Raw genomic sequence first — 56,104 nt, forward strand, 5'->3', positions numbered from 1 at the left:
TCACCCTGCCGCTGCGCGCAGGTTCCGACAAGCGTTCCACGCCCAGCAGGTCGCCCAGTGACAGGCACGGCACCAGTGCACCGCGCACGTTGGCGACCCCTTGCAGCACCCGGGAGCGCTGATGCGGCAACGAGTGCACCGGCTGCAGGGGGGCGATCTCGGCCAGGCAGGCAGTGGCCAGGGCCAGCCACTCCTCGCCCAGGCGGAACAGCAGCAGCGAGCGCCCGGCGCTGATTTCGGCCGGTGCCTCTGCGTGCGCCAGGTCGGCTTCGATCAGCGCATAGCGGTCGAGCAGGCGCGTGGCCGCCGCCGCGTAGACTTCGCAGTTGCGGCAATGGATATGCCGCTCCAGCAACGGGCATTGCTTGTTGCCATGTACGCCGATGCGGTTCCAGCAGTCGTCGATGCGCGCATCGTCCTGGGCCAGCAGTTCCAGCGCGTGTTCGGCTTTCATCGTTCAGACTCCCGACCAACCCGTGCCGCGCGCTCCTGCAGTCGGCGGGCACCCGCTTCATCGCCCTGGGCCGCCAGCAGCGTGGCCAGGTGCAGCAAGGCTTCAGGGTGCTGAGGCTCCAGGTACAGCGCCTTGCGGTAATGGGTCAGCGCCTGCTGTGCATCGCCTTCGGTATCGCTCAGCAGCCCCAGCCAGTAGTAGACCTGGGCCTGGGGTGCAAACTCGCGCAGATAGCGCTGGCAACTGGCGCGGGCCTGGGCGCTGTCGCCGGCATTGGCCTGGCGCGCGATGCTGGCCAGCAACTCGCTTTCGCTCTGGCACGGTGGCGCTGCCAAAGGCGCAGGCGTAACCGCGCGCAGCGGCCGCGCAGGCGGTGCAGGCACAGGTTTCGGTCGATTCGGAACAACGGGTGGCGTCACTCGGCTCGGCGGCAAAACCGCTACTGCGGGCGCATCCGCCGGTTGCCGCACGTAGGCAAACGACTGGGCGATCCCCAACGGCCGCATCCCCAACCGCGCCAGCAGGCTGCCCTCGGCAGGGCCGATGAACAGCACGCCCTGCGGCTGCGCCAGGCGCTTGAGCACTTCGAACACGCGCTGCTGGGTCGGCACATCGAAATAGATCAGCAGGTTGCGACAGAACACGAAATCGTACTGGCCATTGCGGCTGGCGAGCGCCGGATCGAGCACGTTGCCCACCTCAAGGTTCACCTGTTGACGCACCCGTTGATCCAGCTGGTGGCCGTCATCGCACTCACGGAAATGGCGCTCGCGAAACGACAGTTCGCTGCCGCGGAACGAGTTGCGGCCATAGAAGCCCTGTATGCCTTTGGCGACAGAACTTGGGCTGATATCGATCCCGTCGATGCAAAAATCGAGCGGACTGATACCGGCGTCGAGCAAGGCCATGGCGAGCGAGTACGGCTCCTCGCCGGTGGAACACGGCAGGCTGAGCAGGCGCAACGGCCGCTCACCGGCCAGTTCGGCCAGGCGCTTCTGGGCCAGGCCGACCAATGCGGTGAACGATTCCGGGTAGCGGAAGAACCAGGTTTCCGGGACGATCACGGCCTCGATCAGGGCCAGTTGCTCGTCCGGCGATTGCTGCAGGCGAACCCAGTAATCATCCAGATCGGTGGCATCCAGTGCGACGCAGCGCTGGCGCAGGGCCCGCTCGACCATCGGCACGCCCACAGACTCGACATCCAGGCCAATACGCTCCTGCAGGTAGCGGAAGAAACGTTGCTCGCTCATGGCACCCCCTGCCCTGTCGCGTTGGGGAACAACAGCTCGCGCACGCTATCGGTCAGCAGGTCGTCCACCTCGATCCGTTGCAGCAGGCCCTGGGCGTCCTGGCGAACCGGGCCCAGGTAGGGTGCTTCGCCGTTGTCCAGGCCATAGGGCTGGAACTCCTGCGCCATGCAGCGCAGGGTTTCGGTGGCTTGCTCGAGGATCAGGCCCAGCACCTGTTCGTGCCGGTAGCGCACCAGCACCAGGCGCGTGCTGGCGCGTTCGGCTGCCGGCTGGGCGAAACTCAGCGCACTCAGGTCGACCACCGGCACCAGCACACCACGATGCGCAAGGATACCGGCCACCCAGGCCGGTGCCTGGGCAATCGGCTTGAGCGGGCGACGCGGCAGCACCTCGATCACTTCGCGCACGTCCAGGGCAAAGCGCTGCTGGTTGAGGCGAAACTGCAGGTACAGCGTGCCCTTGGCGCTGGCCGCCGCTGCCGGGTTGGAATGCAGGTCGGTCATGGTGATCAGACTTTGAAGCGCGATACACCACCGCGCAGGCCGGCGGCCACCTGGCTCAACTCGTCGATGGCGAAGCTGGCCTGGCGCAGCGACTCCACCGTCTGGGTGCTGGCATCGCTGAGCTGGGCCAGGGCCTGGTTGATCTGCTCGGCACCGGTGGCCTGGGCCTGCATGCCCTCGTTGACCATCAGCACACGCGGCGCCAGGGCCTGGACCTGGTGAATGATCTGGCTCAGTTGCTCGCCCACCTGCTGCACCTCGAACATGCCGCGGCGCACTTCTTCGGAGAACTTGTCCATGCCCATCACCCCGGCCGACACGGCCGACTGGATCTCGCGCACCATCTGCTCGATGTCGTAGGTGGCCACGGCCGTCTGGTCGGCCAGGCGCCGCACCTCGGTGGCGACCACGGCAAAACCGCGGCCATATTCACCGGCCTTTTCCGCCTCGATGGCGGCATTGAGCGAAAGCAGGTTGGTCTGGTCGGCCACCTTGACGATGGTCACCACCATCTGCGTGATGTTGCTGGCCTTTTCGTTGAGGATCCCCAGCTTGGCGTTGACCAGGTCGGCGGCGCCCATCACCTGGTGCATGGTCTCTTCCATGCGCGCCAGGCCCTGCTGGCCGGAACCTGCCAGGCTGGAGGCCTGGTCGGCGGCGGAGGTGACTTCGGTCATGGTGCGCACCAGGTCGCGCGAGGTGGCGGCGATTTCACGCGAGGTGGCGCCGATCTCGGTGGTGGTGGCGGCCGTTTCGGTGGCGGTGGCCTGCTGTTGCTTGGAGGTGGCGGCAATCTCGGTGACCGACGTGGTCACCTGCACCGACGAGCGCTGGGCCTGGGCCACGAGGTTGGCCAGTGCTTCGGCCATTTCGTTGAAACCGCTTTCGATGGCGCCGAACTCGTCCTTGCGGTCCAGGCTCAGGCGCATGCTGAGGTCGCCCGAGCGCAACTTGTCGAGAGCGTGCACCACGCGTTGAACCGGCGCGGTGATGGCGCGCATCAGCAACAGGCCGCAGATACCGGCGGCAATGATCGCCAGCAGCAGCGAGACCATCATGCTGCCCTTGGCGGTGCTCACGGCACTGACAATTTCGTGGGTGGCGGCGTCCGCTGACTGGCGGTTGTGCTCGATCACCGTGTTCAGGTGCTTGCGCCCCTCCACCCAGGCCGGGGTCAGCACCTCGCCGATCAGCCGCTCGGCTTCGGCGTAGTTGTGCTGGCGGTAGGCCTCGAGCACCTGGCCGACTACCTTCAGGTAGTTTTCCTCGAGCTTGATGAACGTGTCGAAACGTTCCTGGTCGTCGGTGTCCTGGATGGTGCCCTGGTAACTCGCCATGTACTGCTTGAGGCGATCATCGAAGCTCTTGAACAGCTCCATGTCGGCCTGGGTGATGTCGCGGCGGTTGGACAGGCCCACCAGCTGCTGGCTGGTGACGTAGCTGTCGACCCAGGCACTGCGGATCATCGAGCTGTAGTAGACACCTGGAATGCTGTCTGTACCCACCGCTTCCTCGGCACTTTCGATCGTCACCAGCCGCGAGTAGGCGGCTACGATCATCAGCAGCATGATGGCGATGATCACGGCGAAACTTGCCAGGATCCGTTGGCGCAAGGTCCAGTTCTTCACATTCAGCCCTCAGGAATTCACAACGAGCGGGAAAAATCGCCGAAGTATAGCCCAGGCTTCCTACGCTTTTGCGGCTGAAATACGAGGTATTCAGGCCTCTATCCCGGTCGGACAGGCCATTTGCCCGTTCATTGGGCTGCGCCAGGCCGTACCTGGCGCTCCAGCTCCTGGCGCAGGGCCGGGTCGAGGCGCAGCTGACGGGCCAGTTCGTCGAGGTAGGCGCGCTCCATGAAGTTTTCCTGATCGACCATCATCAGGCTGGCCAGGTACATCTCGGCAGCCATCTCCGGCGTTTGCGCGGCGCGGGCGACTTCGGCCGGGTCCAACGGTTTGTTCAGCTCATCGTGCAGCCAGTGCTGCAGCTCGCGGTCGCTGTCCAGGCGGGTGAATTCGCCTTCGATCAGGGCCCGCTCGCGCTCGTCGATATGCCCATCGGACTTGGCCGCTGCCACCAATGCCCGCAGCACCGCCTGGCTGTGCTGCTCGGCCTGGGCCGGCGGCAGGCGGTCAAGGGTCTGCGGCTCGGCGCCCTGCCCTGTGCCCTGGCGCGCCTGCCAGTTGCCATAGGCCTTGTAGGCCAGCACGCCGAGCGCGGCCAGGCCACCGTAAGTGAGCACCTTGCCGCCATACTTGCGGGCTTTTTTGCTGCCTAGCAGCAGGCCCAGTGCGCCCGCCCCCAAGGCGCCTCCACCCGCCCCGGAGAGCAGGCTGCCAAGGCCACCGCTGCCAGCCGATGGCTTGCCCGCCCCGGACGGCTTGTTGAGCAGTTCCTGGCCGGATTTGAGCAACTGGTCGAGCAGGCCCCGGGTGTTCATGCGCATGTCTCCACGGTACGGAAAGGAGCGCCCAGAGTAAGGCTTGCCACCCTGCACGCCACCCAAGGATTTGCTTCCGGATGTTGCATTAGCTGGCAAAAAGCCAACTAGACTCGTCATCGCCAACAACTCGCACAGGCGACTACGCTTATAACCATTGCTTCACTGCTTTCTTGACGACTGCCCCGACCAAGATCTCCAAGAAGAGGGAACACCATGTCAGTGCACAAGACCGCATTGCTCGGCGCCGTGACCGGCGCGCTGCTGGCCAGCGCCGGCCTGCAGGCTGCCGAGCTGCCCAAGGCCCTGGGCGCCGGCGAAGGCCGGCTGGATATCGTCGCCTGGCCCGGCTATATCGAGCGCGGTGAAAGCGACAAGGCCTATGACTGGGTCACCGGCTTCGAAAAGGAAACCGGCTGCAAGGTCAGCGTCAAGACCGCTGCCACCTCCGATGAAATGGTCAGCCTGATGACCAAGGGCGGCTACGATCTGGTCACCGCGTCCGGCGACGCCTCGCTGCGCCTGATCGTCGGCAAGCGCGTACAGCCCATCAACACGGCGCTGATCCCCAACTGGAAGCACATCGACCCACGCCTGCAGAACGGTGGCTGGTACGTAGTCGACAAACAGGTGTACGGCACGCCGTACCAGTGGGGCCCGAACGTGCTGCTCTACAACACCACCACCTTCAAACAGGCACCGACCAGCTGGAGCGTGGTGTTCGAGCCCCAGGACCTGCCCGATGGCAAGCCGAACAAGGGCCGCGTGCAGGCGTATGACGGGCCGATCTACATCGCCGACGCGGCGCTGTACCTGAAGTCGGCCAAACCCGAGCTGGGGATCAAGGACCCGTACGAGCTCAATGAAGCCCAGTACAAGGCCGTGCTCGAACTGCTGCGCCAGCAGCAACCGCTGATCCACCGTTACTGGCACGACGCCACGGTACAGATGAGCGACGTGAAGAACGAAGGCGTGGTCGCCTCCAGTTCGTGGGGCTACATGGTCAACGGCCTGAAGGCCGAGAACCAGCCGGTGGCCTCGACCATTCCGAAGGAAGGCGCCACCGGCTGGGCCGACACCACCATGCTGCACAGCGAGGCCAAGCACCCCAATTGCGCCTACAAGTGGATGGACTGGTCGTTGCAACCTAAGGTGCAGGGCGATGTGGCAGCCTGGTTCGGCTCGCTGCCGGCAGTGCCGGCAGCCTGCACCGGAAGTGAGCTGCTGGGGGCTGAAGGGTGCAAGACCAACGGCTTCGACAACTTCGACAAGATCGCCTTCTGGAAAACCCCACAGGCCCAGGGCGGCAAATTCGTGCCCTATAGCCGCTGGACCCAGGATTACATTGCGATCATGGGCGGGCGCTGAGGCCGGTTGAAGCCTGCACCGGCCTCTTCGCGCCCCGACTTGCCCGCGAAGAGGCCGGCGCAGAAGAAAGACAGTTGTCAGGAGCCCACGCATGCCCCTAGCCGTCCAGTTCACCCAGGTTTCCCGCACTTTCGGCGAGGTCAAGGCCGTCGACCAGGTCAGCATCGACATCGAAGACGGCGAATTCTTCTCCATGCTCGGCCCCTCCGGCTCGGGCAAGACCACCTGCCTGCGCCTGATCGCCGGCTTCGAGCAACCCAACAGCGGCTCGATCCGCATCCATGGCGTCGAGGCTGCCGGCGTGCCGCCCTACCAGCGCGACGTCAACACCGTGTTCCAGGATTACGCCCTGTTCCCGCACATGAACGTGCGCGACAACATCGCCTATGGCCTCAAGGTCAAGGGCGTGGCCAAGGCCGAACGCCAGGCGCGCGCTGAAGAAGCGCTGGCCATGGTCGCCCTGGCCGGCTACGGCGAACGCAAACCGGCGCAACTCTCCGGCGGCCAGCGCCAACGCGTGGCCCTGGCCCGCGCCCTGGTCAACCGGCCACGGGTGCTGCTGCTCGACGAGCCACTGGGCGCACTCGACCTGAAGCTGCGCGAACAGATGCAGGGCGAATTGAAGAAGCTGCAGCGCCAGCTGGGCATAACCTTCATCTTCGTCACCCACGACCAGACCGAAGCGCTGTCGATGTCGGACCGGGTAGCGGTGTTCAACCGTGGCCGCATCGAGCAGGTCGACACGCCACGCAACCTGTACATGAAACCCGCGACCACCTTCGTCGCCGAGTTCGTCGGCACCTCCAACGTCATCCGTGGCGACCTCGCCGAACAGCTCAGCGGCAGCCGCTCGCCGTTTTCCATTCGCCCCGAGCATATCCGCCTGGTGGATCAGCCTGGCCAGGCGCAAGACATTCAGCTTGGCGGCCTGCTGCGCGACGTGCAGTATCAGGGCAGCGCCACCCGCTACGAAGTACAGCTGAACAGCGGCCAACTTCTGGCCGTGAGCCACGCCAACGACCGCTGGCAGGAGCAGCCACGGCCCTGGCAGGCCGGCCAGCAGGTGCAGGTGCGCTGGCCACGCGAAGCGATGACCGCACTGCAGGAAACCGTGCTGGCAGAGGCCCGCTGACATGCGCCGCCTATCCGACCTGCTGTACCGGCGCCCCAACCTGTACCTGGCACTGCTGCTGATCCCCCCGCTGACCTGGTTCGGCGCCATCTATCTGGGCTCGCTGCTCAGCTTGCTGTGGCAGGGCTTCTACACCTTCGACGACTTCACCATGGCGGTCACCCCGGAGCTGACCCTGGGCAACTTCGCCGCGCTGTTCAACCCGTCCAACTTCGACATCATCCTGCGCACCCTGGCCATGGCCGTGGCGGTATCGCTGGCCAGTGCGGTGCTGGCCTTCCCGATCGCCTACTACATGGCGCGCTACACCAGCGGCAAGACCAAGGCGTTCTTCTACATTGCGGTGATGATGCCGATGTGGGCCAGCTACATCGTCAAGACCTATGCCTGGACCCTGCTGCTGGCCAAGGGCGGCGTGGCCCAGTGGTTCGTCCAGCAGTTGCACCTGGACGCCTTGCTGCAGGCCGTGCTGGCGGTGCCTGGCGTTGGCGGCAGCACCTTGTCGACCTCGCACCTGGGGCGCTTCATGGTGTTCGTGTACATCTGGCTGCCGTTCATGATCCTGCCGATCCAGGCCTCGCTGGAGCGCCTGCCGCCGTCGTTGCTGCAGGCCTCGGCAGACCTGGGGGCCCGGCCTGGGCAAACGTTCCTGCAGGTGATTTTGCCGCTGTCGATCCCCGGCATTGCCGCCGGCTCGATCTTCACCTTCTCGCTGACCCTGGGCGACTTCATCGTGCCGCAGCTGGTCGGCCCACCGGGCTACTTCATCGGCAGCATGGTCTATGCCCAGCAAGGGGCGATCGGCAACATGCCGATGGCGGCGGCGTTCACGCTGGTGCCGATCGTGCTGATTGCGGTGTACCTGTCCATCGTCAAGCGCCTGGGGGCCTTCGATGCACTCTGAAAAAGCGTCGGTCGGCCTGCGCCTGGCGGCCTGGGGCGGGTTGCTGTTCCTGCACTTCCCGATCCTGATCATCTTCCTGTACGCGTTCAACACCGAAGACGCGGCGTTCAGCTTCCCGCCCAAGGGCTTTACCCTCAACTGGTTCGCCGTGGCCTTCGCCCGCCCCGACGTGCTCGAAGCCATCAAGCTGTCGCTGCAGGTGGCCTGCCTGGCCACGCTGATCGCCCTGGTGCTCGGCACACTGGCTTCGGCAGCGCTTTACCGGCGCAGCTTCTTCGGCAAGGAGAGCATCTCGCTGATGCTGATCCTGCCGATCGCCCTGCCCGGCATCATCACCGGCATCGCCCTGCTCTCGGCATTCAAGCGCCTGGACATAGAGCCCGGCGTGTTCACCATCGTGATCGGCCACGCCACGTTCTGCGTGGTGATCGTCTACAACAACGTGATCGCCCGCCTGCGGCGCACCTCGCAGAGCCTGATCGAGGCGTCGATGGACCTCGGCGCCGACGGCTGGCAGACCTTCCGCTACATCATCCTGCCCAACCTCGGCTCGGCCCTGCTCGCCGGCGGCATGCTGGCGTTCGCCCTGTCGTTCGACGAGATCATCGTCACCACCTTCACCGCCGGCCACGAACGTACCTTGCCGATCTGGCTGCTCAACCAGCTCAGCCGCCCGCGCGACGTGCCGGTGACCAACGTGGTCGCCATGCTGGTGATGCTGGTGACCATGCTGCCGATTCTCGGCGCCTATTACCTGACCCGTGGCGGCGAAAGCGTTGCGGGCAGTGGCAAATGACCCATGAGGAGTCCCCATGCAAAGCAAAATGCTGATCAACGGCAAGCTGGTCGCAGGCGATGGCCCGGCCTGGACCGTGCTCAACCCGGCCGAGGGCAGCGCCCTGGCGCAGATCAACGAAGCCACCGAGGCCCAGGTGGATACCGCCGTGCGCGCCGCCGACCAGGCCTTCGACAGCTGGTCGCAGACCAGCCCCAAGGAACGCTCGCTGACGCTGCTGGCGCTGGCCGACACCATCGAAGCCCATGGCGATGAACTGGCCCGGCTGGAGTCGCAGAATTGCGGCAAGCCGTTTGCCGCCGCCCTGAACGATGAAATCCCGGCCATCGCCGACGTGTTCCGTTACTTTGCCGGCGCCGCCCGCTGCCTCGGTGGCTCGGCGGCGGGTGAATACCTGCCGGGCCATACCTCGATGATCCGCCGCGACCCGCTGGGCGTGGTGGCCTCGATCGCGCCGTGGAACTACCCGCTGATGATGCTGGCGTGGAAGATCGCCCCGGCCCTGGCAGCCGGCAACACCGTGGTCATCAAGCCTTCCGAACTGACCCCGCTGACCGCCCTGCGCCTGGGCGAGCTGGCCAAGGACCTGTTGCCGCCCGGCGTGCTCAACATCCTGTTCGGCCGCGGGCAGACGGTCGGCAACCCACTGGTCACCCACCCCAAGGTGCGCATGGTGTCGCTGACCGGCTCCATCCCGACCGGGGCCCATATCATTGGCGCCACCGCCAACAGCGTGAAGCGCATGCACATGGAACTCGGCGGCAAGGCGCCGGTACTGGTGTTCGACGACGCCGATATCGACGCGGCCATCGACGGCATCCGCACGTTTGGCTTCTACAACGCGGGCCAGGACTGCACCGCGGCCTGTCGCCTGTATGTGCAGGCGGGTATCTATGACCGCTTCGTCGAACGCCTGGGCAAGGCTGTTTCCAGCCTCAAGGCCGGCCTGCAGGATGCCGAGGACACCGAACTCGGCCCGCTGATCAGCGCCCAGCACCGCGACAAGGTGGCCGGCCTGGTCCAGCGCGCCATCGCCCAGCCGCATATCCGCCTGGTGACGGGCGGCAAGGCGATTGCGGGGGATGGCTTCTTCTTCGAGCCGACCGTGCTGGCCGACGCCTTGCAGGATGACGAGATCGTGCGCAACGAGGTGTTTGGCCCGGTGGTGTCGGTGACCCGCTTCAGCACCGAGGAACAGGCGCTGGAATGGGCCAACGATTCCGAATACGGCCTGGCATCATCGGTGTGGACCCGCGACACCGGCCGTGCCCACCGCCTGGCGGCGCGCCTGCAGTATGGCTGCACCTGGGTCAACACCCACTTCATGCTGGTCAGCGAAATGCCCCATGGTGGGCAGAAGCATTCGGGGTATGGCAAGGACATGTCGATGTATGGGCTGGAGGATTACACCTGCGTGCGGCATGTGATGATCAAGCATTAAGGTGGGGGTATCCCTCAAGGTGTTTGGCCCTTCGAGATCAAGCGCCGCCTGCGCGGCGCTCGATTCAAGTCCTATAGTTCCCCCTCACCACCAGCACAATGCCTGGTTGAAGAGACCATTCCCACAGGCAAAGCCCTGACCATCCTACATACTAACCCTCCACTGGTATCATATTCTGATACCATGAATAATCATCAAAGATCGACCCTTGAAGTCATATTCAAAAAACCGGTTCCAAAGTCGCTGGAGTGGGCGCGGTTGGAGTCATTTCTGATATCAATAGGAGCCACGACGGTCGAAGGCCGTGGATCGCGAGTGCGTTTCGAGCTCAACGGAGCAATTGCCACCTTCCATCGGCCACACCCTGACAAGGATGCCAAATCCTATCAGGTCCGCAGCGCACGCCAGTTCCTGGAGCAGGCAGGAGTAACACCATGAATGTAATGACCTACCGCGGCTATGCCGCGCGCATCGAATACAGTGACGAAGACCAATTACTGATCGGCCATGTTGCAGGCATACGCGACGTGATCGGCTTTCATGGCGAATCGATCAGTGAACTACGGCGAGCATTTGAAGAGGCTGTCGATGACTACATCGAGACTTGCGAGAAGCTCGGGCGGGAGCCACAGAAGGCTTATTCCGGCAAGCTGAGCCTGCGACTAGAGCCTACTCTTCACGCCAGTGTGGCTGCAAAAGCCGAACTGGCGGAAAAGAGTATCAACCAATGGGTAAGTGACATCCTCAGCCAAGCTGCATTCAGCTGAAACGAGCCATCAATCCCGCAAATCCGACTCGTGAATAGGATTGGCCCGGCTGGTCGCCCTTTGGTATTGCGCCGGCCATGTGGCTTTGTTGCCACCCAAGTCATCATCAGCATGCAGCGGCCAGTACGGATCGCGCAGCAGCTCCCGCGCCAGGAAGATCACATCGGCCTGCCCGGTGCGCAGGATATGCTCGGCCTGGGCCGGTTCGGTGATCATGCCGACGGTGCCCGTGGCAATCTCTGCTTCCTTGCGCACGCGTTCTGCAAAGCGGGTCTGGTAGCCCGGACCCGTTGGGATTTCGGCGTTGACCGAGGTGCCACCGGAGGACACGTCGATCAGGTCGACACCCAGCACTCGCAGGCGGCGGGCCAGTTCTACGGTTTCATCCGGGTTCCAGCCATCCTCGACCCAATCGGTTGCCGATACGCGCACGAACAGCGGCAGTTCTGCAGGCCAGACTTTACGTACGGCCTCGACCACCTGCAGGGTCAGGCGAATGCGGTTCTCGAAGCAGCTACCGTAGTCGTCACGGCGCTGGTTACTCAGTGGTGAGAGAAACTGGTGCAGGAGATACCCATGGGCCGCGTGGATTTCGACGACCTTGAAGCCCGCTTTCAGCGCCCGCTCGGTCGAGGCGACGAAGGCATCGATCACGCCCTGAATCTCGTCCTTGCTCAACTCGCGCGGTGGCGTGTGCTGCGGGTCGAAGGCGATCTTCGACGGGCCCACCGGCTGCCAGCCACCGTCCTCGAGCTTCACACTGCCCTGCTTGCCCAGCCAGGGCCGATAGGTGCTGGCCTTGCGCCCGGCGTGGGCCAGCTGGATGCCCGGTACGGCGCCCTGGGCGGTAATGAAGCGGGTAATGCGCTGCAATGGCGCAATCTGGTCGTCGTTCCACAGGCCGAGGTCTTCGGCGGTGATGCGACCATCGGCGGTCACTGCGACGGCTTCGCTGATGACCAAGCCGGCGCCACCCACGGCGCGGCTGCCCAAGTGAACGAGATGCCAGTCGTTGGCCAGGCCATCGATGGCGGAATACTGGCACATCGGCGAGACCGCGATGCGGTTGGGCAGCGTCAGCTGACGCAGGGTGTAAGGCTCGAGCAGCAGGCTCATGAGGGCACCTCCCAAGGACTCCAATGGTGATCCGGCCCGGACACTCAAGTGCACATCCCTGGCCCGGTGCCGGTCATTAATCAGACTAGACCAGATTGGTGGGGGGGAAGGTTCAGTGGGATTGCTGACTGGTCCGACGCACGTATCAGACGCTTCCTACACATATGAACTGGCGGTGCCTAGCTAAGGAAAATATCCTACAAGCCCTGTCGACTCGCGTCTGATTGTCCCTGGAAACACCGCCCTTTAGGCTTTTTCGGGTCGCTGAAAGCATCAGCGATGCGGGTGTGGAAACCCGGACAATCTTCAAGTGCCTGTCGTAATGGCAGCTGTACGCGGGAGGCCGTATGGCCTACCGGGGTTCCTTGAAGACCGGTTTTCCACCCCGCGTACAGTTGCCGCCCTTCGTGTGGAAACGGCGGTGGCAACTCCTTTAATCTTCAAGGAATTGCTATGAAAAAGATCGTCCCCGACCCACCCCATCATTTCGACCTTCCCTCCGACAAAACCCTCACCAACGCCGTCACCGAGGGCATCGTGCCCATCGACCACGTGGTGATGAACGTCACCCACTACCTGATGCTTGCCTACAACCATTGCCACCGTACCCTCGATGCCATCGAAGATGACAGCACCCGGGAATCGCTGGTGAACGGACTGCGTGCCATGCAGATTGCCTGGGGCCAGGCGGATGCACTGTCACTGGCCCTGGAGAGGACTACCAGCCTGCATTGAGGTTGGGTTGGCTGGCCTCTTCGCGGGTAAACCCGCTCCCACAGCTCAGGCGCAAGCCTTGAAGCCTTGTGATGACCCTGTGGGAGCGGGCATGCCCGCGAAGAGGCCGGAACAGGCAATCGAAACATATCAGGAGGGCATTCGATGACCAACGACGACACCCAATGCACTGTCGGCAAAACTACCTTCTTCCAAGGCGAACACCAGACCCATCCCCTGTTCCGCATCGAGCCAGGCATTCCCTGCCGGGATGCCCGCGAGCAGGCTTCAGAGTTAATGGGGTATGTGCGGGAACTGACCATCATCGGACTGATGGATGAGAAACCAATGATGATCTGGGCATCCCACTACCTCAGTGCCATGGCCAAGGCACTCATGGATGATGCCGAATTAGGCATGACAGGCTGACCATTGGCTTCCGGCTTGGTAACGCGTCAGGGCGGCCAGGTGTTCGCCGGTAGGTTTGCAGCGCCTATGACATCGAGCGCCGCGCGGGCGGCGCTCGATGTCCGCAACCCTCAAAACCCAAGGCAGGCACCGGCAGGGCCCTCAGCGCGGCTCCATATGCGCAATCATCAACTGCACGCTCTCATTCCCGCGAAACTCGTTCACATCCAGCTTGTACGCCAGCTCCACCCACCGCACCGTTGGGTTCGGCCACACATCACGGTCGATGCCAAAGGCAATACCATCCAGCCGTACCGAGCCGCACTCGCTCTTGAGCACCACCTTCAAGTGCCGCTCGCCGACCACACGCTGCTCCACCAACTGGAACACCCCATGGAACAGCGGCTCGGGAAAGTGCTGCCCCCAAGGCCCGGCGTTGCGCAGGGCCTTGGCCAGGTCGAGGTGGAACTCCTCCACGGCCAGGCTGCCGTCCGACAGCAGACGACCGGTCAGGTCCTCCTCACGCAACTGGCGCCGGACTTCTTCATCGAACGCTTCGGCAAACGCCGGGAAGTTGCTTTCGGGCAGGGACAGCCCCGCCGCCATGGCATGCCCGCCGAACTTGCTGATCAGCTGCGGCTGGCGCGCTGCCACGGCGTCCAGCGCGTCGCGGATATGGAAGCCCGGCACCGAACGGGCCGAACCCTTGAGCATGCCGTCGCCCGCATCGGCGAAGGCGATGGTCGGCCGGTGGTAGCGCTCCTTCAGGCGCGAGGCGAGGATCCCGATCACACCCTGATGCCAATCGGCATCGAACAGGCACAGGCCATAAGGCATGGACTCGACCGGCAGGTCCTTGAGCTGGGCCAGCGCCTCGCGCTGCATGCCCTGCTCGATCGACTTGCGGTCCTGGTTCAGGTCATCCAGCTGCTGGGCCATGTCCTGGGCCAGGGCTTGGTCTTCACACAGCAGGCATTCGATGCCCAGGCTCATGTCATCCAGGCGCCCGGCGGCATTGAGCCGTGGGCCGAGGATGAAGCCGAGGTCGGTAGAGGTGATGCGGCGATGGTCGCGCCGCGCCACTTCGAGGATGGCCTTCAGGCCAGGCCGTGCGCGGCCGGCGCGGATGCGCTCGAGGCCCTGGTGCACGAGGATGCGGTTGTTGGCATCCAGCGGCACCACGTCGGCGACGCTGCCCAGGGCGACCAGGTCGAGCAGCTCGCCAATGTTCGGCTGCGGCTGCGTCTCGTAACGCCCCAGGCTGCGCAGGCGGGCGCGCAGGGCCATGAGCACGTAGAAGATCACCCCGACGCCGGCCAGCGACTTGCTCGGGAAGTCGCAGCCAGGCTGGTTCGGATTGACGATGGCGTCGGCATCCGGCAACTGCGGGCCCGGCAGGTGGTGGTCGGTGACCAGTACCTTGAGCCCCGCCGCCTTGGCGGCCGCCACACCTTCGACGCTGGAGATACCGTTATCGACGGTAACCAGCAGGTCCGGCTGGCGCTCGAGCGCCACCTGGACGATCTCCGGGGTCAGCCCGTAGCCGTATTCGAAGCGGTTGGGCACCAGGTAGTCGACGTGGGCCGCGCCCAGCAGACGCAGGCCGAGCATGCCGACGGTGCTGGCGGTAGCGCCGTCGGCGTCGAAGTCGCCAACGATCAGGATACGCTGGCGCCGATCGAGGGCTTCGACCAGCAGGTCCACCGCCGCCTCGATGCCCTTGAGCTGCTGATACGGCAGCAGCCGCGCCAGGCTCTTGTCCAGTTCGGCCTCGGACTGCACGCCGCGGGCGGCGTACAGGCGTGTCAGCAAGGGTGGCAGGTTACCCAGGAATGGCAGGGTCGATGGCAGCGGGCGGGGTTCGATACGCATGGGATCTTCGGCAGTCAGGTGTCAGTCGGTTCAGCCACGCTCACCGAGCAGCCATTGCAGTTGCACTTCGTGCTGGCCACGGTCATCGGTGACGAACACGGTGCCTTCGCTGATCATCACATCCCACTTGATGGTGCGCGGCATGTCGGTGGCCAGGACTTCCAGCACCTCCTGCGGCACGGCGGCAATGCTCAGGTTCTTCAGGCCCTTGACCGCCCCCACCACCTTGCCTTCCCACACCCGCAGGCTGCCGTAGGCCAGCAGGCTGGTGCGCTCGGTGCGGCGCGAGCACCAGGTCAGGCGATCGGCATCCGGCTGGCCGACTTCGATCCAGTGCAGGATGCGGTCGTCCAGGCTCTTTTCCCACAGCGCCGCCTCATCCACATCGGACAGGCCACGGCCGAACGACAGGTTCTCGTTGTACCACAGGGCGTAGGCCAGCAGGCGCACGGCCATGCGTTCTTCGGTTTCCGAAGGGTGGCGGGCGATGGTCTGGCGGACGTTTTCATACACGCCGCGGTCGAGGTCGGTCAGGTTCAGTTCGAATTTGTAGGTGGTGGACGGCTGGGCCATGGTCGAATGGGCTTCGTGCGTAGAGAAAAGTCACCTAGTCTAACCGATCCTGCCTGCGCTTGCGCCGGAGCAGTATCGGCCGCTTCGGACCTATGCTAAAACCACGGCTCTGACCAGTTGCCACGGATGCCTCATGTCTACGCCCAGCAAACCCCTCGCCGGCCTGAAAGTCATCGAACTCGGCACCCTCATCGCCGGGCCGTTCGCCTCGCGGATCTGCGCCGAATTCGGTGCGGACGTGATCAAGGTCGAGTCCCCGGACGGCGGCGACCCGCTGCGCAAATGGCGCAAGCTGTACGAGGGCACATCCCTGTGGTGGTTCGTGCAGGCGCGCAACAAGCAGTCGCTGACGCTCAACCTCAAGCACCCCGAAGGCCGTGAAGTGCTCAAGCGCCTGCTCGGCGAGGCCGACATCCTGATCGAGAACTTCCGCCCCGGCGTGCTGGAAAAGCTCGGCCTGGGCTGGGACGTGCTGCACGCCCTCAACCCGCGCCTGGTGATGGTGCGCCTGTCCGGCTTTGGCCAGACCGGGCCAATGAAGGACCAGCCAGGCTTCGGCGCAGTCGGTGAATCGATGGGCGGCCTGCGTTACATCACTGGTTTCGACGACCGCCCACCCGTGCGCACCGGGATTTCCATCGGTGATTCGATTGCGGCGCTGTGGGGCGTGATCGGCGCGCTGATGGCACTGCGTCATCGCGAAGTCAACGGCGGCCAGGGCCAGGTGGTGGACGTGGCGCTGTACGAGGCGATCTTCGCCATGATGGAAAGCATGGTCCCGGAGTTCGACGTGTTCGGTTTCATCCGCGAGCGTACTGGCAACATCATGCCGGGCATCACACCCTCCTCCATTCACACCAGCGCCGACGGCAAGCACGTGCAGATCGGCGCCAACGGTGACGCCATCTTCAAACGCTTCATGCAGGCCATCGGCCGTACCGACCTGGCCGACGACCCGAGCCTGGCCAGCAACGACGGCCGCGACGCCCGGCGCGACGAGCTGTACGGGGTGATCGACCGCTGGGCCAACAGCCTGCCGCTGGACCAACTGATGCAGGTGCTCACCGACGCCGAAGTGCCGGCCAGCCGCATCTACTCGGCCGAGGACATGTTCAGCGACCCGCAGTACCTGGCCCGTGAGATGTTCCTGCAGGCGCGCCTGCCGGACGGCAAGCCGTTCAAGATGCCAGGCATCGTGCCCAAGCTCTCGGACACCCCGGGTTCCGCCGAATGGGTTGGCCCGACGCTGGGTGAACATACCGACAGCGTGTTGGCCTCCCTGGGCTATGACCAGGCGGCGATTGCCAGCCTGCGTCAGGCGGGCACGGTCTGAGGTTGCGGCGGGTGCGTTCGCTGGCGCTGTGCTGCGCGCTGCTGCTCGCCCTGCTGGTGGCGCCGGCGCAAGCCAAGGAACGCCTGCTGTGGCTGGTGCGCGACCTGCCGCCTTTCACCGTCTACGAAGGCACGGACAAAGGCCAGGGGGTTATCGACCAGATGCTGCCGCTGCTGATCGCGCAGATGCCCGAGTACGACCACAGCATCGTCCGGGTCAACCGTGCGCGCGGGATCCAGATGCTGCAGGACCCGACCAGCTTCACCTGCGACCCGACACTGCTGTGGACTGCGGATCGTGCGAAGTTCGTGCACTTCTCGCAACCCACGCTCGGCGTGCTGAGCAGCGGCGTGGTGGTGCGCAAGAGCGGGCAGGCGCTGCTGGCACCGTTCCTCGACGGCCAGCAGGTCGACCTTAAAAGCTTGCTCGGCAATACCCGGCTGAAGCTGGGCATCGTCGCCGAGCGCAGTTACAGCAGCCAGGTCGACGAGATCCTGCGCCAGCTGCCCGACACCGCGTTCAGCCGCCATTACGGCAACGATGCCACCGCCAACCTGTTACAGATGCAACAGCTCGGGCGCCTGCAACTGGTGCTGGGCTACTGGCCAGAGGTGCGCTACCTGATTCAGCAACATGGCGGCGCGCCGGCGGACTATGAGTTCCACCCGATCCAGGGCGTGAACCGCTACCAGTTCCTGCACGTAGGTTGCTCGGACACACCACTGGGTCGCGCAGCCATTAGCCACATCGACCAGCTGTTACCGGCCCTGCGCCAGAACACGTTGCCCGCGCTGTATGCACGCTGGCTTGACCCCGAGCTGCGCGCAACCTACCTGGAAGAGAGCCGGCACTTCTTCGAAGACCGCTGAGCTGAGTCAGAAGAAAGCGGGCAAAAAGAAACCCCGGACGCAGGGGAAGACGCCCGGGGCCAATCGAAAGTCCTCATGGACTTCCCACGGCAACCTGCCAGTACCGGAGCTGTGCACTGGCTGGCTGCCCTTGGTAGTTCTGATAGGCCAGTCAGGCAAAGGTTCCCTGAGGCTGCTGGCGCTGTTGCAATGCCGCAATCACACAGGGCTGCAAGCGCCCCTCGACAATCTGCAGGTCACGGTGCAAGCCGTCCACCAGGTCGATCAGCAGGCTTTGCTCCTGCAACTGGCGCTGGCTGACCGTCCGTCGCAGGGCCGTGCCACCGAGGCTGTCGTACACGGTCAATTGGCGGTTGCCGCTGGTATCCGTGGCGCCCAGCTTGGCCTGGTAAGGGGTAAGGGCGTCGTTGAGCAGTCTGCAGATTCTTTCCATCCGGATCACTCGCTTGTAATGGGACATGAAGGAACTGACCAGCAAACGCAGCGGAAAGTTCGTTACGCCACGGCTGTGCTAGTGAGCATGCGTGGGTGACGTGACAGTTTGAATACGTTGCAGGGCGTGTTGCCAGCGCCCGACAGGCAGGGGCCAAGGGAGGTCGGCAAGGACCCACAGGCCTTGGCGCCGGGCTTCTTGGGCGAGGTTCGGGCTGCCTGCGCTGGCATGGCCGACGAACAGCACGGCACGGGTGCAGCAGGCCCGTTCGAGCAGGGCCAAGCCATCGCTCACGGCATGGTCGAGGATCAGCAGGTCAGCGCGCGGCTGGCGGGCCAGGCAGGTGTCGAGGTCGGCCAGGTCGTGGGTGACGCGCACGTTGAACAGCCCCTGGGCATTGCAGGCCTGGTGCAGGACGATCTGGTGGGATGGGCGTGCCGGGTGGATTAACACGTAGGGTTGTCGCATGTGCCGCTCCTTGGGGGAAGGACCGGTCACTCTAGGCAAGGCTTCCACAGCCTTACATAGGACAATTCCGCGAAATGTATAGGAAACTTCTGAAATTCGGGGCTGCGTTAGCAGCCCCAGATGCCATCGCGATTACAAAGGCTTGCCGCGATTACCATGCTGGCTGACAAAGGCTTGAACAGCCTTCAGGTCATTGGCCAGCACGGTGCAACGCTCTTCACGGCTGAACAGGTCGCTCAGGTGCGCCGGCAATTCCAGCGCCTTGCCGACACCGGCCTTCTCCACCGCCTCGGGGAACTTGACCGGGTGCGCGGTACCCAGCACCACCATCGGCGTGTCCAGGCTGCGGCGGCACTCGCGGGCGGCCTTGACGCCGATCGCGGTGTGCGGGTCGAGCACTTCACCGGTGGCGGCGAACACCTCGGCGATGGTCTCGCAGGTCTGCTCGTCGCTGACTGCCAGCGAATCGAACAGCTTGCGCGCCTCGGTCCAGCGGTCCTGTTCGACGCTGAAGCCGCCACCTTGCTTGAAGGTCGCCATCAGCTCGGCCAGTGCGGCGCCATTGCGGCCGTGCAGGTCGAACAGCAGGCGCTCGAAGTTGGACGACACCATGATGTCCATCGATGGCGACAAGGTCGCGTGCAGGGTTTCCTTGACGTACTGGTTGCCGCTCATGAAGCGGTGCAGGATGTCGTTGCGGTTGGTGGCGACGATCAGCTGGCTGACTGGCAGGCCCATGTTGCGCGCCAGGTAACCGGCGAAAATGTCGCCGAAGTTGCCGGTCGGTACCGAGAACGCCACCGAACGGGCCGGGCCGCCCAGCTGCAGGGCCGCGTGGAAGTAGTAGACGATCTGGGCCATGATCCGCGCCCAGTTGATCGAGTTGACCGCGACCAGGCGGGTGCCCTTGAGGAACGACTGGTCGGCGAAACTGGCCTTGACCATTTCCTGGCAGTCGTCGAAGTTGCCTTCGATGGCGATGTTGTGGACGTTGTCGCCGAACAGGGTGGTCATCTGCCGGCGCTGCACTTCCGACACACGCTGGTGCGGGTGCAGGATGAAGATGTCGACGTTCTCGCAGCTGCGGCAGCCTTCGATGGCGGCAGAACCGGTGTCACCGCTGGTGGCGCCGATGATCACCACACGCTCGTTGCGCTTGGCCAGCACGTGGTCGAGCAGGCGGCCGAGCAGCTGCAGGGCGAAGTCCTTGAACGCCAGGGTCGGGCCGTGGAACAGCTCCAGCACCCACTCGTTGCTGTTCAGCTGGCGCAGCGGGGCGACCGCAGCGTGGGCGAACTCGCCGTAGGTTTCTTCGAGGATCTTCTTGAAGTCGGCATCGGCGATGCTGCCTTCGACGAACGGGCGCATCACCCGGAAGGCCAGCTCGTGGTACGGCAGGCCGGCCCAGGAAGCAATCTCTTCCTGGGTGAAGCGTGGCAGGTTCTCAGGGACGTACAGGCCGCCGTCGCTGGCCAGGCCAGCCAGCAGCACGTCTTCGAAATTCAGGGCCGGAGCCTGGCCGCGGGTACTGATATAGCGCATGGGTGCAAACCTTCGATGCGAGGGCCGCGCGAGCGGCCCGATTGGCAAATTAATTCAGCTGTTCGACGCGGATGCGCACGACCTTGCCGACCACGTCCTGCAGGGCTTCCAGGGCGACGATGGCGTCGTTGATGCGCTGCTCGACCACGCCGTGGGTCAGCAGGATCATCGGCACCAGGCCGTCCTGCTCCTCGGCTTCCTTCTGCATGATCGACTCGATGTTGATGCCGCGCTCCGACAGGATGCTCGCTACCTGGGCCAGCACGCCTGGGTGGTCCTTGGCCTGGATGCGCAGGTAGTAGGCGCTTTCGCAGGCTTCGATCGGCAGGATCGGGTGGGCCGACAGCGAGTCGGGCTGGAAGGCCAGGTGCGGCACGCGGTTTTCCGGGTCGGAGGTCATGGCACGGACCACGTCGACCAGGTCACCGACCACCGACGACGCGGTCGGCTCCATGCCGGCGCCGGCACCGTAGTACAGGGTGGAACCGGCGGCGTCGCCGTTGACCATGACCGCGTTCATCACGCCGTTGACGTTGGCGATCAGGCGGTCGGCCGGGATCAGCGTCGGGTGCACGCGCAGCTCGATGCCTTCGGCGGTGCGACGGGCCACGCCCAGGTGCTTGATGCGGTAGCCCAGCGCTTCGGCGTAGTTCACGTCAGCGGTGGTCAGCTGGGTGATGCCTTCGGTGTAGGCCTTGTCGAACTGCAGCGGAATACCAAAGGCGATGGACGCCAGGATGGTCAGCTTGTGCGCGGCATCGATACCTTCGACGTCGAAGGTCGGGTCGGCTTCGGCATAACCCAGCGCCTGGGCTTCGGCCAGCACGTCGGGGAAGGCGCGGCCTTTCTCGCGCATTTCGGTGAGGATGAAGTTGCCAGTGCCGTTGATGATGCCGGCCAGCCAGTTGATGCGGTTGGCCGACAGGCCTTCGCGGATGGCCTTGATCACCGGGATGCCGCCCGCCACCGCCGCTTCGAAGGCGACGATGACGCCCTTCTCGCGGGCCTTGGCGAAGATCTCGTTACCGTGCACGGCGATCAGTGCCTTGTTGGCGGTGACCACGTGCTTGCCGTTTTCGATTGCCTTGAGCACCAGATCGCGGGCGACGGTGTAGCCACCGATCAGCTCGATGACAATGTCGATTTCCGGGTTGCTCGCGACTTCGAACACATCAGCGGTAATGGGGGTACCGGTAATCTGGCAGTTCGGGTTCTGCGAGCGCATGGCAATCTGTGCCACTTCAATACCGCGCCCGGCACGGCGGGCAATCTCCTCGGCGTTGCGCTGAAGTACATTGAAGGTTCCGCCACCGACGGTCCCCAACCCACAGATGCCTACTTTGACCGGTTTCACTGTGAACTCCCCATTGAACGGCCGGCGCCTTCACCGACCGTGAAACATGCCGTCACCCCATGACGACGGCGTATTGAATGAATTACTTGGCGGCCTGCTGCTCGCCCGCCAGGGCCAGTTTGGCCACTTGTGGTGCGGGCTGGTAACCCGGAATCACCTGGCCGTTCTCAAGCACGATGGCCGGCGTACCGTTGACGCCGATCTGCTGGCCCAGCTGGAACTGCTTGCTGACCGGGTTGGCGCACTTGGCGGCCTTGATTTCCTTGCCCTCGACCATCTTGTCCATCGCCGCGCGGCGGTCGCTGGAGCACCAGACCGCCTGCAACTGCTCGTCACCCGGCGAGCCAAGGCCCTGGCGCGGGAAGGCGACATAGCGCACTTCGATACCGCGGCGGTTGAGCTCGGGCACTTCGGCGTGCAGCTTGTGGCAGTACGGGCAGGTGGTGTCGGTGAACACGGTGATATGCGACTTGGTCTCGCCCTTGGCAGGATAAACCACGGTCTCGGCCGCTGGAATGCCGTTGATGAGCTTGGCAACGCCCTGACGCTCGGTCTTCTCGGTCAGGTTGACCGGTTTGCCATCCTGCAGCTGGTACAGGTAACCCTGCATGACGTACTGGCCATCAGCGCTGGCATACAGCACTCGGCCGCCCTGCAGCTTGACTTCATAGAGGCCGTTGAGCGGGCTGCTGCCGACGCTTTCCACCGGCACTTCGAGTTCGAGGTTCTGCAACGACTTGCGGATGGCCTGCTCGGCGCTGGCATTGCTGTCAGCCGCGGCAACGGCAAAGGTACTGGCCAGCGCCAACACGGCGGCGGCGAAAATCTGGGTCACGCGCATGGGGAACTCCTGGAGGCGGACAGGGGCCGGAGGGCGTCACCTGCGGAAAAAACGCGGCGACCGTGCGGCCCTTGATGCAAACCGCCCAAGCCTACCACATCACGCTGCTGGTGAAGGGGCCTGCAAGGACCGGTCGGCGGAACATGAAAAACATTCATCCACGCGGATGGTGCTGGGCGTGCAGCTGCTGCAGGCGCGCCTTGGCCACGTGGGTGTAGATCTGCGTGGTCGACAGGTCGCTGTGGCCCAGCAGCATCTGCACCACGCGCAGGTCGGCGCCGTGGTTGAGCAGGTGCGTGGCGAAGGCGTGGCGCAGGGTATGCGGCGACAGCGGCTTGTCGATACAGGCCACCCGCGCCTGGTGCTTGATGCGGTGCCAGAAGGTCTGGCGGGTCATCTGCTCGCCGCGCTGGCTGGGGAACAGCACATCGCTGGGGCGGCCGTTGAGCAGTTCGGCGCGGCCGTCACGCAAGTAGCGCTCCAGCCATACCACTGCCTCCTCGCCCATCGGCACCAGGCGCTCCTTGCTGCCCTTGCCCATCACCCGCAGCACGCCCTGGCGCAGGTTGACCTGGTCGAGGGTCAGGCTGACCAGTTCGGTGACGCGCAGGCCGCAGGCGTAGAGGACTTCGAGCATGGCCCGGTCGCGCTGGCCGATGGCTTCGCCCAGGTCCGGGGCCTGCAGCAGGGCTTCGACGTCGGCTTCCGACAGGGACTTGGGCAAGGGCCGACCGAGCTGCGGCATGTCGACCTGCAGGGTGGGGTCGACGGCGACCAGTTTTTCCCGCAGCAGGTAGCGGAAAAAACCACGCAGGCCTGAGAGAAAGCGCGCGGTTGAGCGCGGCTTGTAACCCTGGTCGAGGCGCCAGGCCAGGTGGTCGAGGATCAGTTCGCGGCCGGCATCGGGCAAGGCCACCGAACGTTCCTGGAGCCAGCCATTGAACAAGGCCAGGTCGCTGCGATAGGAGACGCGGGTATTGTCGGACAGGCCCTTTTCAAGCCACAGGGCGTCGAGGAACTGGTCGATCAGAGGGTGGTCTAGGGCGGGCATTCGGGGCTGCTGGGTGCTGGAAGTGGGCCTAGTGTTTCACAGCTGCTGGCAGGTTGTCTGTACTGGTCCTTTCGCGGGCAAGCCCGCTCCCACACGTGCGCCACAGGATTCAGAGGCTGCGCAGTACCTGTGGGAGCGGGCTTGCCCGCGAAGAGGCCAGCGCAGGAAAACTCAGGCCTAAGGCAGCACCGGCACCGGGCGCTTGTCCTCGTCGATGGCGACAAAGCTGAACACCCCGTGGATCGCCCGCTCGCGCCCATCCAGGTACATGTTCTCGACGAACACATCCACCTGTACCTGCAAGCTGGTGTTGCCCACCTTGACCACCGAGCCCACCAGCTCAACGATCGAGCCCGCCGGGATCGGGTGCTTGAAATCGATGCGGTCGGTGGACACGGTCACCAGCGGCAGCCGGCAGAAGCGTGTGGCTGCAATGAACGACACTTCATCCATCCAGGCCAGCGCGGTGCCGCCGAACAGGGTGTTGTGGTGGTTGGTGGTGTTGGGGAACACGGCTTTGGTCACGCGGGTCACCGACAGCTCGGTGCGGCGCTGGATTTCCTGGTCTCTGCTGGTCATATCCGTCACTTTTCACAGGTTTCAGAATGCAAAAAAGCAGCCCGAAGGCTGCTTTTTTCTCGCAAGGGGCCTTAGGCCACCAGGCAAACTGCACTCAGGACAGTTTTTCCTTGATGCGAGCGGCTTTGCCGGACAGGTCGCGCAGGTAGTACAGCTTGGCTTTACGCACGTCACCACGACGTTTCACGGCCAGGCTGTCGATCTGCGGGCTGTAGGTCTGGAAGGTACGCTCAACGCCTACGCCGCTGGAGATCTTGCGCACGGTGAAGGCGCTGTTCAGACCGCGGTTACGCTTGGCGATGACAACGCCTTCGAAAGCCTGCAGACGGGAACGATCACCTTCCTTCACTTTAACCTGGACGACGATGGTGTCGCCTGGTGCGAAGGTCGGGATTTCCTTGCTCATCTGCTCGGCTTCGAGCTGCTGGATGATCTTGTTGGTCATGCTGTGCTCCTAAGATGGATACTTGATCCACCATCGATACGTTTAACTATCGTCCCGCTCGCGGAGATATTCCTCGAGCAGCTTCTTCTCTTCTCCAGAAAGCGAGCGACTTTCCAGAAGATCGGCGCGTCGTTCGAAGGTCCTACCAAGGGACTGCTTCATCCGCCAACGCCGGATATGTGCATGGTTGCCACTTAGCAACACGTCGGGAACACGCTGATCCGCATACACCTCAGGCCGGGTGTAGTGCGGGCAATCCAGCAGACCATCGGTGAAGGAGTCTTCCTCCGCCGAGTCCACATGCCCTAAAGCTCCGGGCAGCAGCCGTGTAACCGCATCGATCAGTACCATGGCCGGCAGCTCGCCACCGGAAAGCACATAGTCGCCAATCGACCACTCTTCATCGACATGAGCCTCGATAAAACGCTCGTCGATGCCTTCATAACGACCGGCGATCAGGATCAACGATTCCTGTTCGGCCAGGCCTTTGACCGCCTGCTGAGTCAGCTTGCGGCCTTGTGGCGAGAGGTAGATCACCTTCGCCGCTGCTCCGGTCGCTTGCCTGGCGCTAACCAGGGCGTCTTCCAGAGGCTTGATTTTCATCACCATGCCCGGACCACCGCCAAACGGCCGATCATCCACGGTATGGTGGCGATCTGTGGTGTAGTCCCGCGGGTTCCAGCACGTCACCTGAAGCAACCCCTGTTTCACCGCGCGGCTGGTAATGCCGTACTCCGTGATGGCCGAGAACATCTCGGGGAACAACGTGATGACGTCTACGCGAAGGTTACCCATCGTTTAGAAGTCCGCGTCCCACTCAACCCGCATCACGCCTGCTTCCAGGTCGATATCGAGCACACATTGCGCCGTATAGGGCAACAGACGCTCGCGATCATCCAGGCTGCCTGCGCAGGGTTTGACCACCATTACATCGTTCGCACCGGTCTCCAACAGGTGATCGACCTTGCCGAACAGGTGTTCGTCCTGGTTGATGACCTTCAGGCCCACCAACTGGTACCAGTAGTACTCGTCGGCAGCCAGGTTGGGCAAAAGGCTCCGCGCAATGCAGATTTCGTAACCGCTCAGAAGACGGGCTTCATCGCGATCATCGAGGCCTTTCAACTTCACGACCAGGCCCTTTTGGGAGCCACGACCGCTGACCAGCTCTACCTGCTTTACCTTGCCTTCGTGCCGAAGCGTCCAGCGCGGATAATCCAACAGGTTTTCAATCGGATCGGTAAAGGAATACACCTTCACCTCGCCGCGAACGCCGTGAACCGAAAAAATCTTGCCAACGACGATGAGGTCGTCAGCCTTTTCTGGCGTCGCGTTCATACTACTTAGGCAGCAGCCTTGGCAGCGTCCTTCAGCAGCTGAGCAACGCGCTCAGACGGCTGTGCACCCTGGCTCAGCCAGTAGTTGACGCGCTCTTGGTTGACCGACAGCTTGACTTCAGCGCCAGCGGCGATCGGGTTGAAGAAACCTACGCGCTCAACGAAACGGCCGTCACGGGCGTTACGCGAGTTGGTCACGGTCAGGTGGTAGAATGGGCGCTTTTTCGAGCCGCCACGGGCCAGACGAATGGTTACCATGTGAACATTGTTCCTATAGTCGGTGCTGCAAATCTGAATGCCAAATAGGCACACGGGTGCCCAAAAGGCCGCATATTCTCAGGGAATACACGGACATTTGCAAATGCCTTTTTCGGCAGAGTTCTGCCCTACCGTCCAGATTTGCCGGTTAAGCCACGGAATCCGCGGCCGTTGCCCCGCCGAAGCGGGAGTTCCGGGCGCCCGCCCGTTTGAAAGCAGGCGCCCAAAATAGGGGTTACAGCTTCGGCATGCCGCCGCCCGGCAGCATCCCGCCCAGGCCGCGCATCATCTTGGCCATGCCGCCCTTGGCGGAGAACTTCTTCATCATCTTCTGCATCTGCTTGTGCTGCTTGATCAGCCGGCCGATGTCCTGCACCTGGGTGCCGGAACCGAGGGCGATGCGGCGCTTGCGCGAACCGCTGATCAGGTCGGGGTCGCGACGCTCGGCCGGGGTCATCGAGTTGATGATCGCTTCCATCTGCTTGAACTGCTTCTCGGCCGCGCCCTGGGCATTGCCCATCTGCGACAGGTTGACCCCACCGATGCTCGGCAGCTTGTCCATCAGGCCGCCCAGGCCGCCCATGTTCTTCATCTGTTGCAGCTGGTCGCGGAAGTCTTCGAGGTCGAAGCCCTTGCCCTTCTTCAGCTTCTTGGCCAGCTTGTCGGCCTTGGCCTTGTCGATGGTCTGCTCGGCCTGCTCGATCAGGCTGAGCACGTCGCCCATGCCGAGGATGCGCGAGGCGACACGGTCGGGGTGGAACGGTTCGAGGGCTTCGGTCTTCTCGCCCATACCGATGAACTTGATCGGCTTGCCAGTGATGGCACGCACCGACAGCGCGGCACCGCCACGCGCGTCACCGTCGACCTTGGTCAGCACCACGCCGGTCAGCGGCAGGGCTTCACCAAAGGCCTTGGCGGTGTTGGCAGCATCCTGGCCGGTCATGGCGTCGACCACGAACAGGGTCTCGATCGGCTTGACCGCGGCGTGCAGCGCCTTGATCTCGGCCATCATGTCGGCATCGATGTGCAGGCGGCCGGCGGTGTCGACGATGACCACGTCGATGAACTTGAGCTTGGCTTCGCGGATCGCCGCTTCGGCGATGGCCACCGGCTTCTGGCTGATGTCGGACGGGAAGAAGGTCACGCCGATGTCGTTGGCCAGGGTTTCCAGCTGCTTGATCGCCGCCGGGCGGTAGACGTCGGCGGAAACCACCATCACGCTCTTCTTCTTGCGCTCCTTGAGGAAGCGCGCCAGCTTGCCGGCGGTGGTGGTCTTGCCCGCACCCTGCAAGCCTGCCATCAGCACCACGGCCGGCGGTGCGGCGTTCAGCGCGAGGTCTTCGTTGGCCGCGCCCATCAGGCTTTCCAGCTCGGCCTGGACGATCTTCACGAACGCCTGGCCCGGGGTCAGGCTGCGCGACACCTCGGTGCCGACCGCACGTTCCTTGACGCTGTTGACAAAATCCTTGACCACCGGCAGGGCAACGTCGGCTTCGAGCAGGGCCATGCGCACTTCGCGCAACGTGTCCTTGATGTTGTCTTCAGTCAGCTTGGCCTTGCCGGTGACATGGCGCAGCGTCTGTGACAGGCGGTCGGTCAGGTTTTCGAACATGGTGATCCTTTCAGGCCCAGTAAAAGCCGAGGTTTGTCAGGCGCCCGAGGGGGAAATGCACACCCGCCAGGCACAGCAAGGCGGCGATTATAACGAAGTGCGACGGCGGCGCACACCTCACTGCCGATCGGTCTGGATGGCCGGTGGCGTTCTATGCCAAACTCCGTCTCTTTCAGGGCTCTGCAACCAGGACTTATGGTTTCCTCACCCAGCCTCATCCCCAACCTGATCGCCGCCGCCTTATATATAGCTGCGGCCATCTACCAGGGCGCCTTCCTGGCCCAGGGCCGCAAGGCCGACAAACGCCTGCTTGGCCTGCTCGGTACCCTCGCCGTGGTCGCCCAGGGTGGCGCACTGTTCTTCCAGCTGATCACCCCGCTGGGGCTGAGCCTGGACTTCTTCAGCGCCGCCAGCCTGATCGCCGTGGCAGTCATCGCCCTGACACTGGTGGCCTGCCTGCGCATCCCGGTGGAGAACCTGCTGGTACTGCTGTTCCCGCTCGGCGCCGTCACCGCCCTGCTGGCGCAGTTCGCCCCACCCGGCACGGTGCCGCTGATCGACGAAGAACCGGGCATCCTCGCGCACATCCTGCTGTCGATCCTGGCCTATGGCCTGTTCACCATCGCGGTGTTCCAGTCGCTGCTGTTGCTGCTGCAGGACCACCAGCTGAAGAACAAGCACCCGTCCGGGCTGATCCGCAACTTCCCGCCACTGCAGACCATGGAAAGCCTGCTGTTCGGCTTCCTCTGGGCCGGCTGGTGCCTGCTCTCGCTGTCACTGATTTCCGGCTGGCTGTTCCTCGAGAACCTGTTCGCCCAGCATCTGGTGCACAAGACCTCACTGGCCTGCATCGCCTGGATCGTGTTCAGCGTGCTGCTGTGGGGCCGCACCCGCCTGGGCTGGCGCGGGCACAAGGCGATCCGCTGGACCCTGGCCGGTTTCTGCCTGCTGATGCTGGCCTATTTCGGCAGCAAGCTGGTTCGCGAATTCATCCTGCATATCTGACGGCCGCCCATGGACACCCTGCCGTACGCACCGCTACTCGGCATTCTGGCACTGGCGCTACTGTGGTCGGCGTTGTTCACCGCCGTGGACGCCGCCCGCCTGCAACTCAACGGCTCGCTGCGCAATGGCGACGACGGCCAGCCACTGCTGCCGGCCCAGGCCCTGGTGCTGTGCGCCAGCCTGGGCAAGCTGCTGGTGCTGGGCCTGGCTTGCCTGATCGGCCAACGCCAGAACGGCGAGCACGGCTTCTGGCTGGCTGGCCTGGCCGCCGTGGCAGCCCTGCTGGTGTTTGCCGAGTTCCTGCCGCGGCGCCTGGCCCGGCGCAACCCACAAGCCTTCATCAGCCTTGGCCTGAGCCTGCGGCCATTCCCTCTGGCCCTGCTGCAACCCTTGGCCTGCCTGTTCGACGGCATCGCCAAGCTGATGCTGCGGCCGTTCCGCGTGCAGCCCACGGCGGTGGCCCTGCACCCACAGGAAGATGACGACTTCGACGAAGACGACGAGCACGAGGCGCCGCGCCACGGCCTGCTGGACGGCCTGCAGTCGCTGGACAAGATCACCGTCAATGACATCCTGGTGCCGCGCAACGAAGTCGATGGCATCAACCTCGACGACCCCATCGAGCACATCATCGAGCAGCTGATCGTCAGCCGGCACACGCGCCTGCCGGTGTACCACAACGACATCAACCAGGTCGAAGCGATCCTCAACACCAAGCTCATCAGCCACCTGCTGCCCAAGGCCGAGCTGACCCTGGAGCAACTACTGGGCGCCTGCTACGAACCCTACTTCGTGCCGGAAAGCACACCGCTGCAGATGCAGCTGCTGAACTTTCACAAGCAACAGCGGCGCCTGGGCGTGGTGGTGGACGAATACGGCGAGGTGCTGGGCATCGTCACCCTGGAGGACATCCTCGAGGAGATCGTCGGCGAATTCGAGGATGAACAGAGCCTCGACAACCCGCACGTGCACCCGCAGCCCGATGGCACCTTCGTCATCGAAGGCACCGCATCGCTGCGCGAAATCAACCGCACCCTGGGCTGGCACCTGCCGTGCGACGGCGGCCCGAAAACCCTCAACGGGCTGGTCACCGAAGCCCTCGAAAGCATCCCGGAAAGCGCCGTTTGCCTGAAGATCGGCCGCTATCGCCTGGAAATCCTCGAAACAGAGGACAATTGCGCCAGCAAGGTACTGGTGTGGACCGTGACCCGATAGCTATACTCGGGTCACGCTTACCCAGCCCCGCCGTTCCGCCTGCTACCCGCACCCGGCGCCCCACGGCCAGTCCGCTCCACTGACACGCCCCGCGGTCCTGCTTCAATACCCCGAACAGTGCCCGCCTCGCCCCTACCCTCCTCGGGCCAACCGTCAGTCGCGCGAACACAAGAACAATACGCTCCGGCGTCCGCCAAGCTGTGCCTGCAACCCATGCATACAGCGCAGACAAAGCCCATGGAGCGGACCAGACTGTTAGGGACCTACTTAATGACCACCAGCACCTACGCCCAAGCGCCTGCCGCGCCGGTCAACTCGCCCGCGCGGGTAGCCACTGCCAGCTTCATCGGCACCGCCATCGAGTTCTACGATTTCTACGTCTATGCCACCGCTGCCGCGCTGGTGATCGGCCCGGTGTTCTTCCCGTCCGGGTCGGGCACTGCGCAGATGCTTGCGGCGTTCATCACCTTCGGTATCGCCTTCCTCGCCCGCCCGCTGGGCTCGGCACTGTTCGGCCATTTCGGTGACCGCATCGGGCGCAAGTCGACACTGGTGGCTTCGCTGCTGCTGATGGGCTTGTCGACCACGCTGATCGGCGTGCTGCCAGGCTATGACAGCATCGGCGTCTGGGCACCGATCCTGCTCTGCCTGCTGCGCTTCGGCCAAGGCCTGGGCCTGGGCGGCGAATGGGGTGGCGCAGCACTGCTGGCCACCGAGAACGCGCCAGAAGGCAAACGCGCCTGGTTCGGCATGTTCCCGCAGCTTGGCCCTTCGATCGGCTTCCTGGCTGCCAACGGCCTGTTCCTGACCTTGGCCATGCTGCTCAGTGATGAACAGTTCCGCGATTGGGGCTGGCGCATCCCGTTCCTGCTCAGCGCCGCATTGGTGCTGGTGGGGCTGTATGTGCGCCTGAAGCTTGAAGAAAGCCCGGTGTTCGCCAAAGCCGTCGCCCGCCACGAGCGGGTGAAGCTGCCAGTGGTCGACCTGTTCGCCAGGTACTGGCTGCCGACCCTGCTGGGCGCAGCCGCCATGGTGGTGTGCTACGCGCTGTTCTATATCTCGACGGTGTTCTCGCTGAGCTACGGCGTGACCACCCTGGGCTACAGCCGCGAGACCTTCCTCGGCCTGCTGTGCTTCGCCGTGGTGTTCATGGCCCTGGCCACGCCGCTGTCGGCCTGGCTCAGCGACCGTTACGGGCGCAAACCGGTACTGATTGTCGGCGGCCTGCTGGCAGTGGCGTCGGGCTTCACCATGGAGCCGCTGCTGACCTCGGGGTCGACCACTGGCGTGGCACTGTTCCTGGCCATCGAGCTGTTCCTGATGGGGGTGACCTTTGCACCGATGGGGGCACTGCTGCCTGAATTGTTCCCGACCCATGTGCGTTACACCGGCGCTTCGGCGGCGTACAACCTGGGCGGCATTGTCGGTGCCTCGGCGGCGCCGTTCTTTGCCCAGAAGCTGGTGAGCATGGGCGGCTTGAGCTGGGTGGGGGGCTATGTGTCGGCGGCGGCGGTGATCAGCCTGATTGCGGTGCTGTGCCTGAAAGAGACCCGCAATACCGAGCTGTGAGATTGGGGCCGCTTTGCGGCCCTTCGCGGGCAAGCCCGCTCCTACAGGGAACATGCCGATCTCTGTGGGAGCGGGCTTGCCCGCGAAGGGCTGCAAAGCAGCCCCTGCTGGCTCAGAACTCGACCTTGACCGCCTGCGCAGCACGGGTCGCCTTGGCCCGCGCCGCTTCGACCGACTCATCACGCGCCAGGCACACACCCATGCGGCGGGTGCCGTTGATTTCCGGCTTGCCGAACAGGCGGATGGCCGTGTCCGGCTCGCTCAGGGCAGCGCCCAGGTTGGCGAAGCTGGTCTGCTGCGACTGGCCTTCCGGCAGGATCACCGCCGAAGCCGACGGCCCGAACTGGCGCACCACCGGAATCGGCAGGCCGAGAATGGCGCGGGCATGCAGGGCGAACTGCGACAGGTCCTGGGAAATCAGGGTCACCAGGCCCGTGTCGTGCGGGCGCGGCGAGACTTCGCTGAACCACACCTGGTCGCCCTTGACGAACAGCTCCACACCGAACAGGCCACGACCACCCAGTGCATCGGTGACCGCCTTGGCCACGCGCTGCGACTCGGCCAGGGCTTTCGCGCTCATGGCCTGTGGCTGCCAGGATTCCTGGTAGTCGCCCTTCTCCTGACGGTGGCCGACCGGCTCGAGGAAGGTGGTGCCGCCCACATGGCGCACGGTCAGCAAGGTGATTTCGTATTCGAAGTCGATGAAGCCCTCGATGATCACCCGGCCCTTGCCGGCGCGGCCGCCTTCCTGGGCGTAGTCCCACGACTTCTGCAGGTCGGCATCGCTGCGCAGCAGGCTCTGGCCCTTGCCCGAGGAGCTCATCACCGGCTTGACCACGCACGGGTAGCCGACATCGGCCACGGCCTTGGCGTAGTCCTCGTAGGTGTCGGCAAAGTGGTACGGCGAGGTCGGCAGGTCCAGCTCTTCGGCGGCCAGGCGGCGGATGCCTTCGCGGTTCATGGTCAGCTGGGTGGCGCGGGCGGTTGGCACGACAGTGAAGCCTTCATTCTCCAGCTCGACCAGCGTGGCGGTGGCGATGGCTTCGATTTCCGGAACGATGTAGTGCGGCTTTTCCGCTTCGATGATCGCCCGCAGGGCAACGCCATCGAGCATGTTGACCACGTGGCTGCGGTGCGCCACCTGCATGGCCGGGGCATTGGCGTAACGGTCGACGGCGATCACCTCGACGCCCAGGCGCTGCAGCTCGATCACCACTTCCTTGCCCAGCTCGCCACAGCCGCAGAGCAGTACACGGGTCGCGGTAGGCGACAATGGGGTTCCGATACGGGTCATTTCAGGTCCTCGAAGGCGTCCGGGGCCGCGCCAGGCTTGGCACGGCCCGCTGAAAAAGGACCGGTATTCTACACCATCAACCCGCCACAGCGGCCCGCCGCGCACGAAATGCCATGGCCAGCCAGACGGCCGTGACCCCGGCGAATTTCGAGGCCATGGCGGTGCCGATCACCGCCGGCGTCAGGGCGCCGATCATGCCGAAGAAGATGAAGGTATCCACCGGAATGCTCAGCGCCGAGCTCAGCCACAGGCGGTCACGCAGTGGCCGCCGGGTGATGCTGAACACCAGCCAGTCGATCAGTTCGGAGACGAAGAACGCGGTGGCGCTGGCCAGGGCGATGGCCGGCTCCGAGGTGGCATACGACAGTACCAGCGCCAGCAGCATGGCGATCAGCGCGCCGTGGCCGTAGCGGGTCTGCACCATGTCGCGCAGGATGAACACCAGGCCGCCCCAGCAGGACCAGATGATGTCCAGGTGCGGGGCGCTGGAGAAGGCGTAGTTGATCAGCACTACGCTACTGATATAGGCAATGAGATAGAACATGGCGAGTGATCTGTGGGCAAGCCGCACAGATTACTTGATTTTGCGGTCAGTGCCCAATAATCAGGCCGGCCGCCACTGCACGCTCATGACAAAGCTTCAGCACCGCCCGGCGTTCACTGTTGTCCATCCGCCCCCAGCGGCCGATCTCGGCCACGGTGCGCTGGCAGCCGGTACAGATATCCTGCTCGTCCAGCGCGCAAATGCTCACGCAAGGCGACGCCACCGGCCGCTCTGCTGCAACTTCACTCATCGTCGACCACCAGTTCCCGCGCATAACGCTCGGCATTGTGTACATAGTGTGCGGCGCTGGCTTCGAGCATGCGCATCTGCTGTTCGGTCAGCTCGCGCACCACCTTGCCCGGCGAGCCCATCACCAACGAACCGTCGGGGATTTCCTTGCCTTCGGGGATCAGCGCGTTGGCGCCGATGATGCAGTGCTTGCCGATGCGCGCACCGTTGAGGATGACCGCGTTGATGCCGATCAGGCTGTAGTCGCCGACCGTGCAGCCATGCAGCATGGCGTTGTGGCCAATGGTCACGCCCTTGCCCAGGGTCAGCGGCGAGCCCATGTCGGTGTGCATCACGGTACCGTCCTGGACATTGCTGTCCTCACCGATGTCGATCAGTTCGTTGTCACCCCTCAGCACGGCACCGAACCACACGCTGGCGCGGGCCTGCAGGCGCACCTTGCCGATCAGGGTGGCGGTGGGTGCGGCCCAGCTGGTGGGGTGGCATTCGACCCGATGGTCGCCCAGGCGGTATTTCATGTTCGCTCCTCAGAGGTTCACGCAGACGGCGGGGTGTGCCCCGCTCAGATTTCGATGTAGCGCTCGGGGGGTTGGTGCAGGCTGATACCGGCGTCATACAGCAGGTTGACCAGTTCGACGATCATGATCGCCGACAGCCCCCAGATCTTGTACTCGCCATAGCGATAGCTGGGCACGTACCAGCTGCGGCCCTGGTAATCGATACGGTGGGTGTGGTCACGCGGGTCCTGACGGAAGAACTCCAGCGGCACGCTGAAGACTGCCGCGATTTCGGCATCGTTGGCGCGGTATTCGACGAAATCCGGGATCAAGCCGACGAACGGGGTCACTTTCAGGCCGTGCAGGGAGATCAGCGGGCTGAGCGGGCCGATCACCTCCACCAGGCCGGGGGGCAGGCCGATTTCTTCCTCGGCCTCACGCAGCGCGGTGAACACCAGGTCCGGGTCTTCCGGATCGCGGCGCCCACCGGGAAAGGCCACTTCGCCGCCATGGGTCGAAAGCCCCTTGGCACGCAGCGTCAAAACCAGCTCGGGCGCTTCGCTGCGGGTGATGGGCAAAAGTACCGCCGCCTCGGGGAACCGTCGGTCGGTTTCCAGTGAAGCGGGTTGGTGGTTGCTCATACGGCGAAGTAGCTCGTCCAGCATTGCGCACTCTCGTTTCCAAGGCCTGCCTTGCATGATGCACCAAAGCCGCGAAGCACCCAAGCCCCGCACGCTTGCGGTGGCCCCGCCTGGCGCGCCAAGATAACCCGGTCAATAAGGAAGAACAGCATGAAATTCTGCAGCGCGTGCGGCCAGCCGGTCATTCAGCGGATCCCCGAGGGCGACAGCCGCCTGCGGTTCGTCTGCGAGCATTGCCAGACCATCCACTACCAGAACCCCAACATCGTCGCCGGGGTGCTGCCCACCTGGGGCAGCCAGGTATTATTGTGCCGCCGAGCCATCGAGCCGCGCCGCGGCTTCTGGACGCTACCGGGCGGTTTCATGGAAAACGGCGAGACCCTCGACCAGGCCGCCCGTCGCGAAACCGTCGAGGAAGCCTCTGCCCGGGTCGGCGACATGGCCCTGTACCAACTGTTCGACCTGCCGCACATCAACCAGGTGCATGTGTTCTTCCGCGCCGAGCTGGCCGACCTGGACTTCGCCGTCGGTGTCGAAAGCCTGGAGGTGCGGTTGTTCGAGGAACACGAAATACCGTGGGGCGAGCTGGCTTTCCGCACCGTCACTCGCACACTAGAATGCTATTATCGCGACCGCATCAGGCAGCACTACCCGATAGGCCATGAATACCTGCCGCCGATGACTGTTTCGCCCACCACTTAAGCTCGCAGGTACTGCTTCATGCGTTGGTTGTTCGCCCTTTTCTGCCTTTGCGTTACCACGGTGTCCCAGGCGGCCTTCACCGAAGTCATCATTCGCAAGCCGCAACCGCCCGCGCCGGTACAGTCGCAGTCCCAGGCGGCCATGCAGCCGCTGATCGACAAGGTGCTGGTGATCAAGTCCGAGCGGCGCCTGCAGCTGATCAGCCGCGGCGAGCCGCTGAAGACCTACCGCATCTCCCTGGGCAAACAGCCCAAGGGCGCCAAGGAACGCGAAGGCGACAAGAAAACCCCGGAAGGCCTGTACTGGCTGGACTGGCGCAAGGAAAGCGACCGCTTCAACCTGGCCATGCACATCACCTACCCGAACATCAGCGACGCCGCCCGCGCCACCCGCGAAGGCTGGAGTGCCGGCAGCATGATCATGATCCATGGCACGCCGATCAACGATGACTACCCCGAGTGGTACTTCCACACCCTCGACTGGACCGATGGCTGCATCGCCATGCGTAACCGCGACATGCAGGAAGTGTGGGAGCTGGTCCGCGATGGCACGCTGATCGAGATTCGCCCCTGATAGTCCTACAAGCAGACTGAGCCTGTAGGACCTTTCATACTCCAAATGCACACCTCCCCTACGCCCTGCGAAGGCCGGGGACTGCATCCAACCGATGGCATGAATTTTTAGCATCCACGCAAACGAGTACGTAATCCGTACGCCACTTGCGGGGATGTTCCATGCCATGCCGATTCCGCCACATCGCCAGCAGCCTGCTTGCCGGGTGCCTGGCGGGCCTGTTGGCCACGTCCACGGCCTTGGCTGACGACCCCGCCAGCCTGCAACTGCGCGACCAGCAGCAGTCACTGCGGGACTTCGAACAGCAACAGCGGCTCAAGCGCTGGCAGCAGCCTCCTTTGCCCGAGAACGCCGAGCAACCTGCCAGCCACAGGTTCGACAGCCAGTGCTGGGCCGTGACCGGCCTGCGCATCACAGGCAACCGCCAACTTTCGGATCAGGCGCTAGAGCCCCTGCTGCGCGACCGGATGCCGCCCTGCATGGGCGTCGATGACATCAATGGCCTGCTCAAGCGCATCACCCAGCGCTATGTCAGCGCTGGCTTTCCAACCAGCCGCCCTTACCTGCGCCAGCAGCCTCAGGACGGTGCGCCACTGGACATCGTCATCGTCGAAGGCTTCGTCGAAACCATCGAGCTCGCCGGCCCGGCGCTGCCTCTGTCGCTGAGCGGCGCCTTCCCTGGCGTACTGGGCCAGCCCCTGTACCTGCCCGACCTCGAGCAAGGGCTCGACCAACTCAACCGCCTGCGTGCCTACGACCTGGGCATGGACCTGCTGCCGGGGGACATGCAAGGCGGTACCCGGGTGCTTTTACAGCCCCGCAAGCTCGGCTCGCGCGGGCACCTGGACGCGCGTATGGACAACCGCGGCAGCGAGCTGACTGGCCGCCACCGCCTGAACCTGAGCCTTGGCCTGGACAGCCCGCTGGGCCTGAATGACGACCTGCGCGTCTCGCTGCTCTCCAGCGTTTTCCACGCCCCCGGCCAGACCCAAGGCATCACGCTGTACTACAGCGTGCCTTACGGCCCCTGGACCTTTGCCCTCAACGCCAGCCAGCTGGCCTACGACGCGCCCCTGCCGCACAGCCGACACACCAGCGACGGCAGCAGCAGCTACCAGGGCCTGAGCATCGAGCGGGTACTGTGGCGCAACCAGCAAGGCATGCTCAGCGCCAGCGCAAGGCTGGACCGCAAGCAACTGATCAACCGCAGCGCCGGCGCCATTGTCACCCAGCAGAGCCCAACGCTCACCAGTGTCGAGGCGGGTATCAACCTGCTGTGGCTCGAAGGCGGCTTATGGAACGGGTATGTGGGCGTTGCCCAAGGCCTGGACTGGTTCGCTGCCGATGCATCGCCGCTGGGCGTGGAACGCCTGCGCCCGGACTTTCGCAAGTACCGCGCCAGCCTCCTGCACCTGCGCCAGGGGCCGGCAAACGCGCCTTGGCGCTGGCAAAGCGAACTGGCCCTGCAGTACAGCGACGACGCGCTGCCGGCCATCGAACAGTTGCTGGTCAGTGACGATTCGACCGTACGGGGTTTTCGCCTGCGCACCTACTCCGGGGCCAGTGGCGCGGCCTGGCGCAATACCTTCAGCCAACCGCTGCCGGCGAACTGGGCCCAGCCCCTGCAGATACGCCCTTACCTCGGCCTTGATGTGGGCTGGGCCCGGCCAGCCACTGGCAAGCCCTCGCAGCGCCTGGCAGGCGCAGCCGCCGGCATCGAACTGAGCCTGGCGGACACCCGTCTGCGCCTCGATTACCAGCACGCCCTTTACACCAGCGACCTGCCCCGCGCCCTGCTGGAGCCTGGCTTCTGGGTACTGGAGTGCACCCTGAGCATCTGATTCACCCACAACAAAGAGAACGAGAACATGCAGACACTCTCGCCGTTACCCTGTACCCGCCCGGATTCCTTGCGCTGGGCCATCTTCCTTGCCCTGCTCGGCCCCACCAGCGCTTTCGCGCAGGGTGGGCTGGAGGCCGCCAGCGGCCCGGCAGGCACGCCCATCATCAACAACGCGCATGGCGTACCGGTGATCGACATCGTCCCACCCAACGCCAGTGGCCTGTCGCATAACCAGTTTCTCGACTACAACGTCGCCCGCCCTGGTGTGGTATTGAACAACGCCGTGCAGGACGGCCAGTCGCAACTGGCCGGAGCCCTGGCCGCCAACCCGCAGTTCCAGGGCCAGGCAGCGTCGACCATTCTCAACGAGGTGGTCAGCCGCAATGCCTCGCTGATCGAAGGCCCGCAGGAAATCTTCGGCCGCCCCGCCGACTACATCCTGGCCAACCCCAACGGCATCACCCTCAATGGCGGCAGTTTCATCAACACCACCCGCGCCGGTTTCGTGGTCGGCACGCCCGAATTGCAGGATGAACAATTGCGAAATTTCAACACGCTGAACGCCAACGGCACCTTGCAGGTGCTCCAGGGCGGCCAGAGCAATGCCGAGGGCGCGCTTGATCTGATCGCGCCCAAGGTGGACCAGCAAGGCTTGCTCATGGCCAAGGGTGACCTCAACGTGACCGTCGGCCGCAATCGCATCGCTCATGCCGATGGCCAGATCCTCGAGCACCTGCCGGCGACCCCGTCGAGCATCGATGCCAACCTGTTCGGCGCCATGCGCGCCGGGCGCATTCGCGTGGTCAGTACGGCCGAAGGTGCGGGCGTGCGCATGGGGTCGAACGTAAAGGCCGACAACGGCATCGCCATTCACTCGGCGGGCTCATTGGTGGTCAGTGGCGACGCCGACAACCCCGCCGAACTGCACAGTGAACACGGCGACCTGCTGCTCACTGCGGCCGATGACCTGACAGTGAGCGCCACCGACGGCAAAGCCGAGCGCATCGAGGTCAGGGCCGGCAAGAAACTCACCCTGGACGCCAAGGCCCGCGAAAACATCAGCCACGACCGCGAAAGCTGGAACAACAAGTTCCTGTTCATCACCCGTGAAACGTACAGCCGCGACAGCAGCACCACCGAGCGCCAGCAACGGGGTGTGCAGTTGCAGGGCAGCGACAGCATCACGTTGCAATCCGGCGCCGACATGCGCCTGGTCGCAGCCGAGGTGAACGCAGGCACTGACATGACCCTCGACAGCGGCGCCAACCTGGACATCACCGCCGGCATCGATAGCCAGCAACTCAAAGCGCAGGTGCGCCACCGCAAGGACCTCTGGCGCGGCGACCGCGATACCGACACCTACACAGAAACCGCACGCCCCAGCACACTGAGCGCCCAACGCATGACGGTCAACGCCAAAGACGCACTCAAGGTCGAGGGCAGCACCCTGCATAGCCGCGGCGACATGGACATCAACGCCACACAGGTCGAGGTCGGCACAACCGCGCTGCAACAACGCAGCAACGACGGCAACTACCGAGGCGACCTGGTATCCGGGACTTTCTTCGGCGGCCGCAAGGGCAACGACACCGAGGGCCAGAGCGTTGCCGGCAGCAGCGCCACCGCTGATGGCGAGCTGAATATCCGCGCCGACCAGGTCAGCATCAAGGGCAGCACCGTGCACGGTAACAAAGACGCCGTGCTGTACAGCGAAAAAGGCGCGCTGGCGATCGAAGCGGACCATGGCAGTACCCGCATCACCGAGCGCCAGAGCGACAGCAAGCTGTTCGGCTTGATCGGCAGCGACCACGAGAACACCACGCGGCAACAGCAGGTGCTGGTCAGCGATGTCAGTTCGTCCAGCAACCTGCGCCTGGCCAGTGCCGAAGAGCTACGCATCCAGGGCGCCAAGGTCGAGGCCGGCGCGCACCTGCAGGTCGAGGCCAAGGGCGACGTGCTGATCGGCAGCGCGCAAGCCGTCAACGAAAGCGAAACCCGCCATCAGCAACGTGGCTTGACTGCCAGTGCACGGCAAACCCAGGACGCCGAAGACGGCAAGCCGGAGTCGCGCCAGTATGCGGCGGGCGTGGCCTACGAGGTGGTCACCGGCAGTGAAAAGGTGCGCAACACCACCCAGGTCGCCAGCGAGCTGAAGGGGGCAACGGTTGGCCTGAGCAGCGAGGAGCACCTGCAAGTCAACGGTTCCAAGGTCCAGGCTAGTGCGGGCGACCTCGATGTGAAGGCCAGGCAAGTGACACTGGGCGCCACCCGCAATGAGCTTGAAGTCACCACGGGTGAAAGCCATGGCGGTGGCGGCTTGACCGTCACCGGCGGCATCGACCGCCTGGGCAGCCTGTTCGAAGGCCATCACGACAGCACCGTGGTGACCGAGCGCGACAGCAAGGCCCAACGCAGCGAACTGCAGGCCAGTGGCAACCTGAAGCTCGATGCTGACGCACTGGTGACCGAAGCCGCACGCGTCACTGCCGGCGATACCCTAAAGGTCACCGCCAAGCGCATCGACAACCGTGCCGTTCTGGATACCCATGAACGGGAAGAACGCCGCAACGCGTGGTCCGGCAGCCTCGGCGCCAGTGTCGAGTACCGCGACCTGACCCGGCCGATCGAACGGCTGGTGCTGGGCGAAGAAGCCGCGCGCTTCCAGCAGGCATCGCCCGAGGACGCCATGGCGGCACCCAGCGTCGGTGCCGACATGACCGTGGAGCAGCTCAAGCGCCTGGAAAACCAGCGCCGTGGTATCGCCCAGGTGAGCGAGCTGACGGGCGCGAAGGTCGAGGTCAAGGCCGACAAGATCGACGACCAGGGTACCGCCTGGCGGGCCAACGCCGGCCAACTGCAGATCGAGGCGCAAGCGCACATCATGCGCGCCGCCGAGAACACCGAGCAGGGTAGCGTGCAGCGCCTGGCCTATGGCGGTGACCTGCGCGTCGACACCAGTTCCGGGAGTGACGTGAACGTGCGCGCCGCCGGCAAGGGTGGGTCGCTGGGCAAGCAAACCTCGGCCAGCACCGCAGTGCCCGGCAGCCTGTATGGACAGCAGGGCATCCAGGTCCAGCTGGGCAGCGATGGCCAGTATGAAGGTACCCGCATGGATGGCGGCGATGGCGACGTGGCCATCCACAGTGCCGGCACGCTGTCACTGCCCCAGGCCAACGACCGCGCCGAGCAGTTGACCCGCGAACTTGACGGCAACGCCTGGGCCAAGGTCGGCAACCGCCCTGGCAGCACAGGCATCGACGGCCGTGGCTATCTCGACCACGCACAGCAGCAGGCCTTGCACACCAAGGCCCAGGTGGCACAGATCGACGCCAAGGGTGAAGTACGCCTGAGCAGCGTGGGTGATCTGCTGCTGGAGGGCACCCGCATCGGCAGTCGCGAAGCCCAGGTGGGCGATATTCGCCTGCACAGCGACGGCCGCCTGCAGGTCAAGGCAGGCAACGACACCCAGCAAGCCAGCGGCGGCAAACTCGGCGGAGGGTTGGAGCTGGCAGCCAAGATGGGTGAGACCAAAGGCGGCGGCATCGGCGGCCACTTCACCCATGGCAAGCAGGATGAAGATGCCCGTCAAGCCGTCGATGCCCGGTTCGCCAGTGCCGACAAGCTGACCCTCACCAGCGCTGCTCGCGAAGACATTGCCCTGCACCTGGAGGGCCTGCAGGCATCCGCCGAGCAGATCGAACTCAACGCATCCAATGGCGGCATGCTGATCGAGGCCTCATCCAACCAGGAACAGCGCAACAACCTCGACATCACCGCCGGTGCCGGTTTCAACCTGGCCGCCGGCGCCACCGACACCCGCGGCTTGCATGGCCGCGCCAAGGTCGAGCTGGACAAGCGCGACAACCAGACCTGGAACGCCAGCAACCTGCGTGCAGAGCACATCGACCTGCAAAGCCGCGGTGATACCCGCATCGAAGGTGCCAGCCTGGAAGCCGGGCGCATTACCGGTATGGTCGACGGCGACCTGCGCATCGCCAGCCGCAAGGACAACGTCGACACCCTGACGGTGAAGGGTGATGCACGGCTGAGCCAGGAGAAGAACCCGCAGGGCTACGTGAACGCCGCCACCTCGCTGGCCGGGCCGCTGGGTGGCAAGGTCCAGGAAAAAGCCGGCTCGGCCCTGAGCAAGGCCGACCCAGGTTTCTCGCCGACCTTCAGCCTCGAGGTGTCGCATGTACAGCGCGACAGCGTGGGCCAGCAGGCGGTGCTCAAGGGCAGTGACGGTGTGGCGCTGAAGGTGGGGGGTGAGGCACAGCTGGTTGGCGCCCGCCTGCAGTCGGCGAAGGGCGAGGTCGCGCTCAATGCCAGCTCGGTGAGCCGGGAAACCCTGAGTGGCAATGATTACCGTCGGGATGTTTCGGTGGATGCGTCCAATTCGCCGGTGGACCTGGGTACGGCGATTGCCGAAATGGCCAAGGGCAAAGGCGCGGCGGATGGCGAGAATGCGCTGGACCTGGGGTTGTTGAGGACCAGTGGGCACAATCGGAATGAGCAGTGGGTTTCCAGTGTGCAGGGTAAGGCGGAATAAGGGGGTTGGCGCAGAAGTGACGCATGGCAGACGAATCCAACGTCATCACCACCATTGGCGCGGAAACCTTCCTCGACGTCGGGAATCCACCGATCAACCTGCTACGCGTGCAACCCGGTGTCCCGATCGAGGACGCGTACGAGCAAGTCTCGATTCTGCTGAGCTACATCAAGCACCTGGTGCGCGAAGGCGACATGGAAGATGACCATAAGCTGCTGGGAGCAGCGGATTACCTGATCGCCCTGGCCAAGGCGCTGATGAATGAAATCGAGCTGACCAAGAACAGGCTGCGTTGACCTCCAGCCCCTGTTGCCGGATGACCGGTCATAGGGGCTGTACTGAAAAGCTAGAAAAAATCGACCTCGTCTTCATCCACGAGCGATGAAATGAATGCTTCGAACGAAACCGACAGAGATTTTTGCGCATTGACGTGATTGAGGCACATTGCGATATCGGGTTGAAAGACATCGACCGCAAAGTAGATAACCCTTCCCGAGTGCTTATCGAGGCAGATGAAATTGTTTGCCACGCAATTGGCAAAGGGCACCAGATGCGGGGGGATTACATCCCTCTGAACCATCCGCTGGTAGCAACCTCCGATGTACCGGGTTTCGCTACTGTCGGTCGCTCCCACAGACGCGATGCTCTTGAACCGGCGGATGATGATGGGTTCGTAATTCTCATCCTCAGCCCAGGCAGCCAGGTTTGGGGAGCCGCCATTGAAGTTGAGATAGAGCGCCTTGAAGTCGCCCGGAAACTGATACCCGACAGCAGTCTCAAGCGCAGAGAAATCTGATTCAGTGATAGGCGCGTCTGATTTCAAAAGCCTGTACAAACTTACCCCCTACTAACAGTCGAAAAAAGAGGTGCGCCACTGCCGCACCTCAACAATCAGAGAGCGCACATCAAAATTAAAGCTTTATCCTAGAACTCTAGGAAAGCATCATTCTCAAAATAATACTTGAACGCCTCAAAATGGTCTTCAACTGTAGCCTTTGGCAATTGCTGATTCGTATACTCAATCACATCCTGTATCATAGGGGTGTCCAACGTTTCAATCCATCCTTCACTCGCCACCTGAGGAGGAAGATAATCAGTTGAATCTGGAGGAAAGTCACGACTATCGAGTGAGAATGCCCCCCTTGTATCCAAGGTCCAATTTGAATTTGGAAGATAGAACCAAGAATCTGGCATCTTGTCCAGACCCTCTAAAACCTCTCGTATACTATATGTTTTCATAATCACCTTAACATGACGTACTTTGCAACTTTTTTAAATCCACCCTTCTGGTTCGGGTGTAAGCTATTCTGCACTGGCCCTTTCGCCTGATGCTGCGCCCTTGGGATAAGGTTCCGTGGTTGGCGAAACCAGGGCACATTCGATCAGATGCTCAAACGCTTGCACCTGAGATTTAATGAGCAAGGCTTGATCGATTTGCAAACCTGGATGATCGACTCAACTGCTGTACGCGCAACCCGAGCCTCTTCTGGTGCCGGGAAAAAAGGGGGCCTGACGAGCCTGCCGATCACGCTCTAGGTCGCAGTCGGGGTGGCCTGACAACCAAAATCCACATGCTCTGCGATGCCAACGGGACACCGTTGCGCTTCCTTCTCTCTGGCGGTCAAGCCAGTGACATCAGCTACGCACAACCACTGTTGGACGAAGTCAGCATGCCATCAAGCCAACGTGGCCGCCCACGTAAACGCTGCAAGTGGTTGCTTGCCGACAAGGGCTATGACGCCGAAGCGCTGCGCCGCTACTGCGACCAATATCGAGTGCAGCCCGTCATTCCGATGCGCTCGATGAAGCGCAAGCCCAAGCCTGGCTTACCCAGACTGTTTGATCGGCCCAAATATCGACAGCGCAACATCATCGAACGCATGTTTGGCTGGCTGAAAGAGAACCGCCGGATAGTGACACGCTTCGACAAGCTCGCGAGAAGCTATGCCGCCACGGTCTCGCTAGCTTGTTCCATGCGGTGTTTGCGACATCTCTTTTCGTACAGAGCCTAGGTGCAGCGGATTACCTGATCGCCCTGGCCAAGGCACTGATGAATGAAATCGAGCTGACCAAGAACAGGCTGCGTTGAACTCCAGCCCCGATTGCCGACTGACTGGCGATAGGGGCTGAACTGAACAGCTAGAAGAAAACTCAGCGCAACCCGAAATAGAACTCGAGAAAATCGTTGAAACTCTTCCATTGAGGGTGCAAACCTCCCGCCTTGAAGGCTTCTAAATCAGCGCCAAGAGAAATCTCCACTACCTCTCCCGTTTTGAGATTATAAAAATATCCACCCTCACCCTCGAAACTATCCAACGGTATATATTCAACGCTCAACCCAAGAGTACGATGAGTGCGCTGCAAGGCGAGATCAAACTTGGTATTCTTAGAAAACCAACCCAACTGATAAAGCTCGTGCCCACTCGATGAAAAGGTTGGACCATCTTCTGCATGCAAATAAAATTCGGCACAATCCGAACTTAAGTCAACGCCCAGCTTAACCAACTCACTTTCGTATTCAGGACTGGCGTCATCATACCACCAGCCTTTCTGACGACAAAAATCTTTAACTTTATCAGACAACATAGCTATCACCTGCAACCTAACTTACTTGAACGAATATCTTTTTTCAGCCTGCGCTCTCGACTTCCAATAGGTTTCTCTATCCAGTTTAAACACATCGCGATCAACTGGATTATGTGGATGCTGCCCTGGCAAATGAGGGTGAAGCGCGCTTGTCCGACCATACGCCTGATGCGTATCCACTGACAATTCAAAAAACGATCCAAGAGCATTCTGCTTGGAGTGATGCAGATTGAGTTGAGAATAGCTACCATTTTCAGCACGAAAGGATTTTTACCTTCAGAGGCCAAGTCGAGATTCGTTTTCACCCCGTCACGCGTATTAATAGGCAAGTCCCAATCAATTTTCTGCTGAAAAACAGTATGAGTACTGCCTGAAGGAGCCGTAAACGTGGAGCTAGTGAAAGCAGGTAGTGACCGCTCTCGGTGCACGCCAGGTACACCTGTTCGTGGGGTTGTCGATGCGCTCGGCAGTGTAATCCGTAGAAAATATTGTCCCCACCAACACCCCCAGCAGAGCCAACAAAATATTGGCTCTTAAAAACAGATCCTATACAATCAAAACCTAAAAACCACTTCCTTATGAGCACCCACACAAGAAACAAGAGCTTCTTAACAAGGTAGAACTAGCTATAAGCACTAATATGACTGAGTGACTCGCCCCACAAGAACCAGCGAATTATAAATAGTAATAAACAGTGGCGGTCAATCAGATTAATCCGCCACCCATACAACTTGTTAAAGAGCGCCTACCCCTTCAGCACTGCACGAGCGCCACCCAACTCACATACACTTCCTCCAGGAGAAACTCAACCATAGAAATAGTCAACGAACCGATCTGTATTCTCACCGCCTAGAACTGGACCGATCTCATCTTGAAGTCTAGTCAGAAATGCATCACTAACACCATCATCATCAGAAAGATCAAATATATTGAACTCCCCATAAACGACATCTATCATCTTAGACAGCGCGAGTATGAAATCAGCTAACGAATCAGCGACCTGAAATGGCGCTACAACGTCGTAGCTCGCGTACACCGGCGTTTGATCGACATCCGTAACAGCAATGATAGGTTTACCCCCACCATTATCATCCATAATGACCAAGTCTTGGACTGGCCATTCATCACTCAGTACTGCTCCACTTGCGGCATTGATCCAGCGATAACCAAACTGCCCCTTCTGCAACGACGCAATATCAAACAACTTTAGAGGTGTAAGCCCTGTTTCAATTTTCACCCCAACAGGTTCGTATTCATTGAAGAGAAAATCAACCTCGGCGGACCTGGGCAATTCTGTCGGCCAGCGGACCGCTACATCTTTAGACGCAACAAATCGCCCAGTAATCTGATATTTATCATGCACTAAGCGTAATGCTTTCAGTGCTTTTTCAATATCACTCATGTCATCCTCCAATATTTATCCGCAAGAACTTTTCCCTGCGCTTTTGACCCGATCAATTAAGCGTCCCTTTCCAGCGTTTTTGTAATTTCCTCTATGCCCTTGATCGGCATTGAGGTGCTCATCGATACCGCTTGGGTGATTTGCATTTTGTAAAAATACTATATTTCTCGGGTCACCCTTCCAAGCCGCACCTAATTTACCGTTACCCTCAACACTGTTTATATGGTGCCCCGTATAGCCAGCCTCAGACATTACGGAAGATAACTTCGCATTATTTCGAACACTCATTATCGTCTCCCTTTCTGCTGCAGTCCAATTTCTCGAACCACCACCGCTTTCAACGAGTATTCGTTCCTGCCCCCATGCCCGACTGATTGCGGTGCTACGTGCACCAGGCGCGGGAGCAATTGAGCCTCTTGGCTTGTATCGCACCAAATCTTCCGGGCTAAGGCCGAAAGGGTCTACCCAATTTATAGAATTTAAAGCATATTGGTATAAATTATTTCCACCCTGCAGTCCAATTGGGTCCTGCGTGACAAACCTGCCAAGGTCTGGGCAATAAAAACGGAAAGTGTTGTAGTGTAGTCCTGTTTCACCATCAAAGTACTGACCTTGGAATCGCAAGTTTTGTTCGACTTCACTAGCGGCGAGCTGCTCTATTGCCCCCCACGAACGATACGTCGCCTGCCAAACGATCTTGCCATCGCTATCCGTCAACTCCAGTGGCGTACCTAGCTGATCCGTATGGAAGTAGTAGAGTTTCTGTTCTTCACCTTCTGCCTGATCAACCCGCGCCAGCGGCGCATAGCTACCCGGTTCATACAGGTACAAGATGCTCTGCCCTGGAGTATCTTCCTGCAGCATCCTCAAACCTTGCCACAGGAAGCGCTTCTGCTCGACCTGACCATTGATCACAGCCTGTTTAGCCACCCGCCGCCCAAGGCTGTCGTACCGGTACTGCCCCGTACTCTCCAGCCTGCCATTGACGTACGTTTCCGCCCGCACCAGCCGGTTCTCGCAGTCATAGGCAAAGTGTTGCAGTTTGCTGTGCCCCGAACACTTCTCGACCAGATTGCCCCAGGGGTCATAGCGGTACTCCTGATCTCGCCAATGGGTGATCCGGTTGTCCTTGAACTTGGCAAACTGTCGGGCATTGAAGTCCAGGCGATTCGCGGCTGCGTCGTAGCGAAACTCTTCGCTGCCCACCAGCGAGCCGGTATCGCGGCTGCGCAACTGCCCATTGGCTTCATACTCGTACTTGACCTCGCCACGCAGCTTGTCGAGCGTGCGTACCAGCTCACCCGCCGGGTCGTACTGGTAACGGCGGTGAATCGGGTTGTAGGCATGCTCCACCAACAACGAGGTATTGATGCCGGTGTTGTGAATCTGCGAGAGCTTGTCGGCGGGCAGCATCGAGGCGTACTGCCAGGCCTTGCGCCCCATGGCGTCGTAACCAAAGCAACTGGTGAGCTTGCCTTGGGTGCGGTAGACCTCGCGGTGCAGGTCGTCGCGCTCCATGTCGCTGATCACCTGGCCATCCAGATTCAACTGGTGCAGGTGCCCGCTGCCGTAATACAGGTGATTGACCTTGCGGCCATCCGGCAGCGTCAGCGTGGTCAGATTGCTGAGCGGATCGTACTCGTAGCCCAGCGTGCCATCGGGCGTGATTTCTTGCGTCAGCCGGCCCAGCACATCGTAGGTGTATTCCAGCTTTTCTTCGGTCACCCCGAGTTGCTTGGCGAGGCCACTCGGTTGCCGCTCGATGCTCAGCAGGCGATCGCCTTCGTCATACGCGAAAGTCTGGCGCGCATCGCGGTTGATCTTGGCAACCAGTCGGCCAATGGCATCACGCTCGAACAGCGTATGCCGCTCCGGCCGCTCGGCATTTTCGCCATACCCAATCTCATCCAGCCGGGTGAGATGGCCACCGGCGTTGTAGCCGAATCGCCGGGTCAGGTTATCCACCCGCACTTCTTCGCTCAGCCGGTCCGAAGCGTCATAGGCGAAGCGGTAGTTGCCGCCGTTTTCGTTGACCAGTTCAGTCAGGCGCAGGGCCTTGTCGTACTGGTAAAGGATCATCCCCCCTTTTGGGTCCCGGCGATTGCTCGGCAAACCACGGGAGGTGCGCAGCAATCGGGTGGTATGCCCCTTGCCATCGGTGTAATCAAGCACCTGGCCAAGGGTGTTGTAGGTGAAGGTTTCCGTGCTGCCATCCGGATGGTTGATGCGCAGCACTTCACCATCCGGCTTACGCTCCAGTGAGGTGGTCTGGTTCAGCGCATCGGTCACCGCCACCAGGTGCTGACGTTCGTCATAGCGGTAGTAGGTGCTCTTGCCCGAGCAGTCCTGATAACGCTCGACCTGGGCCAGGGCGTTCCACCACAGGTACTTGGACTTGTAGGTCGAATCGATGATGGTGTGCGGCAGGCCATCGTCGCTGTTGAGGTACTCGGTCATCTGGCCTAGGGCATCGAATTCGGCGAGCAGGCTGCCCTTGTCGTCGTAGCGCGCGCGCCAGATGCTGCCATCCGGGTAGCTGACCTTGGTCACCAAGGTTGTCAGGTGGTGATGCTCGTACTGAATCTTGCGCCCCAGCGGGTCGGTTTCTTCGAGCAGACGGCTGAACTCGTCGTACTTGAAAACGAGGCGGTTACTGTCCGGCAAGTCGAGGCCGACCATGTTGCCGTTTTCGTCCAGCTCGATGGCATAGCGTTCGCCACCGTAGTCCCGACTGGCGATGACGCGGTGGTCGGCGTTGTACTGCACTTCCAGTTCGCGACCGAGCACGTCGGTGGCCCAGCTGGTGCGGGCGTCGAGGTCGTAGCGGAAATGGTAGTGCTCGCCATCGCTGGTCCAGTGCTCGACCACGCGTGGTTGGCCGCCCTGGGTTTCCCAGCGGTATTCGCACATCAGGCCCAAGGCATTGGTGTGCTTGGTCATGACGCCATCGGCATACGTGAAGCTGCGCACGGTGTCGCCATTGCGGTTGATCACCGCGCTCAGCTGGCCGTGTTCGTCGTAGCGGTACTGGGTGAGGGTTTCGACGGCCTGGTTGTCGACCACGCGCCTGATGTCGGTCAGGCGGCCCAGCGGGTTGTCGTAGTGCAGGTGCACGCGGGTGCCGCCAGTAGCGCTGATGTCGGTCAGGGTGCCGTCGGGCGTGCGAGTGAAGTGCAGGAAATGCCCGAAGACGTTTTCGATGCGCTGCAGCGGCACTTCGGTGTTCGTGTCGGGCACTTCGCCGAAATAGAAGAACAGGTTGTCGAGGGTTTGCAGCAGGTAGTGACCACCGTCGGTGCAGACCAGATACACCTGCTCGTGCGGATTGTAGATGCGCTCGCCCGGCTGCAAGGTGACGAAAGGGATCTTACGGCCTTGGTTATCGCTCAGGTAGATGAAGCTGCCGGAGCGGCGCAGGCTCTGTTCCCATGGCAGCACCCAGCCACGGCCTAATACGCTGTCGACCGTCAGGTCGCTGGCATAGAATCGCGACCACTCGATCGGCATCAGGCCGGGCAAGCTGAAGTCGACTTCATCAGGGATCAGCTTGCGGCCAGTGGTGAGATCCACCGGGTTGCCCGCCAAGCCGCCCAACACCCTGCGGGCCACCGGTTCGACCAGATAGCGGGAGACCACTTCGCCAGCGACGAAGCCGGCCGTGAACCTCATTGCACAAGGGAGGGCGGCCTTCATGCCGGCCTGGGTTCCCATCTTGAGCACACCGGCAACGCCAGCGGCTGCGCCTGCAATCGCCATCAGCACATCCACGGTGGTGCGCAGCCATTGCGGGATCTCGTCGTCCACCGGCAGGTAACGGTAAGTGCCACCGCCAATGAAGACGTTGTTCGAACCACCGGAGAGGGTCGCGCCGCAGGTCAGCTTGTCGCCCTTGCGGGCAGCGGCCACGCCGTTGATGAAAACGTTGGTCGAGCCTTCGGCGATCTGCACTGGCCCCGGGTGTTTGTCGCAGGCACCGATGCTTTTTTCGACCCGGGCAGCCTTGCGGCTGTTGATGAAGACGTTGGGTGAGGCAGTCATGATCGTCCCTGAGGGGGACTGGAACAGACTGCCTAACGCCTCGCCGGCAGCGGTCAGCAAGCTGCCCCCGACACCCGCCGCGAGGCCGGCCAGCAAGCCAACACCGAACCCGCAGGTGAATGTGGCAATGGCCACTGTCGCCACCAGCGCGATGCCCAAGGCAGCGCCCAGCAGGAAACCGCCCAATGCGCCTGTATGTGAAATTTCGTCGCCGAACCTGGCTGCTTCGAACATGAGGGTTACTCCTGTTCGCCAGAGACGGGATAGCCTGCGACCGGGTCGCGTCGATCCATGTACATCAGCATCTCCATGAAATGCACGGTGAATATCTCAATCCAATTGCCGTGTGATCATCCGTGAAAGGCGCTGAGTAAATAGACTCGATCGTGACACTGTCAACCAGCCGCAAGCCTTGTGCAGCGAGGGTTACAGGCCATTAATCGCAATATCAAAAAGCCACACACCAGAGAGATAAAGGACTGTCGAAACAGACCTTGGCATTTCCTTCGAGCTGACTCCTTGTGAATTTCAGAAACGTCTGTAGGAAGAATCGCTACCACTGAACCTTTTTTTGCCCAGACAACGCCTGTGGGCCCAGCCACTGTATACCCCGCAATACGGCAGTCAGTCCGGCGTCCGGCTGCAAATCGAGCAAAATTGTCGCTTGGTGCGCCAGCAGGTCGGCCTCCAACTTCAACTCATGCTGCCCCTGCTGCACAAACTGCCCGCGCAAGCGCCAGCCAGCACGGCAATCCATCTCTACCCAGCCCTGCCCCAACCCTAGCGACCACGGTTCACTCAAGGCCAGATCCGTCACGCTCACCCGCCCCTCGCTGCTTTGACACTGGCGCCCCGAACCCTGCATGCGCAGCCCCCCTTGCCACTGCCCCGCCAGGCGGTAGTCCGTCGGTGCCGTCGCCTGAGGCGCCAAAGCCGCAGCGTCCAACCGCCAGCGCCATGGCCAGCCTTCGGTGCGCAGCTGCCAGGCCTGGCCCTGGAAGCCGAGCTCAGCGTTGGCCTGCATACGCCATGGCTGCAACGTCCAGCGCAGCGGCCCGACCGGTCCCAGTTGCTGTGCCTGGCCTTGCCAGACGCTGCCGCTGACATCACGTGCCGACAGGCCAATGCCGCGCACCACCCAGGCAGCCGGTAACTCGACCAGCAGGGTCAGCGTGAATACCAACCCACACCACAGCAGCCCGCGACGGCTCATGGCTGCACCACCAACTCAAAGCGCAACCCCTTGGCATCCTGCTCCAGCCCCCATTGCAACGGCTGCGCCCCTTCCGCACGCAGGCTCTGCAACCAGTTCTGCAACGCGCGCTCATCCGCTACCTGCCCCCGCAGCTGCCAGCTATTGCCTTGCACCTCGACATCGGCCAGTTCGATTTGCCGCGCCTGAACAGACTGGCGCAGGCGTTCCAGGCTCACGCCCGGGCCGCCTTGCAAGCTTGCGGCCTGCACGGCCAGTTCACGCCACTGGCTGAGCTCACGCCATTGCGCCAGGCCTTCGCGCGCGGCCAGGAAGGCCAGCAGCAAGCCAATCAGCCCCCATGCATACCACAGCCGGTGACGCTGCATCCATTCCCGGCTCATGATGCCGCTCCCAGGTCGAACACCACCTGCCCGTCCTGTACCTTTACGACTGCACCGACTGCACTGGCCATCTCGGCCCACGGCGGCGCGGCGCCATCGCCGTCCAGGCGCAGGTGCCAGCGCTGGCCATCGAAACGCACCGCTTGCAGGCGCCAGGCTGGGTGCTCATGCAGCCAGGCTTGCAGACGTGCCTGCAGGTCTTCGAGCTGACGCTCGCGCAATTGCTGTTGCAGTTCGCTTTCCCGCAGACGCTTGAGTGCCTGCGCCGCGTGCCGCGGGCTGGCCTGTTCGCCGGTCACCGCCAGCACCTGCGAACGCCAGGTCTCTACCTGGCGCCATTGCTGGGTCAGCCACAGGCCAGACCATGCCATGGCCAGTACCAGGCAGGCGAACATCAGGCGTTGCTGCTGCCGCGACACGCCGGGCAGTGAGCGTGCCTGACGCGGTCGGTCAAGCAGGCTGGGCAGGTTGTCGAGCGGCGCCAGCGAGGTTGGCCAGGTGGCGGTCACTGCGTGCGTGCGCAGGCCCGACCACGGTTGCGGCGGTAACTCACCCAACGCAGCAGGCCAGGCCAGCCAATGTTCGAGGCCGTCCTCGCCCCGCCCTTTGCACAGCGACACATCCGGCGTGCGCTGCCATTGCCAGGCATTGCCCGGTTCGGGGGATGGCAACAACTGGAACTCAGCCCAGCAGCACTCGACCTGCAGCCCCCATTCGGCACACTGCTCGCGCCACGGCGCCAGCAACTGCCGCGCCACCGCCATCAGTCGCAATTGCCCGGCCTGACGTGACAGGCAGGCACACAGCACCTCGTCGAGGTGCTGCAGCAGGCGGTCTTCCAGCAACAGCGGCCACTCGTCACGTTTGAGGCCGGGAGGCGCGGCGAGCTGAAACTGGCTGCAGCAGTCGCCGGGGACAATCAATGCGACCCGTGCCTGCAGGTTCGCCGGTGGCTCGCCCTGCCCTTGGCGCTGGGCGCCACCCGCCTCGACCAGCAGCCAGTCCCAGACTTCGCCCGGGCGCAGCAGCAACCACGGTCGCGCTGACGCAGTCCGGCGCCATTCAAACTTCATGAGCGCCCCCAAGGGAGAACGAAGGTGCAAACATACGGTGCTCCATCACGCTGCATTTCCAGGCGCACACCACGGCCGGGGTGCGCGGGTTGGTCGGAGGGCCAGGGCAACCAGCGCCCGGCCTGGTGGTAAAGCACATTGATCGCGCTGACCCGCGGCAGTTGCTCACGCAGCACCCAGCGCGGCTCGCTGGCGGCGTACAGGTCCGCCGAGCTTTCCAGCAGCAGGCGTTGGCCAGGCACGTCGAAGCGCAGGCGCTGGCGTTGCAGGCGCGAACCGCCCTCGGCCTCGGGCACGGCGGCAGCGGCCACCCACAGCAATTGCTGGCGGTCGGGTTGCCAGTCGAGCCAGCGGCTGGTCAGGGGCAGGCGCTGTTCGTACACGCGGCGCAGCACCGGGCTGTCGAAGCGCCGCTCCAAGGCCAGGCAGAACTCCAGCACGCGGGTTTCCTGGGTGTTCACCTGCAGCCGCTCACGCACCTTGAGCCAGCCATTGACCAGCGCCGCCAGCATCACCCCGAGCAGCGCGGTCAGGGCCATGGCCACCATCAGTTCGATCAGGGTCAAACCTGCCTGGCGCCGCTTCATGGCTGCTCCAGAAATACGGTGTATTGCCCAAGTGGCAGGCGCTGGTCGCGGTCGGCATACAACTGCAGTTCGCCTCGGCGCAGGTCGCATACACCAGTGCGGCGCAGCTGCAGCTGCCAATGGCAGGCCTGACCGCCTTGGCTGAGCACACCCTCCACCTGATTGCTGGACGGCCAGTATTGCTCGACGGTGAAGCGCGCTTGCAGCTCCCGCGCGCACAGCACGCCCAGGCGGTGCTGCTGCACGTTGGCCTGTACCGCCAGGCGCTGGCGCAGTACCTGGCTGGTGATGACCGCCAGCACCGCGGCAATCGCCAGGGCCACGGTCACTTCCAGCAAGGTGAACCCGCGCTGCTTGCGCTTCATGGCGTCATCGCCACACGCAACTGGCCATCTCGGCTCCACTCCCAACGCTGACTACCGTGCGCCCAGCGCCATTGCACCGAGCCCGGTTGGGCCCAGCCCTGCGGGGTGAACAGCACGCGAGGCTGCGCGCTGGCCGGCCAATCCGGGCGCAGGCCCTTGGGCCAGTGAGCCGGGGCGCCGGCCTCGACCACCCAGCCGTCACCTTCGCGGCGCACGAATTCCGGCCGCTGGCCGGTCCAGCGCAGCCCACGCAATTGCCCGGCATGCCGGGCCAGTGCAGCCTGGGTGCGGGTTTGCGTGGCCAGCTGCTGCAGTGCCTGGTCGACGCTGGCCTTGCCGCTGTCGAGCCAGGCCACCGCCATGCCGGTCATGAGCCCGGCGATGGCCAGTACCACCAGCAGTTCGAGCAGGCTGAAGCCGCGCTGACCCTGCATCGGTCACAAGGCCCAGTTGCCCAGGTCGGCGTCCTGGCCTTCGCCACCGGGCATGCCGTCGGCCCCCAGCGAATACACATCGACCCGCCCATGCTCACCGGGCATGCGGTACTGGTACGGGGTGCCCCATGGGTCTTCCGGCAGGCGGCGCACATAGCCGTCGCTGCGCCAGCTGCGTGGCAGCGGTTCCTGGGTCGGCTTTTTCACCAGCGCGGCCAGGCCCTGTTCGTTGCTGGGGAAACGCAGGTTGTCCAGGCGGTACATGTCCAGCGCCTGCTCCAGGGTCGCCAGGTCGGCCATGACCTTCTGCTTCATGGCCTTGTCCTGGTTGCCCAGCACGCTGGGGGCGACCACGGCGATGAGCAAGCCGATGATGAAGATCACCACCATGATTTCCATCAGGGTGAAGCCGCGCTGGCGGTTGCGTCGATGCTGCATGGAAGTGCTCCTTGATTTCACAGTTGCAGGCCCTGGTTGAGTTGCATGATCGGTAACAGCACCGCCAGCACGATGAACAGCACCACGGCGCCCATCAGCAGAATCATCAGGGGTTCGAAAAGCGCCATGGCGGTGTCCACCTGGCGGGCGAAGCCGCGCTCCTGGTCGTCGGCCACGCGCTCGAGCATGTCGGCCAGGGTGCCGCTGGCCTCGCCGCTGCCGACCATGTTCACCAGCAGCGGCGGGAACTGCTGGCTGGCATCCAGGGCGCGGTGCAGGCTGGTGCCGCCCTGCACCTGCTGGCGCACTTGCTCCATGGCCAGGCGGATGCGCCGGTTGGCAACGGTCTCGGTGGCCACCTGCAGGGCTTCGAGCAGGGCCACGCCGCTGCTGCAAAGGATGGCCAGGCTGCGCGCCAGGCGGGCGCTTTCCAGCACCTGCAGCAGCGCGCCGATGCGGGGCAGGCGCATCAGCAGTTCATCGCGGCGCAGGCACCAGTGCGGCTTGCGCAGCAGCCAACTGCCCAGCACGGCAGATGCCAGCGTAAGCCCCAGCAACCACGGGCCGGCCTGTACCAGGCCCTGGCTCAGGCCGATCAGCAGGGATGTAATCAGCGGCAGGCTCTGCCCGGCGTGGGCAAACTGTTCGGTGAGCTTGGGCACGACGAAGGTCATCAGGCCGACCACCACCGCCAGCGACACGCCCATCAGCACGCAGGGGTAGATCAGCGCGGTGCGCGCCTTGTGCTGCTGGCGCTGCACCTGCTCCAGGTGATCGGCCAGGCGGGTCAGCACCTGGGCCAGGCGCCCGGAGCGCTCGCCAGCTTCGACCAGTGCGCAGTACAAACCGGTGAACGGCGCCCCTTGGCGGGCGAGGCTGCGGGCCAGCCCGAGGCCTTCGGCGAGCGAGCCGCGCAGGGCCACCAGCACCCCATGCAGGGCAGGCTCGCGCAGTTGCCGTTCGAGCGTGGCCAGGGCATCGACCAGCGGAATGCCCGCGCCGGTGAGGGTTGCCAGCTGGCGGGTCAGCTCGCACAACTGGGCC

The 56,104-nt window shown here is 63.1% G+C and carries 56 protein-coding genes and 2 pseudogenes (2 of these 58 cut by a window edge); 20 read left to right on the forward strand and 38 right to left on the reverse strand.

Annotated elements, in window-relative coordinates:
* The 5 genes from CAF78_RS18140 to CAF78_RS18160 form a co-directional block, all read right to left on the reverse strand.
* Nucleotides 1-454, reverse strand: the 5' portion of a protein-coding gene (locus CAF78_RS18140) for a chemotaxis protein CheW (protein WP_085673337.1). It extends 212 nt beyond the left edge of the window; 454 of the gene's 666 nt are visible here — the first part of the coding sequence; its start codon is at nt 452-454; its stop codon lies beyond the left edge, outside the window.
* Nucleotides 451-1,704, reverse strand: a complete 1,254-nt coding sequence (locus tag CAF78_RS18145; protein ID WP_085673339.1) for a protein-glutamate O-methyltransferase CheR — start codon at nt 1,702-1,704, stop codon at nt 451-453. The genes CAF78_RS18140 and CAF78_RS18145 overlap by 4 nt, the downstream gene beginning before the upstream one ends.
* On the reverse strand, nt 1,701-2,207 hold the full coding sequence (locus CAF78_RS18150) for a chemotaxis protein CheW (protein WP_085673341.1): 507 nt from the start codon (nt 2,205-2,207) through the stop codon (nt 1,701-1,703). The genes CAF78_RS18145 and CAF78_RS18150 overlap by 4 nt, the downstream gene beginning before the upstream one ends.
* A 5-nt stretch (nt 2,208-2,212) precedes the next feature.
* Complete coding sequence (locus CAF78_RS18155; RefSeq protein WP_085673343.1) at nt 2,213-3,835, reverse strand: methyl-accepting chemotaxis protein; 1,623 nt, start codon at nt 3,833-3,835, stop codon at nt 2,213-2,215.
* A 128-nt stretch (nt 3,836-3,963) separates the two neighbouring features.
* Nucleotides 3,964-4,650 (reverse strand): tellurite resistance TerB family protein, encoded by a 687-nt coding sequence (locus CAF78_RS18160; RefSeq protein WP_085673345.1) that lies wholly within the window; start codon nt 4,648-4,650, stop codon nt 3,964-3,966.
* A gap of 216 nt (nt 4,651-4,866) precedes the next feature.
* Here CAF78_RS18160 and ydcS point away from each other — a divergent pair, with 216 nt between their 5' ends.
* From ydcS to CAF78_RS18195, 7 genes are all read left to right on the forward strand, one after another.
* A complete protein-coding gene (gene ydcS, locus CAF78_RS18165; RefSeq protein WP_085673347.1) occupies nt 4,867-6,018 on the forward strand; it encodes a putative ABC transporter substrate-binding protein YdcS in 1,152 nt (383 codons plus the stop codon).
* 91 nt (nt 6,019-6,109) lie between these two features.
* A complete protein-coding gene (locus CAF78_RS18170; protein ID WP_085673348.1) occupies nt 6,110-7,150 on the forward strand; it encodes an ABC transporter ATP-binding protein in 1,041 nt (346 codons plus the stop codon).
* A 1-nt stretch (nt 7,151) separates the two neighbouring features.
* Nucleotides 7,152-8,054, forward strand: coding sequence for an ABC transporter permease (locus CAF78_RS18175; RefSeq protein WP_085673350.1), 903 nt, complete (start codon nt 7,152-7,154; stop codon nt 8,052-8,054).
* The gene (locus CAF78_RS18180; RefSeq protein ID WP_085673352.1) at nt 8,044-8,850 is read left to right on the forward strand and encodes an ABC transporter permease; all 807 of its coding nucleotides are present in this window, start codon (nt 8,044-8,046) and stop codon (nt 8,848-8,850) included. Before CAF78_RS18175 ends, CAF78_RS18180 begins: the two co-directional genes overlap by 11 nt.
* Nucleotides 8,851-8,866: 16 nt before the next feature.
* Nucleotides 8,867-10,291: a gamma-aminobutyraldehyde dehydrogenase gene (locus CAF78_RS18185; RefSeq protein ID WP_085673354.1), complete on the forward strand. Its 1,425-nt coding sequence runs from the start codon at nt 8,867-8,869 to the stop codon at nt 10,289-10,291.
* Nucleotides 10,292-10,474: 183 nt separating this feature from the next.
* Nucleotides 10,475-10,729, forward strand: coding sequence for a type II toxin-antitoxin system HicA family toxin (locus tag CAF78_RS18190; protein ID WP_085673356.1), 255 nt, complete (start codon nt 10,475-10,477; stop codon nt 10,727-10,729).
* Complete coding sequence (locus CAF78_RS18195; RefSeq protein WP_085673358.1) at nt 10,726-11,058, forward strand: type II toxin-antitoxin system HicB family antitoxin; 333 nt, start codon at nt 10,726-10,728, stop codon at nt 11,056-11,058. The genes CAF78_RS18190 and CAF78_RS18195 overlap by 4 nt, the downstream gene beginning before the upstream one ends.
* A 9-nt stretch (nt 11,059-11,067) precedes the next feature.
* On the opposite strand, the gene CAF78_RS18200 is transcribed toward CAF78_RS18195, so the two are convergent.
* Nucleotides 11,068-12,174 (reverse strand): NADH:flavin oxidoreductase/NADH oxidase, encoded by a 1,107-nt coding sequence (locus CAF78_RS18200; RefSeq protein ID WP_085673360.1) that lies wholly within the window; start codon nt 12,172-12,174, stop codon nt 11,068-11,070.
* A gap of 453 nt (nt 12,175-12,627) precedes the next feature.
* Here CAF78_RS18200 and CAF78_RS18205 point away from each other — a divergent pair, with 453 nt between their 5' ends.
* Together CAF78_RS18205 and CAF78_RS18210 are read left to right on the forward strand one after the other, a co-directional pair.
* Complete coding sequence (locus CAF78_RS18205) at nt 12,628-12,909, forward strand: hypothetical protein (RefSeq protein ID WP_085673362.1); 282 nt, start codon at nt 12,628-12,630, stop codon at nt 12,907-12,909.
* A gap of 144 nt (nt 12,910-13,053) precedes the next feature.
* Nucleotides 13,054-13,317, forward strand: a complete 264-nt coding sequence (locus CAF78_RS18210; protein ID WP_085673364.1) for a DUF3077 domain-containing protein — start codon at nt 13,054-13,056, stop codon at nt 13,315-13,317.
* Nucleotides 13,318-13,458: 141 nt separating this feature from the next.
* Here CAF78_RS18210 and recJ read toward each other — a convergent pair whose 3' ends face one another.
* Both recJ and CAF78_RS18220 read right to left on the reverse strand, forming a co-directional pair.
* On the reverse strand, nt 13,459-15,168 hold the full coding sequence (gene recJ, locus CAF78_RS18215) for a single-stranded-DNA-specific exonuclease RecJ (RefSeq protein WP_085673366.1): 1,710 nt from the start codon (nt 15,166-15,168) through the stop codon (nt 13,459-13,461).
* A gap of 30 nt (nt 15,169-15,198) precedes the next feature.
* Complete coding sequence (locus CAF78_RS18220) at nt 15,199-15,741, reverse strand: YaeQ family protein (RefSeq protein ID WP_054887014.1); 543 nt, start codon at nt 15,739-15,741, stop codon at nt 15,199-15,201.
* A 133-nt stretch (nt 15,742-15,874) separates the two neighbouring features.
* On the opposite strand from CAF78_RS18220, the gene CAF78_RS18225 reads away from it, so the two are divergent.
* Nucleotides 15,875-17,074 carry a CaiB/BaiF CoA-transferase family protein gene (locus tag CAF78_RS18225; RefSeq protein ID WP_085673368.1) on the forward strand — a complete coding sequence of 400 codons (1,200 nt, stop codon included), beginning with the start codon at nt 15,875-15,877 and terminating at the stop codon, nt 17,072-17,074.
* Nucleotides 17,075-17,076: 2 nt separating this feature from the next.
* Nucleotides 17,077-17,943 carry a TIGR02285 family protein gene (locus CAF78_RS18230; protein WP_371856885.1) on the forward strand — a complete coding sequence of 289 codons (867 nt, stop codon included), beginning with the start codon at nt 17,077-17,079 and terminating at the stop codon, nt 17,941-17,943.
* A 151-nt stretch (nt 17,944-18,094) separates the two neighbouring features.
* Here the strand turns inward: CAF78_RS18230 and CAF78_RS18235 are convergent, their stop codons facing one another.
* The 12 genes from CAF78_RS18235 to ffh form a co-directional block, all read right to left on the reverse strand.
* Nucleotides 18,095-18,376, reverse strand: a complete 282-nt coding sequence (locus CAF78_RS18235) for a DUF3509 domain-containing protein (protein ID WP_085673373.1) — start codon at nt 18,374-18,376, stop codon at nt 18,095-18,097.
* Nucleotides 18,377-18,454: 78 nt separating this feature from the next.
* Nucleotides 18,455-18,844: a histidine kinase gene (locus tag CAF78_RS18240; RefSeq protein ID WP_085673375.1), complete on the reverse strand. Its 390-nt coding sequence runs from the start codon at nt 18,842-18,844 to the stop codon at nt 18,455-18,457.
* A gap of 132 nt (nt 18,845-18,976) precedes the next feature.
* Nucleotides 18,977-20,386: a threonine synthase gene (gene thrC, locus CAF78_RS18245; protein WP_027920098.1), complete on the reverse strand. Its 1,410-nt coding sequence runs from the start codon at nt 20,384-20,386 to the stop codon at nt 18,977-18,979.
* Nucleotides 20,387-20,435: 49 nt separating this feature from the next.
* Nucleotides 20,436-21,740, reverse strand: a complete 1,305-nt coding sequence (locus CAF78_RS18250) for a homoserine dehydrogenase (protein ID WP_085673377.1) — start codon at nt 21,738-21,740, stop codon at nt 20,436-20,438.
* A gap of 82 nt (nt 21,741-21,822) precedes the next feature.
* Nucleotides 21,823-22,581 (reverse strand): thioredoxin fold domain-containing protein, encoded by a 759-nt coding sequence (locus CAF78_RS18255; protein ID WP_085673379.1) that lies wholly within the window; start codon nt 22,579-22,581, stop codon nt 21,823-21,825.
* A gap of 154 nt (nt 22,582-22,735) precedes the next feature.
* Complete coding sequence (gene xerD, locus CAF78_RS18260) at nt 22,736-23,632, reverse strand: site-specific tyrosine recombinase XerD (RefSeq protein WP_085673381.1); 897 nt, start codon at nt 23,630-23,632, stop codon at nt 22,736-22,738.
* 177 nt (nt 23,633-23,809) lie between these two features.
* A complete protein-coding gene (locus tag CAF78_RS18265) occupies nt 23,810-24,211 on the reverse strand; it encodes an acyl-CoA thioesterase (protein ID WP_085673383.1) in 402 nt (133 codons plus the stop codon).
* A gap of 94 nt (nt 24,212-24,305) precedes the next feature.
* Complete coding sequence (gene rplS, locus CAF78_RS18270; RefSeq protein WP_023629812.1) at nt 24,306-24,656, reverse strand: 50S ribosomal protein L19; 351 nt, start codon at nt 24,654-24,656, stop codon at nt 24,306-24,308.
* A gap of 42 nt (nt 24,657-24,698) precedes the next feature.
* Nucleotides 24,699-25,451, reverse strand: coding sequence for a tRNA (guanosine(37)-N1)-methyltransferase TrmD (gene trmD / locus CAF78_RS18275; RefSeq protein ID WP_003252146.1), 753 nt, complete (start codon nt 25,449-25,451; stop codon nt 24,699-24,701).
* Between the two features lie 3 nt (nt 25,452-25,454).
* On the reverse strand, nt 25,455-25,991 hold the full coding sequence (gene rimM / locus CAF78_RS18280; RefSeq protein ID WP_085673385.1) for a ribosome maturation factor RimM: 537 nt from the start codon (nt 25,989-25,991) through the stop codon (nt 25,455-25,457).
* A 5-nt stretch (nt 25,992-25,996) separates the two neighbouring features.
* Complete coding sequence (gene rpsP, locus CAF78_RS18285) at nt 25,997-26,248, reverse strand: 30S ribosomal protein S16 (protein ID WP_003259424.1); 252 nt, start codon at nt 26,246-26,248, stop codon at nt 25,997-25,999.
* Nucleotides 26,249-26,483: 235 nt separating this feature from the next.
* The gene (gene ffh / locus CAF78_RS18290) at nt 26,484-27,860 is read right to left on the reverse strand and encodes a signal recognition particle protein (protein WP_008094479.1); all 1,377 of its coding nucleotides are present in this window, start codon (nt 27,858-27,860) and stop codon (nt 26,484-26,486) included.
* Between the two features lie 195 nt (nt 27,861-28,055).
* Between ffh and CAF78_RS18295 the strand changes: the two genes are divergently transcribed.
* From CAF78_RS18295 to CAF78_RS18305, 3 genes are all read left to right on the forward strand, one after another.
* Nucleotides 28,056-28,865 carry an inner membrane protein YpjD gene (locus CAF78_RS18295; RefSeq protein WP_085673387.1) on the forward strand — a complete coding sequence of 270 codons (810 nt, stop codon included), beginning with the start codon at nt 28,056-28,058 and terminating at the stop codon, nt 28,863-28,865.
* Between the two features lie 9 nt (nt 28,866-28,874).
* On the forward strand, nt 28,875-30,080 hold the full coding sequence (locus CAF78_RS18300) for a transporter associated domain-containing protein (RefSeq protein WP_085673389.1): 1,206 nt from the start codon (nt 28,875-28,877) through the stop codon (nt 30,078-30,080).
* Between the two features lie 270 nt (nt 30,081-30,350).
* Entirely contained in the window at nt 30,351-31,649 is a 1,299-nt protein-coding gene (locus tag CAF78_RS18305; protein ID WP_085673391.1) for an MFS transporter, read from the forward strand.
* A 112-nt stretch (nt 31,650-31,761) separates the two neighbouring features.
* On the opposite strand, the gene purT is transcribed toward CAF78_RS18305, so the two are convergent.
* From purT to CAF78_RS18330, 5 genes are all read right to left on the reverse strand, one after another.
* Entirely contained in the window at nt 31,762-32,943 is a 1,182-nt protein-coding gene (gene purT / locus CAF78_RS18310; RefSeq protein ID WP_085673393.1) for a formate-dependent phosphoribosylglycinamide formyltransferase, read from the reverse strand.
* A 76-nt stretch (nt 32,944-33,019) separates the two neighbouring features.
* A complete protein-coding gene (locus CAF78_RS18315; protein WP_060512569.1) occupies nt 33,020-33,487 on the reverse strand; it encodes a VUT family protein in 468 nt (155 codons plus the stop codon).
* Nucleotides 33,488-33,533: 46 nt separating this feature from the next.
* Complete coding sequence (locus tag CAF78_RS18320) at nt 33,534-33,737, reverse strand: DUF1289 domain-containing protein (RefSeq protein WP_085673395.1); 204 nt, start codon at nt 33,735-33,737, stop codon at nt 33,534-33,536.
* Nucleotides 33,730-34,254: a gamma carbonic anhydrase family protein gene (locus tag CAF78_RS18325; protein WP_085673398.1), complete on the reverse strand. Its 525-nt coding sequence runs from the start codon at nt 34,252-34,254 to the stop codon at nt 33,730-33,732. Before CAF78_RS18325 ends, CAF78_RS18320 begins: the two co-directional genes overlap by 8 nt.
* Before the next feature lie 44 nt (nt 34,255-34,298).
* Nucleotides 34,299-34,898 (reverse strand): CoA pyrophosphatase, encoded by a 600-nt coding sequence (locus tag CAF78_RS18330; protein ID WP_027920115.1) that lies wholly within the window; start codon nt 34,896-34,898, stop codon nt 34,299-34,301.
* A 126-nt stretch (nt 34,899-35,024) separates the two neighbouring features.
* Here CAF78_RS18330 and CAF78_RS18335 point away from each other — a divergent pair, with 126 nt between their 5' ends.
* The 5 genes and pseudogenes from CAF78_RS18335 to CAF78_RS18355 all read left to right on the forward strand — a co-directional run bounded on the left by CAF78_RS18335 (nt 35,025) and on the right by CAF78_RS18355 (nt 42,837).
* Nucleotides 35,025-35,576, forward strand: a complete 552-nt coding sequence (locus tag CAF78_RS18335) for an NUDIX hydrolase (RefSeq protein WP_085673400.1) — start codon at nt 35,025-35,027, stop codon at nt 35,574-35,576.
* Nucleotides 35,577-35,729: 153 nt separating this feature from the next.
* A pseudogene (locus CAF78_RS18340) lies at nt 35,730-36,149 on the forward strand (murein L,D-transpeptidase family protein); the annotation flags it as partial.
* 161 nt (nt 36,150-36,310) lie between these two features.
* Nucleotides 36,311-37,990, forward strand: a complete 1,680-nt coding sequence (locus CAF78_RS18345) for a ShlB/FhaC/HecB family hemolysin secretion/activation protein (protein WP_085673404.1) — start codon at nt 36,311-36,313, stop codon at nt 37,988-37,990.
* Nucleotides 37,991-38,017: 27 nt separating this feature from the next.
* A complete protein-coding gene (locus tag CAF78_RS18350; RefSeq protein ID WP_085673407.1) occupies nt 38,018-42,541 on the forward strand; it encodes a hemagglutinin repeat-containing protein in 4,524 nt (1,507 codons plus the stop codon).
* Nucleotides 42,542-42,564: 23 nt separating this feature from the next.
* Nucleotides 42,565-42,837 (forward strand): DUF3077 domain-containing protein, encoded by a 273-nt coding sequence (locus tag CAF78_RS18355; RefSeq protein ID WP_085673409.1) that lies wholly within the window; start codon nt 42,565-42,567, stop codon nt 42,835-42,837.
* 50 nt (nt 42,838-42,887) lie between these two features.
* Here CAF78_RS18355 and CAF78_RS18360 read toward each other — a convergent pair whose 3' ends face one another.
* Nucleotides 42,888-43,376, reverse strand: a complete 489-nt coding sequence (locus tag CAF78_RS18360; RefSeq protein WP_256573850.1) for an SMI1/KNR4 family protein — start codon at nt 43,374-43,376, stop codon at nt 42,888-42,890.
* Nucleotides 43,377-43,888: 512 nt separating this feature from the next.
* Between CAF78_RS18360 and CAF78_RS18370 the strand changes: the two are divergent.
* A pseudogene (locus CAF78_RS18370) lies at nt 43,889-44,553 on the forward strand (IS5 family transposase); the annotation flags it as partial.
* A 139-nt stretch (nt 44,554-44,692) separates the two neighbouring features.
* Here CAF78_RS18370 and CAF78_RS18375 read toward each other — a convergent pair.
* The 12 genes from CAF78_RS18375 to gspF form a co-directional block, all read right to left on the reverse strand.
* Nucleotides 44,693-45,127, reverse strand: a complete 435-nt coding sequence (locus tag CAF78_RS18375; RefSeq protein WP_085673413.1) for a hypothetical protein — start codon at nt 45,125-45,127, stop codon at nt 44,693-44,695.
* Between the two features lie 21 nt (nt 45,128-45,148).
* Entirely contained in the window at nt 45,149-45,355 is a 207-nt protein-coding gene (locus CAF78_RS29095; RefSeq protein ID WP_085673415.1) for an HNH/ENDO VII family nuclease, read from the reverse strand.
* 577 nt (nt 45,356-45,932) lie between these two features.
* The gene (locus tag CAF78_RS18385; protein ID WP_085673417.1) at nt 45,933-46,529 is read right to left on the reverse strand and encodes a hypothetical protein; all 597 of its coding nucleotides are present in this window, start codon (nt 46,527-46,529) and stop codon (nt 45,933-45,935) included.
* Nucleotides 46,530-46,544: 15 nt separating this feature from the next.
* Nucleotides 46,545-50,801: an RHS repeat-associated core domain-containing protein gene (locus tag CAF78_RS18390; protein ID WP_085673419.1), complete on the reverse strand. Its 4,257-nt coding sequence runs from the start codon at nt 50,799-50,801 to the stop codon at nt 46,545-46,547.
* Nucleotides 50,802-51,120: 319 nt separating this feature from the next.
* On the reverse strand, nt 51,121-51,780 hold the full coding sequence (gene gspN / locus CAF78_RS18395) for a type II secretion system protein N (protein ID WP_085673421.1): 660 nt from the start codon (nt 51,778-51,780) through the stop codon (nt 51,121-51,123).
* The gene (gene gspM, locus CAF78_RS18400) at nt 51,777-52,163 is read right to left on the reverse strand and encodes a type II secretion system protein GspM (RefSeq protein WP_085673423.1); all 387 of its coding nucleotides are present in this window, start codon (nt 52,161-52,163) and stop codon (nt 51,777-51,779) included. The genes gspN and gspM overlap by 4 nt, the downstream gene beginning before the upstream one ends.
* Nucleotides 52,160-53,236 (reverse strand): GspL/Epsl periplasmic domain-containing protein, encoded by a 1,077-nt coding sequence (locus CAF78_RS18405; RefSeq protein ID WP_085674103.1) that lies wholly within the window; start codon nt 53,234-53,236, stop codon nt 52,160-52,162. Before CAF78_RS18405 ends, gspM begins: the two co-directional genes overlap by 4 nt.
* Complete coding sequence (locus CAF78_RS18410) at nt 53,233-53,823, reverse strand: type II secretion system protein J (RefSeq protein ID WP_085673425.1); 591 nt, start codon at nt 53,821-53,823, stop codon at nt 53,233-53,235. Before CAF78_RS18410 ends, CAF78_RS18405 begins: the two co-directional genes overlap by 4 nt.
* A complete protein-coding gene (locus CAF78_RS18415; protein ID WP_085673427.1) occupies nt 53,820-54,188 on the reverse strand; it encodes a type II secretion system protein GspI in 369 nt (122 codons plus the stop codon). Before CAF78_RS18415 ends, CAF78_RS18410 begins: the two co-directional genes overlap by 4 nt.
* A complete protein-coding gene (gspH, locus tag CAF78_RS18420; RefSeq protein WP_085673429.1) occupies nt 54,185-54,622 on the reverse strand; it encodes a type II secretion system minor pseudopilin GspH in 438 nt (145 codons plus the stop codon). Before gspH ends, CAF78_RS18415 begins: the two co-directional genes overlap by 4 nt.
* 3 nt (nt 54,623-54,625) lie before the next feature.
* Nucleotides 54,626-55,060 carry a type II secretion system major pseudopilin GspG gene (gene gspG, locus CAF78_RS18425; RefSeq protein ID WP_085673431.1) on the reverse strand — a complete coding sequence of 145 codons (435 nt, stop codon included), beginning with the start codon at nt 55,058-55,060 and terminating at the stop codon, nt 54,626-54,628.
* A gap of 17 nt (nt 55,061-55,077) precedes the next feature.
* Nucleotides 55,078-56,104: the 3' portion of a type II secretion system inner membrane protein GspF gene (gspF, locus tag CAF78_RS18430; protein WP_085673433.1), read on the reverse strand. 176 nt of this gene lie beyond the right edge of the window; the window shows 1,027 of its 1,203 coding nt (coding positions 177-1,203); its start codon lies beyond the right edge, outside the window; the stop codon is at nt 55,078-55,080.

The organism is Pseudomonas sp. R28(2017) (assembly GCF_002112505.1).
GTDB lineage: Bacteria > Pseudomonadota > Gammaproteobacteria > Pseudomonadales > Pseudomonadaceae > Aquipseudomonas.

Bases quoted from the DNA above. Each gene is read 5' to 3' on its own strand.
- CAF78_RS18315 (WP_060512569.1), bottom strand. From the start codon at position 33,487: ATGTTCTATCTCATTGCCTATATCAGTAGCGTAGTGCTGATCAACTAC.
- CAF78_RS18175 (WP_085673350.1), top strand. From the start codon at position 7,152: ATGCGCCGCCTATCCGACCTGCTGTACCGGCGCCCCAACCTGTACCTG.
- rimM (WP_085673385.1), bottom strand. From the start codon at position 25,991: ATGAACGCGACGCCAGAAAAGGCTGACGACCTCATCGTCGTTGGCAAG.
- CAF78_RS18320 (WP_085673395.1), bottom strand. From the start codon at position 33,737: ATGAGTGAAGTTGCAGCAGAGCGGCCGGTGGCGTCGCCTTGCGTGAGC.
- rplS (WP_023629812.1), bottom strand. From the start codon at position 24,656: ATGACCAACAAGATCATCCAGCAGCTCGAAGCCGAGCAGATGAGCAAG.
- CAF78_RS18235 (WP_085673373.1), bottom strand. From the start codon at position 18,376: ATGGAAAGAATCTGCAGACTGCTCAACGACGCCCTTACCCCTTACCAG.
- CAF78_RS18205 (WP_085673362.1), top strand. From the start codon at position 12,628: ATGAAAAAGATCGTCCCCGACCCACCCCATCATTTCGACCTTCCCTCC.
- CAF78_RS18200 (WP_085673360.1), bottom strand. From the start codon at position 12,174: ATGAGCCTGCTGCTCGAGCCTTACACCCTGCGTCAGCTGACGCTGCCC.
- CAF78_RS18185 (WP_085673354.1), top strand. From the start codon at position 8,867: ATGCAAAGCAAAATGCTGATCAACGGCAAGCTGGTCGCAGGCGATGGC.
- CAF78_RS18160 (WP_085673345.1), bottom strand. From the start codon at position 4,650: ATGAACACCCGGGGCCTGCTCGACCAGTTGCTCAAATCCGGCCAGGAA.
- CAF78_RS18410 (WP_085673425.1), bottom strand. From the start codon at position 53,823: ATGAAGCGGCGCCAGGCAGGTTTGACCCTGATCGAACTGATGGTGGCC.
- trmD (WP_003252146.1), bottom strand. From the start codon at position 25,451: ATGGGTAACCTTCGCGTAGACGTCATCACGTTGTTCCCCGAGATGTTC.
- xerD (WP_085673381.1), bottom strand. From the start codon at position 23,632: ATGCCCGCCCTAGACCACCCTCTGATCGACCAGTTCCTCGACGCCCTG.
- CAF78_RS18195 (WP_085673358.1), top strand. From the start codon at position 10,726: ATGAATGTAATGACCTACCGCGGCTATGCCGCGCGCATCGAATACAGT.
- ydcS (WP_085673347.1), top strand. From the start codon at position 4,867: ATGTCAGTGCACAAGACCGCATTGCTCGGCGCCGTGACCGGCGCGCTG.
- purT (WP_085673393.1), bottom strand. From the start codon at position 32,943: ATGACCCGTATCGGAACCCCATTGTCGCCTACCGCGACCCGTGTACTG.
- CAF78_RS18255 (WP_085673379.1), bottom strand. From the start codon at position 22,581: ATGCGCGTGACCCAGATTTTCGCCGCCGCCGTGTTGGCGCTGGCCAGT.
- CAF78_RS18265 (WP_085673383.1), bottom strand. From the start codon at position 24,211: ATGACCAGCAGAGACCAGGAAATCCAGCGCCGCACCGAGCTGTCGGTG.
- gspN (WP_085673421.1), bottom strand. From the start codon at position 51,780: ATGAGCCGTCGCGGGCTGCTGTGGTGTGGGTTGGTATTCACGCTGACC.
- CAF78_RS18385 (WP_085673417.1), bottom strand. From the start codon at position 46,529: ATGAGTGATATTGAAAAAGCACTGAAAGCATTACGCTTAGTGCATGAT.
- CAF78_RS18350 (WP_085673407.1), top strand. From the start codon at position 38,018: ATGCAGACACTCTCGCCGTTACCCTGTACCCGCCCGGATTCCTTGCGC.
- CAF78_RS18295 (WP_085673387.1), top strand. From the start codon at position 28,056: ATGGTTTCCTCACCCAGCCTCATCCCCAACCTGATCGCCGCCGCCTTA.
- thrC (WP_027920098.1), bottom strand. From the start codon at position 20,386: ATGCGCTATATCAGTACCCGCGGCCAGGCTCCGGCCCTGAATTTCGAA.
- CAF78_RS18375 (WP_085673413.1), bottom strand. From the start codon at position 45,127: ATGTTGTCTGATAAAGTTAAAGATTTTTGTCGTCAGAAAGGCTGGTGG.
- CAF78_RS18190 (WP_085673356.1), top strand. From the start codon at position 10,475: ATGAATAATCATCAAAGATCGACCCTTGAAGTCATATTCAAAAAACCG.
- CAF78_RS18390 (WP_085673419.1), bottom strand. From the start codon at position 50,801: ATGTTCGAAGCAGCCAGGTTCGGCGACGAAATTTCACATACAGGCGCA.
- CAF78_RS18220 (WP_054887014.1), bottom strand. From the start codon at position 15,741: ATGGCCCAGCCGTCCACCACCTACAAATTCGAACTGAACCTGACCGAC.
- rpsP (WP_003259424.1), bottom strand. From the start codon at position 26,248: ATGGTAACCATTCGTCTGGCCCGTGGCGGCTCGAAAAAGCGCCCATTC.
- CAF78_RS18145 (WP_085673339.1), bottom strand. From the start codon at position 1,704: ATGAGCGAGCAACGTTTCTTCCGCTACCTGCAGGAGCGTATTGGCCTG.
- CAF78_RS18225 (WP_085673368.1), top strand. From the start codon at position 15,875: ATGTCTACGCCCAGCAAACCCCTCGCCGGCCTGAAAGTCATCGAACTC.
- CAF78_RS18405 (WP_085674103.1), bottom strand. From the start codon at position 53,236: ATGAAGTTTGAATGGCGCCGGACTGCGTCAGCGCGACCGTGGTTGCTG.
- gspH (WP_085673429.1), bottom strand. From the start codon at position 54,622: ATGCAGGGTCAGCGCGGCTTCAGCCTGCTCGAACTGCTGGTGGTACTG.
- CAF78_RS18150 (WP_085673341.1), bottom strand. From the start codon at position 2,207: ATGACCGACCTGCATTCCAACCCGGCAGCGGCGGCCAGCGCCAAGGGC.
- CAF78_RS18355 (WP_085673409.1), top strand. From the start codon at position 42,565: ATGGCAGACGAATCCAACGTCATCACCACCATTGGCGCGGAAACCTTC.
- gspM (WP_085673423.1), bottom strand. From the start codon at position 52,163: ATGAGCCGGGAATGGATGCAGCGTCACCGGCTGTGGTATGCATGGGGG.
- CAF78_RS18345 (WP_085673404.1), top strand. From the start codon at position 36,311: ATGCCATGCCGATTCCGCCACATCGCCAGCAGCCTGCTTGCCGGGTGC.
- CAF78_RS18335 (WP_085673400.1), top strand. From the start codon at position 35,025: ATGAAATTCTGCAGCGCGTGCGGCCAGCCGGTCATTCAGCGGATCCCC.
- CAF78_RS18210 (WP_085673364.1), top strand. From the start codon at position 13,054: ATGACCAACGACGACACCCAATGCACTGTCGGCAAAACTACCTTCTTC.
- CAF78_RS18305 (WP_085673391.1), top strand. From the start codon at position 30,351: ATGACCACCAGCACCTACGCCCAAGCGCCTGCCGCGCCGGTCAACTCG.
- recJ (WP_085673366.1), bottom strand. From the start codon at position 15,168: ATGCGTATCGAACCCCGCCCGCTGCCATCGACCCTGCCATTCCTGGGT.
- CAF78_RS18300 (WP_085673389.1), top strand. From the start codon at position 28,875: ATGGACACCCTGCCGTACGCACCGCTACTCGGCATTCTGGCACTGGCG.
- CAF78_RS18180 (WP_085673352.1), top strand. From the start codon at position 8,044: ATGCACTCTGAAAAAGCGTCGGTCGGCCTGCGCCTGGCGGCCTGGGGC.
- ffh (WP_008094479.1), bottom strand. From the start codon at position 27,860: ATGTTCGAAAACCTGACCGACCGCCTGTCACAGACGCTGCGCCATGTC.
- CAF78_RS18325 (WP_085673398.1), bottom strand. From the start codon at position 34,254: ATGAAATACCGCCTGGGCGACCATCGGGTCGAATGCCACCCCACCAGC.
- CAF78_RS18330 (WP_027920115.1), bottom strand. From the start codon at position 34,898: ATGCTGGACGAGCTACTTCGCCGTATGAGCAACCACCAACCCGCTTCA.
- gspG (WP_085673431.1), bottom strand. From the start codon at position 55,060: ATGCAGCATCGACGCAACCGCCAGCGCGGCTTCACCCTGATGGAAATC.
- CAF78_RS18415 (WP_085673427.1), bottom strand. From the start codon at position 54,188: ATGAAGCGCAAGCAGCGCGGGTTCACCTTGCTGGAAGTGACCGTGGCC.
- CAF78_RS18170 (WP_085673348.1), top strand. From the start codon at position 6,110: ATGCCCCTAGCCGTCCAGTTCACCCAGGTTTCCCGCACTTTCGGCGAG.
- CAF78_RS18240 (WP_085673375.1), bottom strand. From the start codon at position 18,844: ATGCGACAACCCTACGTGTTAATCCACCCGGCACGCCCATCCCACCAG.